This is a genomic window from Pacificimonas sp. ICDLI1SI03 (assembly GCF_054740865.1).
In genome coordinates, this window is sequence record NZ_JBSQAU010000001.1 from 1,022,949 (window position 1) to 1,078,225 (window position 55,277).

The window sequence follows — 55,277 nt, forward strand, 5'->3', positions numbered from 1 at the left end:
TTACCATGCGAAGCATGGCCAGGCAGACCCCTTCCCTATTCCTTCCGTACCAGCAGCGCGCGATCAGCGCGGCGCGGACGCATGACATGCTCGTGGTGGAGAAATCCCGGCAGATCGGAATTACCTACACCTTCGCTGCCGAAGCTGCCCTATCGGCGATGATGAGCAAGTCGGATGGCGGTCGGAATTTCCATTACGCGCCACCTACCGAGCGGCTGGCAAAGCAGTTTCTGACCGAAGCGAAGGCCTTCGCAGAACTGAATTATGCATTGGCCTTGGCTGAGCCAGACTTCGAAAGCGAAACGGTTCTGAAGCTCGGCTTCCCGAGCGGTAATGCCATTTACGGCCACACCGGCGCGGCGCGGTCGCTGCGAGGTTCGAAGGGTAACGTGCTGATCGACGAGGCCGCGCATTTGGACGATCTGGATGAAGTTCTCACGGCGGCGGATGCCTGCACCATGTGGGGCGGGTCGCTGCGAGTGGTTTCGACACACAAGGGTGCGGAAAACCCGTTTGTGCGGTTGATCGAAGAGGTTCGGGCAGGGAAGCGCGGCAATGCTCTGGTCCAGCGCGTCACCCTGTCCGACGCCATTTCCGAAGGGCTGTTCCGCCGAATTTGTCTGGTGAAGCGGGAGGAATGGACGCCGGAGAAAGAGCGCCAGTGGGAGGCAGGCTTGCGGGCTAAGGCCGGTCCCGCCGCGCCGGAGGAGTATGACTGCACCCCGCAGGCCGGATCGGTTCAATATCTCCTGCGCAGCGAGATCGAACGGGCGATGATCTCCGTCGGCGCACGCATGGCGCGGCTGAGCCTCAAAGACGGTTTCACGGCCCTGTCCGAAAGCGAAAGGTTTGACCGCATCAATGGTTGGTTCGACGCCGACGTGATGCCTGTCATCGCTGCTATGCCGCAGGACCGCTGCAGCTACATCGGACAGGATTTCGGCCGCTCGCACGACCTAAGCGTGATTGCCGTAGGGCAGGACACCGATGCAGCGCGCATCAACGTCCCGCTGATCGTCGAACTCTCAAATGTCCCCTACGTCGAACAGCAACACATTTTGGACCGAATTGCAGGCGCGATCCCCCGCTTTGCCGCTGCCAAGCTGGACGCGACCGGCAACGGCGCTGTCATCGGAGAGAACTTCGTGCGGCGCTGGGGTGAAAGCCGTGTCGAGGCCGTGAAGCTGTCAGAGAAATTCTATCTCGCTCACATGCCGCGCCTGCGGGCGAAGATCACCGATGGCTTGCTCCACCTGCCCCGCGATGCGGATGTTCTGGAAGATCTGCTCGCCATCGAATTGGTGAACGGTATTCCGAAGATCGGTCGCGGGAGCGGCAAGCGGGGCCGCCATGGTGACGCTGCCATTGCGCTGATGCACCTTGTCGCGGCGGCTGATCGTCCCGCAGTCATGGAACCGCATCGGTCGGCGGGGCGCCGGATCAGCTACATGCACTCGGACTGGGATCAGTTTCGTTTCCCGCACCGTGAGCCGCTCGGCAGCAGCGGGTTCGGGGTCGTGCGGTCGCATCGCGTCGGACTGGCGGCGTAGATGGGCGTGAAGATCACCTTCGATGATGGCGGGTTAAGCCTAGCCCTGCGCGGCATGGCAAAGAACAGCGAGGACTTGAGGCCGCTTTTCACCCAGGCTGCGAATTACATCGAGGATTCCGTCCGGCTGCGTTTTGAAAGTGGGCGCGGGCCGGGAGGAAGGCCGTGGAAGCCGTCACGGCGCGCGCAGGAACAGAATGGCCAAACGCTCGTCGACCGTGGCCGTCTGCGCAGATCGATCACCTCAAACATCGGAAATGATTTTGCGGAGGTCGGCTCGGATGCGCAGGCGGAAAGCGCTAGCTACGCGGCCACACACCAATTTGGGGCGAGAATCACTCCCAAGAACGGCGAATTCCTGGTCTTCAGCGGCGCCGATGGCGGGATGGTGTTTGCGCGGGAAGTGAACATTCCTGCGCGCCCCTTCCTTGGTTTCGATGAGGAGGACCGCACCGAACTCGAACTGATTTCCGACGCGTTCTGGCAGGGGCCGGTGCGATGAGTGAATTCGTCACCTCGGTACGCTTCAAGGCGGATGGCACCGACGGCCTAGTCGGGCAGCTGTCGGCGGCGGAAAAGCAGACGAAGAAACTCGGCACGACGGTCGATCAGCTAAGCCGGGAATTCCAGAAGGAAGCGACGGAAAGCAAGCAGGCGGCCGCCGCTCTAGGTACGCTCGACGCTGCCAGCGACCGGATGGCAGCAGGGTCTGTCCGCACCAGAAAGGCGGTAGATGCCGTCACGAAGTCCGTGGGCCAGCAACGCGCCTCCATGGCGAACCTGAGCTTTCAGATTCAGGATATTGCGCAAGGGTTCGCGCTTGGCACGCCGCCCATGACTATTTTCGCGCAACAAGGTGGGCAGCTGGCGTTCGCCATGTCGGGGCTGAGCGGGAAAATCGGGACCGTTGCGTCGTTCCTGGCAGGTCCGTGGGGGTCCGCATTGCTCATCGCCACAGCGGCCGGCGGCGCGCTTGTCAGCAGTCTCCTCGACACCGACAAGGCTGCGGACCAGGCCAAGGAAGGTTTGACCGAATTCGCCAAGCGTCAGTCCGACATTGCGCAGTTCATCGACCTGACGACCGGCAAGCTGAAAGAGCAGAACGAGGCGCTGATTGCGAATGCGCGCCTTACCCGCATCGAAGCGATTGCTGCGAATAATGCGGAGATCCGCAACCTTGCCGGACAGGCGCGGTCCCTTGTCGGTGAGGCTGGGCAGGGATCGATTTCGGCGCTCGATTACAGCGCTCGTGAAGGTGTCCCCGGATCGAAGCAAAGGGCTCTCGCCGCTGCGTTCGACAAGGAACTGAAAGACATTCTCGACCGGACGCGCGGCAATGTGCAGGCGTTGGACCGGGAACTGCGCGGCCTTGCCGAAGATCGGCCGGAATTCGCCAAGCTCGCGGGCGAGGTGAACGAATACGCTTCGAAGGCGGTGCTGGCATCCCGCGACAGCGAGAGGCTCAACAAGGAACTGCGGGCGCTTGCCGGTGACACGACTGCGGTGCGGGAGGAAGCCAAGAAGGCGAAGCTTTCGGTCGACAAGCTGTCCAAGGCGGAACGTGAGGCAGCCGCTGCAGCGAAGAAAGCCGCAGCCGAGACGCTGGCCTTCGACAGGTCGATGAATGACCTTGCACGCTCATTGGAACAGGCGGAGCGCGCGAAATTCGCAGCAGAGGTCGACCGGCTCACGAATGCCTACACCCCGCTCCAGGCAGCCGCAGAAAACTACCGTGAAGAACTCGAACTGATCGACAAGCTTCTGAAGCGTGGCGAGATCAGCGCGGGACAGGCAGGGCAATTCCGCAAAGGTGCGGAGCAGGCCCGGCTCGAAGCCTTGGACGTGGCCCTAAAGGATGAATTCGGTGTTGCAGGCAAAGAGGCTGGCGCGGCGTTCAACCGCGAAGCACTGGCGCGCGCGGAAGCGATTGGCCAGATCATCGGCGGTACGGCAGGCGACGCGTTGCAGGTTCTCGTCGGCCTCATCCAGGGGTCTCAGTCGGGCGACTTCACGGCGATTGGTGGGCGTACCGGCGGCTTCGCGACCATTCTTGCAGATGTATTCGGCGGGAAAAATAGCCCGTTTGTCACTGGCCTGAAAGACATATTCAACCCACTTAAGGACGGCTTGAAGGATATTGGCGGCGACATTGCCAGCGCCCTCGGCATTAAGGGTGGCGCTGGCGGTCTGGGGCAGATTGCAGGCCGTGCTGCTGGCGGTGCTGCTATCGGTGCAGGCGTAAGCGGTATTCTCGGCGGCTCCAGTCTTGGCGGGTCTCTCGGTGGCGCCCTGGGCGGCGCCTTGGGAAGTGAACTTCTTGGTTCTCTCGGTAGTTTTGCTGGCCCTGTCGGTTCCATTGTAGGTGCCATTGGTGGCAGCCTCATTGGCGGCCTTCTGAAGGGCAACAAGACGGCAGGGGCGGTCATCACCGGCCCCGGCAATGCGCGCATCGGCGGCGCGGACACGGCTGGGTACGGAACAGCCGGTGATCTGGGCAGCGCAGTAACGACGGGCCTTGAGCAGATCGCGCAGGCTCTTGGCGGAACGCTTACGGCTGGCGGGATTACCGCCATCGGTACGCGCGGCGGCGAGTTCCGGGTGAACACGCGTGGCGATAGTTTGAAGGGTGATAACGGCGCACGCGGCTTTGGCGATGATAGCGCGGCGGCTATTGCCTTTGCCCTTGCGGACCGGATCAGCGACGGGGCGATCACTGGCATATCGCAGAAGGTGGCGCAGGCCCTCAGGTCGTCGTCAGACATTGACAGCGCCGTTCAGGAGGCTGTGAAGGTTAAGGCTATCGAAGAGCTACTGGCGGGCATCCTTAACCCGTTCGAGACGGCTATCAATGAGTTTGAAGGCCAGATGGCCGAGCGTCTGCGTATAGGGCGGCAGTATGGCTTCGATCTGGTGGCGCTGGAGGAACAGAACAACAAGGAGCGTCTGGCGGTTCAGGAGCAGCTGCTGCGGACGCAGGTGGGGTCTATTCAGGACTTCCTCGACGATCTGTCGTTCGGCGATCTGTTCCAGGGATCGAGCGTTGAAAAGCGCGATCAGCTTCTGACGGAGATAGATGCGGCGCGCGCTGCGGCGGAGGAAGGGCAGGCTGGCGCAGCGGATCGGCTTGCGGGGCTGCTCAGGAACCTCGTCAGCACGTCGCGGGATGCGTTCGGCACGGCGGGTGGCTTTGCATCGGATATCAATCTGGCGCGCACGACGGGCGAAGGTATCGTGTCCGAGGCGCAGCGTCAGTTGGATGAGGCGGTCAAGCAGACGCAGCTTCAGGACGAAGCGAATGATCAGCTATCCCAGATCAGGACCGGCATCGAGCAGACGAACCAGTACCTGAAAGGCCTGGACCTCACCGGCCTGAGCTTCGGTTTCAATCCATATAGAGTTGAGAGTTCCAGATGATCGATCCGGCCACCCTCGCGAAGGAACTGGATGCGCAGAAAGCGCGTGTCGACAAGCTTCTTCCCGAGATGAATGATAACACCACGACCATGATCACGGCGATCAATAATCAGCGGGATCGTATCCAGCGCCTCGAAGCGTCTGTCGGGCTAGCGGAAACTTTCATCGTTGCCGTCATGAAGGGCGCCGCCGGTGCGGTGGATGTCTCTCGCATCATCAGGGACGCGGAGGCGACGCTCGCGAAGGTGCGAGAAACGGCTCAGGAAGCCCCACACAGCGCCGATGAGGACCTTAGCGGCACCGGTGGGCCGGATATCGCCACAGACGCCTCTACGGACTCGAAATCGCCACGGCGGTTCGATGCGTGAGATTGAGGTATTCCGCGCCGGAACGTCCGCATCGAAGGGCATCACAGCGGCCGATCTGCAAAAGGTGGTGGCGAGCTACAACCCTGCCCTGCGATCCGCTCCAGTGGTCAAGGGGCACCCGCAGAATGATATGCCTGCCTATGGCATCATCCAGAGCCTGCGGCAGGACGGAAACCGACTGTTCGCCACATTGGGCGACCTGGCAGGCAGTATCTTGGACGAGCTACGGCTCGGCCGTTGGATCAACCGGTCGATGGCGTTCTGGGCTGAAGACCATCCCTCTAATCCGACACCTGGCGCGTTGTACGCCAAGCATCTTGGTTTTCTGGGCGCGGCACAGCCTGCCATTCCCGGCATGGATCCCATGACGTTCGCGGCTGAGCCTGTCATCGCCAGCGCGCCCGACAATTGGACCGCGCGGAACACCGAAGTTTACAGCCAGGCGGATCGGTTCTGCGAGCAGGCGGATGCGCTTGTCGCGAGGGGGCTGTTCCGTGATGGCGGTGCAGCGCTGGATTATGTGCTGAGGAAGGCTGCTCAGGCTACCGCCTAACGGCGTATTATAGTTGCGAGCCCTACGGATACCGGGCAGTGTTTAATGATGAACGAAGATATCGAAAAAGCTGTTCAGGACGCTCTGGCGGAAATGGAACACACGGACGCGTACGTGCCCTTCCACGCAGGATGGGAACTAGCCGCAATGAATACAATCGCTCTTTTAAGGGCCGGCCTCTTAAGTAAGAATCAGCTCGAGCGGTCCGCGAAGATATTTGAGGAATTGGCGGCAAACTCAATGTTTGACGATGACGATTTCTTCCGAAACGACCTAAATGAATGGTCTAAGAAATTAGAGGAAGCTGCGGAAGCGGCAGAGTGAATTCACAGCTCAGCATATGCACTGCGGCGCGCGATTGCGGCTCTTGAGGAAGACGGGGAGCTTGACCGGCTAGCTATTTGGGAGGTCGCGCTAAGTCATTAATTACGCCACTGAATACGAAAAACCTCTCCGCTGGAAAGCTTGTCGCACTTAGCTTCATACAGGCAATCTCTGCCATCGTGCCGAATGGGTACAACTGGCAGGTAACGAACAGCTCTCTCTTCGACCACGTAAGCTTTCACCGTCTTAGATTCGGGGCATTCGCCTTTAGAGAAGTCCAATACTACTCTTAAGTTTGAAACGGGATAGCGGTTAACGGTGATGCCAAACGTGGGGTGCTCGCCACCATATTCTCCGCGTTCTTCAATCACGCACGTTCGCTGTAGCACATGTTTGCGACAGCGATTTGTGTTCTTATGAAGCTTTAGCACCCAGTTTTTCGGTAGATATGTAAGCAGAAGGCTTGTGGGAAGCGGCTCCAAGAACTCCTCGATTAAATCAAATTGCTGTCCGAGCTTTTGAGTAAGAGGAGAGGGCTTGGTTATCACCTCGCTGTTTAGCCGCGTTTCGAGCTTCGATATTTTGGTGGTACCGTGAAAGGCAGTTGCTCGATGGTGATAGGCCATGATGCCTGGGACATTCGCGTGGAAATATTGATCCCGAACAATGTCGGCGTCAGCCCTATTTTGCTTAAATTCCAAGCGGATGTCTGTTTCGATTACTGAAATTGGTGCCTCTGCTGCGTCAATGTAATCCCATGCCGCTCTCATTGGCCGCAGAGCGACGACCAACACGACATAAGTCAGAATTATCGTAGAGAGGAGGAATACGTAGCCAGCAAAAGGCCAGCCGAAGGCGTCGGGTACGACCTTTAAGAGATCGGCAGCAACGGTGCCGAAGGTCAAACTGCCCTGATTCGCGTGAAAAATTATAGGTTTAAATAGGAATTCACCCCAACCTACAACAAACCCCATCGCAATCAGAGCGGGTAGCGCATACCTTAGTGTACTTCGTAGCTTTCCGCGCTTCATCGCCCCCCCAACGCAGCGCGGCGCCTCTGGGGCGCCGCGTAGTTATTCGCATCGGTCAGATGGTGTGAGTGGATCTCATATCGATTTCCTTTCCATGCCTATCAACCAACAAACTCCTATATGAGTTTCATTGTGGCCAAGAGGCGTTTACAAAGACTTAACGAAATATTCGAACCTTCGTAAGCCTTTGAGATAATCTATAGAGCAGCTCAGTCAAGATATCTCTGGTTTCTTTCGTGCGCTGAGCACCGGCGGAATTTTGAGAACGTGAGCAGCGCGGGCTACGACTTCGCTGGAACCTCCTTGGGAAGATGCGCAGAGGCTTGTGGCTCCATTTCCCGACGAGCGGATGAGGATGGCGGCAGAGTAGATAAATGCGACTAGGGTCCGTTGGGGGACAGTTAACCCTAGCCGCCCCGTAAGCAGAAAAGTTCCTGCCGACGAGTTACGCCAGAAAGCGCCTGCCAAAGATTTTCGCAACCTTAATCTGCATGCAAATTGTACCCTGCGTTATATTCCGCGACGGTGCTGCAACACTCGGGCAAAAATGCTGGCTGCGAGCTAGGGCCTGTTCAGGAGAGTCGGGGAACAAGCCCTAGCTTTCACGGGAACGGGTGAGAGCCCGTTACCGAGTCGCCCCACAAGCCTACCGTCCCTCCGGCCTGCCGACATTCACCTAGATTTGGTTGACCGATGTTCCTTTTTCGTTCTCATGTGCGACATGAGCCTGTCAGCCCTTTATCGATTCGCGACCATCAACGGGGGAGAGGTGCGCCAGGCGCATCGGTTCGTGCTGGACGTGGTGCAGCTGCGGTTGAAATATGTGCCAATGTACGGTCAGCCCATCGTGTTTGCCGGCGGCTGTAAGATCGGGGACAGCGTACTGGAAAAGATCGACGAGATTGCGGAGTTCGTCCTGAAGGCGGCGCAGAGCCAGGAAGCAGGCCGGGAGCGTGTGGACCCACATCGAAACAAGCTCTTGAATATGTAGGGTGCTGAGATATTCCCGGCAGCGGGCGATGGATTCCGCGCGACAGACTGAGAACGATCAGAGGTTTCGCGCCAACTTGTCGCGAAACTCCAAAGTGGGAGACTGGCTAGAGCGGATCTTCTAACGTTCTCGGGTCGTCCGCCAACACGTCGTCGGCTGCATAAATGAGAAGATGCAGATCGAGCCAAGCGGCTTCGGGTAATTCCATTTCGTGCGCACGTTGAAGCAGGTTGCGCGCGTAAGGGATGAGCGGTGATGGAACTCCCCGCTTCCAATCATCAACTTCGGCTTTGATCTTGTAGATCATTTCGACTTGCTCTGTGGATAAGAGAACTGGCTGCATGATCTGCCTCCCCGTTGAGGCGACAAACCTGCCGCCCACTGCCCATAAAATCAAACTGAGACGCTAGTCACAGGGACCAAAGAAATAGCCCAGGAAGTGAACCGCCGACCCTCTCGGTGTAAACGAAATGCTTTGTTGCCAATCGTGTGTCGCCGAGCGACTCTTGTCGCGGGCAGATACCGCCTAGCGCGGCTGCTCTGCTTTCTCTAGGGACGGCTCTGAGTTTTGTGAAGTCTTCCGGACAGGGTTGCCCCCGTCGTAGAACAGTCGCTTCCGCTCTAGCTCCGGGAATAGAATCGCGTCCCGAATACGGCCGGCAAGGTTTGTCAGGATGCTTAGGCCGAAAAGCGCACCGGTCATCTGCAGCAGCAGCACGCCGAGTAGCGCATCGTCATCGAGAAACATTAGGCCGAAGACAAGCAGCGCAATACTGCCAAAAAGCAGCCAATGACTCCATTTCACGATGCTACGAGCTTTATAGGCGAGTTCTAAATCCGCTGCCTTCATCATCGCTCCCCGTCCGCCAGAAACTTAGCAACTATACGGCGAATGGCCTCTGGGCGACTAGGATCATCGTCTTGAGCTTTGCGCCATTTATCAAGCGCGTCGAGTTGCCCGCGCTTCAGCCGAACGTTTACCGCTTCGGAATCCACCGTGGGGCGACCAATTTTCTTTTTAGCGCTAGAAAGAGTTGACATGACACTTTATTAGCGCCATAAAGTGCGGGCGGCAAGAGAGATTAGGCCCTCTCAAACCGCCCTAACCATAACTGCTCGCCTGGAGACAATCATGGCTACTGCACATACTACAACTGCGCCCGCTGCGCGCATACCCCTGCCTCCCGCATTCCACGCTTCAGGCATGACCTATGCCCGTCGTGATGCACTGGAGGACATGATCGAGCAGCTGATCGAAACGCTCGACGCTGCCGATGGCGACACCGACCTAGAAGATACCGGCGCTGAAGACGATTTCGGCGATTACTCGCTGCACGGCGACGGTCCCGGCTGCCTCTATGCCGACAGCGACCAGGGCGTAGATGACCAGGAAGCCGGATATGACGGCAAACCTGGCGACCCTGAGGATTGCGAAGAGGATGACCACTCCGGCCTGCCGTACGACGAGGACAGCTTCGACTTGAAGGTGGCGCCGGAGGAGACGCTCTATGTCCCGAAATACGGGATCGATCAGTCTTCCGGTCCCATGAACGAGCAGGCGGAACGCCTTGCCTACTACAGATCCTTGCACCGGGGAGGCGTCCAATGACCACCCTTACACGCCGCGCCGCTATCGTCGGCACCTCCGCAGCCGTTGTAAGTCCCCTGTTCGCACAAACGGCCTCTGCAGCGCCTTCTACCCGCGTACAGTGGGATAAGGCGCTGGCTGCCTATCGTGCGGCCAATGAGCACCATGATCGCATCTGGGATCAAATGGAGGCTGCCGAGGAGGCTTTTTACGCCGCCCGCAAGCCGAAGCCGAACCGTCCCCAGGAGCGCTTCGATTTCCAGATTGTCGACGGCGAAGTGCACATTCCGTTCACCGCGAAGAATCAACATGAGGTCGCCAGCTATGACCATCGTCTGGCGCAGTGGAAGCGCGAGACGGCAGAACTGGAGCGGTCCACCGGCAAGCTGAAACTGGAAGCTGATCAAAAGCAGGCGGTCAGAGAATTGCTCGCCATTGAGCAGGCGCTTTACGACACGCCCGCGCCTGATCTGGCTGCCTTTGCACTGAAAATGGAGATCGCGCTCGAGCCGCATTGCGACATCAGCGAGGAAGCGAAGGCTGCTTTGCTGGCGGATGCAAAAAGGTTTGCAAACCGGAACGCCGCGTGAACAAAACCCCGCGCTTCATGTTGCATCCTTGCTGCATGGAGTCGCGGGGAGCGTCGCGTAATACGAGGTAAACAGCAGAAAAGCCGTGCATTGCCTAGAAGGCGCAAAATCCCTCTCTGAGGAGGTAGGCGGGGCCACCTAACCCCTTGAGCCATAAGGCTGAAAGGGATGGTAGCGGAGGAGGGATTCGAACCCCCGACACATGGATTATGATTCCACTGCTCTAACCGACTGAGCTACTCCGCCCCGATGAAGCGTCCCACCAATGGATGGATACGCTCCAGCGCGAAGGCGCGCGATATAGGCGGCTGTGCGGGAACGGTCAACGACGTTCGCCCGCATTGCCGCCGCTGGCTGCACAAACTAAGCCGGGCGTCGACATTCGGGACCGCCATATCGGCGCCCGGGCCTGCAGAATTTAATATTATTTGATGTTTGGAGACGCGCGACATGCAGGATTGGGCATTGGTCGTTCACGGCGGCGCAGGGATGCTGGAACGTGGAGGAATGACGGCGGAACATGATTCCGGTCAGCGTGCTGCCCTCGCGGCGGCGCTGCAGGCTGGCAAGGCGGTTCTTCAGGATGGTGGCGCCGCTGTGGACGCCGTAGAGGCGGCGGTCGCCGTTCTGGAAGATCATCCCGGTTTCAACGCCGGCCATGGCGCCGTTCTGAACGCGGAAGGGACAGTCGAACTCGACGCCGCGATCATGAACGGAGCGGACCGCAATGCCGGCGCAGTGGCAGGGGTTACGAAAACCCGCAATCCCGTACGCCTCGCGCGCGCCGTCATGGATCACAGCCCGCATGTCATGTTGCAGGGAAATGGCGCCGACATATTTTCGGAACAGAGCGGGCTGGAGCAGGCGCCCAACGATTATTTCGTGACGGCGGAGCGGCAGGAGGCTCTGCGCCGCATGCAGGAGGCCGCCGCAGCCGGCGATGGCGACGGCGTCTTCGATGCGGAGGTGAAATTCGGTACGGTGGGCGCGGTAGCGCGCGACAAAGCGGGAAACCTCGCCGCTGCCACCTCCACGGGCGGTCTGACCGGCAAGCGATTCGGTCGCGTCGGCGATTCCCCCATTGTCGGCGCCGGCACCTATGCCGACAATCGCGGCTGCGCGGTCTCGGCGACCGGGTCCGGCGAATTCTATATTCGCGCCAATGCCGCCGCGGCAATCAGTGCGGAAATACGCTATCGTAGCGAAAAACTGCAGCAGGCGGCGGACACGGTGCAGGCGGATATCCGGCGCATGGGCGGCGCGGGCGGCGTCATCGCCGTGGCCGCCGATGGCACCCCGGTCTATTCCTTCAACACACCAGGCATGTATCGGGGCATGGCCCTGGCCGATGGTACGCTGACGACCGCCATTTACGGCGATGAAGCATAGCTCTCGCTCTGCCAGGATAAGCTGCTGAAACATCTGCACTGGTCTTGTCGTTGCTGGCACCCGTTCGCCCGCCTGAGGGGGCGGTTCGCGGCGCGGCAGGGAACCAGTCCGCGTCGGTCCCGTTGCCTCTGGACATTGACCAGAAGGACGAAGCACAGATCATGGATATGGAGATTTCCCTCGACGAAGTATGTCGCATCGTCGTCCGTGCCCGCGAATATGATGCCCAGGTGCCAGGCACCGATCCGGATGACGGCAGCAATGCCAGCGATGACGATTCGATTGATGTCCTGGATGACGAGGCAAACTCCTCGGTAGAAGAGGAAATCGCGACCGCCATTGCCGATCTTTCGGAGGATGAGCAGGCCGAACTCTACGCGCTGATGGCAATTGGCCGCGGCGATTATGAAGCGTCGGAATGGGAGGACGCGAAGGAGGCGATTACCGAAAGCGGCACCGACATTGTCGATGAACTGATGGAAACGCCCATGCTCGCGTCGCTTCTCGAAGCCGGTCTCGCCGCGTTCGGCCTCAGTTGCGACGATATCGGAACTGTTGCTTGACCAGCCTTATCTGAACCGGACATCACGCAGCTTTTCCCACGGCCCGTTTCGATACCACCATAATGTGACGCCATCGATTTGGAACATCCAGGGGGAAAAGCTGCGGTCCAGCCGATCGTACAGGGCGCGCGCGGCTTTGGGTTCAGCCTTGTTCTGAACCGTGACATGGGGCCGCCAGCGCTGTTGATCCTGCGGGATCAACCACGGCTCCCACAGGCTACGCAGCCTGTCCCGCAGATCGCATAATTCCTCGCATTCGATCAGGATGGAACAGCCACGGCCCATGAACTGCATCCGCGCGGCGCGTGCCCGCATCGGTTGTTCATGGCGTGCGGCGTCTTTGGTTTCCTCCAGCAGATCGCTGGCCCGCGTTCCCGGCAGATGATGAAACATCGTCAGATGCGCCGTCAGCAGGTTTCTTTCGGGCGGAAAATGTTCCCGGCGTAACGCATCGAACCGCGCCAGAGCGGTTCGTTCGATCAGGGCCGTCATGATCAGAGGAGCGGCATCTTCCATGCGCCCTGCCCTGCCGCCAATTCGGCCATAGGCCAAGCGCTTGCTTGCCGCACCCACGGGTGAAGGGACGGACCGCGCGAATGCACCATGGTGGCAAGCCTCTAACGTCGGGATGGGCGCCTCCTTGCCCGCGGGATGGGCGACGAGCGCGCCCCCTGCTGCTGTCACTTCCCCCGCAGCAACTGTTCCATCATCTCCAGCGCACTTTCGATCGTCGCCTGCCGCACCCCATCCCGTCCAATGGCGCCGAAATGCTCTTCGCGATGAAGCAAAGCCCCCTCGCGCGTGGCCAGGGCCAGATGCACCAGTCCCTCCTCGTCCCCCTCGCCACCTGGCCCCGCGAACCCTGTAATCGACACGGCCAGATGGGCGCGGGAACGATGAAGTGCACCACGCGCCATTTCCTCGGCGACGGCACGGCTGACCTCCCCGCAATCATCCACGAATTGTTCCTCCAGTCCCAGCAGATCGCATTTCGCGTCCTTGCCATAGACGACGAACCCCCGTTCAAAGACATGGCTGACTCCCTCGACATCGGTCAGCAGCGCCGCCAGCAGGCCACCGGTGCAGCTTTCCGCCGTCGCGATCATCAACTCCTGCCGATCCGCCTCCTCCAGGATGGCCGCGATGCGGTCCCGGGAAGCGTCGTCGACCTGTCCAATATCCAGTTTCGGCATGCCGCTTCCTTACTGATACCCTACTTCTTTAGGCTGTAGGCCTGTGATCTTTCGTAAACAACGGAAGAAACGTAGTCTTCAGGCACGTTCATCTTCTGGAACGTTTTCTCCTGTGGGAAATGAATCACTCATGATTTATAGCCCCTCATCACCCAATATTGACTATTTTTGTAGCCAGCTTCTTCTCGATCCTCTTGCGGCATACGAGGTTGCAGTGGCGTAAATAATGCCCCTTTAAGCCCAGCTGCGCGGTAAGCATCGACAATTGCCTCATCGACGATTTTTCCAGTTTTTAACAATAACTGAAATATATGCGCGTTCCCGACCTTGGCCTCATTCATAAAGACATTGTTCAACTCAGAATATCCGAGAGTGGGAACCATCTCGCCATTTGTGATTTCCCTCGCTTGACCCGTATATTGGATATCGGACCGCTCTTCGTCCACACAGTCCAGTCGCCGCGTCGGTTGTAAAATCCAGTAGGGCGGTCCGTCGCGCCCGTTTTTCATCTTTGTAACCGCAGACCATGTCTGAACGCCATCTGGATCAATATTCGTTATAATATTCTTGAATCGTTCCGAAGCAACAAACCTCCGCGAGTCCGTGTCGTAAACGTCCAAGAGATCAGATTTCATATTCAAAACGGTGAGTCTTGGGGTTTCCACTTGCACTGTATCACTCGTGTGATACTTTGTTGACGAACCGCGCTTCCGGTGTTCTTCAATATTTACCGCTGTAAACGCGCTGTTTCGGTTTTCGAACTCGACCCCCTTGATTACGTCATCTGGGAAATCGCCCCAATCCTTACTCATCAAATAGTATCGCTTGCGTTTAGGATCGTAAGGAATGTTCGGCGTCGCGGCTTTCGCAGCATTATAAGCGGTCCTTCGTTCCCATTGTTCAACAAGACGCCGCTCTTCCCGTTCACCCCAGGATAAGCTTCTGTTCCAATAACTGAGAAGCCTTGCATCCTGCTCGGCCGCCAAATCCGGTTTCTTTTCGCGTAATTCAGCCATCCATTGCTCGACCTTTTCGGCAAGCTCCGGATCGACGGCTCTTACCGCTGAAAGGCGCGCTGCATGCATCTCAACTGCGCTCTGCGGTGCATCATCAGGATTAGTCATTTAGACCCCTTTTCATACGGCTGGCTCCGCCGCGCAGCGCCAGCCCAAAGCGTTGAGACGCGCCTGCGCTTCCGGGAGCCCATTTTGCTCGCGGCCAATATCCACCACCATCATTTGGCCCGGCCCATCGCCGACGGGCGGCGAATAGACCTGTTGTCTGCCACCGCTGTTCGTCGCCGCCTGTTCATACAGGCGGCGCGCAACTTTAAGGTCGCACGGCACACCGTCACCGGCCTCATAACGCTTTCCGAGTTCCAGTTGAGCGACTTTGTCGCCCAGCTCGGCCCGCAAAGCCAGTTGCTGGATTTCGAAAGCTTCTTCGGAGGCGGGACGCCCCGACAGGTCGATCCCGGGATAGGGCGTGGAGCCGCACGACGTCAGGAATAACAGACAGACCGTGGCGCCAATCCGGATCACCGCTCCCTCCCCGCTTCCGCCGTTTCTTGGGCGACTGGAGACACGAGATATCCGATGATCCTGAACTGGTCCGGATTGGTTTCTGCAGGTGCGATCATCAGGTTCCGGCGATCCGCCCCCTTCAAAATGGCTACGATGCGGTCCACAGAATTTCCGTTCAGCTGTCCCATCTCGTGTCGCGGCATGCACTTCCTAGCTGATGGCCTACTTCTTCACGAGGGGGGCCTGCGATCGTTCGCAAACAACGGAACGAACGTAATTCTGTCGAGCCGCCAACTCCTTTCCTGCGGCGCAAAGCGCGCCAGATCTATCAAGTCCGGCGACGCCACACCGGACACCTCCGCCTCGATATACCGCCCGACCTCCCTCATCCTGATGTCGGCATCGGGAAATTCGGCGGCCAGCCTTCGCCGCACATGTTCGGCATCGGCATCCGGGCGATCATGTTCCAGATTTCGCGGCAGTCCGTCGGCCAGTTCTGCCCCGGCCTTTTTCAGGTTCATCCATCCATCGCGCAGGATCGAAAGCGAAATTGCCAGCGCCGCGATGGCATCGGCCCACCAAAAACCAAAACCGATCCCCGCTACGCCCGCGATGCCGGCCAGCGCAGTCTGCCAATCGGCCTTTTGCGTCTTGGCGTCGGTAAACAGGATTTTATCCTGCAGCTCTTGTGCCAGCGGTAATTTCTTGCGGCCCAATATGAAGGGCGGAACGGCCGAATATGCCAGGGCGGCAATCATGATCCATCCAAGCCAGAGTTCCTGCCCGAACAGCTTGACCATGCCGATGGTGGGATGCTCCATCCTCACCAACGTCATCGTCGCCTCGAACGCGGTAAAGGCGCCTATGGACAGAAGGGCGGTTGCCGCCACCATGAAGGCCAGGCTGTTGAAACGCCGAAATCCGAAAGGATAGAATTTCGTCGCCGGCTTCCCCTCCAGCGAGGTGGCAATCAGAAACACGATCGATGGCACCAGGCTCAGCGAATCTTCGATAAACGCCGTCTTCATTGCCTGGCTGGATCCCATCGCCAGGTACATCAGCAGCGCGACATTGCCGATCCAGAACAGTGTCCACCAGGCAAGCGGCCGCGCCTTCGACAGGTTCTGCCGAACAGGCTCGGGGATGCACCCGGCATCGATCATGGTGTCGTTATCCTGTCCGTGAACAGGATGAGGCCGTTCTCGCCATTTTTTCTTGCTAGTCGCAGGACAGGAATCTTCTTGTCCGCCGGTTCGGGCACGCCAATGGAATGAGAGAAGCTGACTTCTTTGGCCAGGGGCGATGCCTTGGCAAACTCACCCACGACCACGTCCAGTTTCTGCTCGTCCAGATCGCGAATCAGATGCTCGGCCGACCCTGTCGAAAGTAACTGAGTGGCATCGTAATGCGCTGAAATCTGCTCCAGTACTGGCTGTGCCGGAACAGCGTCCGTTCCGTCAATCAGTCCGATCCGCAAACGGCCTGTTTCCTCTATGCGTTCGCCAGTGCCAGAAATGTCGCGGGGATATTGATCGCATCCGGAAAGGCTCGCGAATCCCGCCGCCATTAGACCGACTACCACAATTCTCATGCGGCGGCATTTCTTTGCCTGAACATATCAAACCTCGCTTCGGCTTCGGGTTCGAAAACGCAATGACAGGCCCCTCGACCGCCCGCACTGCCAGAAACATACAACAAGCGAACACGCTTCTTGGGTCCAACCAGAAATGATTCATGCTTGTAAAATAGGACTTCATCGGGGACAAAGCAGGAACGGTCATGTTCGATTTATATAATGTTTCCTCACGCGCAGGCGCGCGCACGCGCGCTGAGTGTCCGTTTTGTCCATTTGAGGAGGTGTGCGGTTCTGGAGGCGGCGGCGATATTCTGGGGGGCCGCTAGCAAACTCTTATCATGTCATAAATTCTTGCCATCAAGAAAATTTTGTCAGAAGGCCTGATGCAACCAACATTCGGCGATCCCAACCGAATGTGCTCCGGGGTACGCCGGTAAGGCGAGGGTCGAATTTCACCTTTCGGATACTAACATCCCAGTGCATAGCGAGCTCCATAGGAGAAACTATCTTCGCAGCGAGCTTCCGAACGTCGTCAACGTCCGCATATAGCCCTTGGCGGTACGGGCGACAGCCAAGTAAATCCGCCAACCCCGCGCGTAAAAAAAGCGCGGAGCTGACATTTAACACTTCGCCTGAATCCAGCTGAGCCATTTCCTGTGCAAAGGGGAAGTCATATTTGCTATAGTTGAAGCGTTGGCCTCGCAGCAACGCGATCTCGGAAGGTATAACGAAGACGCCGGACGATCGGAATGGTCCGACGTTCTTCCAGAAGTTAATCGAACCATCGAGCAGTGCCCTCATCATCGCCGCCCAAGGCTTCAGTTCCCCCCCGAATAAGCTCGCGCAATGATGCATCGGCTTAGCTTCCAGAGGAACGGGGCCTGGGGCGGCATTCGCTTCGATTTTGGCGAGAAAACTGTCGACCGATCGAAAACAAACTCGCGGTAGCTCGTAGATGGACCGCATACCTTTCGAACTCAGATGCTCGATTAAGTTTTCCGCAGCAACTTGTTCGACGCCGTAGACAGGAATGCCGATACGAAGTGCCACGCTTCTGATTGTGACAGAACTTTCGATCTCATTACCCAAAGTGTCGATTTCATCTGCACCCAACTTGAGATTTCGTCTCATACGGCTGGGGAGTTCTGTGAAGCTCACCGCCTCATCGTCAACTAACTGGGTAAATTGTTGATGGTGGATGCCTAGAACCCGAACCGCTTCCTGCACCTGGTAGGTCCGGCGATTGCCGCCTAGGCCTTTCCAAAGATTCCCTCTCAGGTCTGGCAGAGCGTTGATGAGAATATCGCTCATCGCGACACTGCCGCTAAGATTAGGATTGGCCATACGCTTCAGGGTCTTCCACAGACTTAGGAAAGAACGATGGTCTCCCTCTGTCTCACCGACCGCGTTTTCCAGGAGCTTATGGAGGCTTTCCGGCCATTCTGCCAACAGGTCACCGGCCTTTGCGACAAGTGCAGCGCGGTCGCGGGTCTCCATTGCTAAGATTGATCTCACATGTCTGTTCCGTTCCGAGCCATCGGTGAGGAGCTTGACTAGTGACAAGCTGACGAAGGCGACTGTTCCGCCATCATAAATAGCCAATCTCGGTGCCTTCTCCTCCAGCGCGGCTTGTCGATCGTCTGCGCGGAAAGACATGAGCCGAGCCATGGTCCGGTAGCCATCCATGTCTCTTTCATCAAGAGAAGGTGCGGGGGAGCGAGTGACGACCTCCCCACACCTTTCGCATGTGTCCAGACCCAGGCAATGGCGCCAACGGAGTTGGTGCTCGCAGTAACTGCACTTGTCGACCAGTTTCTCGGCGGAAACAGGGCAGAACGGCAGCAGTCGATTGTTCCAGGCGAAGCGATGATACGACGCTTCTGCAAGCGAATTCGGACCGATCCACCGTGCTCTCAGGTCGATCACACCATTAGGCATAAGGAAATCGCCGAAGGCGTAGCCATTCTCTTTTGCGATCGCCGCCCTCTCAGTAAGCGTACTCTCCTCTTGGCGTAGGACATCCGCCAACCGCACGAGATCATCCTTCGGCATAATGTGGAGCCGGCCCGGTCGCACCTTTGTCAACCCTGCCGCCTTGAAGATGTGCTTGGTCCCCACGAGACAATGTGCTCGCACGGACCTCGCAACGATGCTTTGAATGCTCTCATCTGATTGAACTTCGACGGCAAAACGGACCCTTCGAAGGACGGGCTGGTAGGGTTCGGATGACGAGCTTTCGTATGTTCCTTTATTTATTGTCACGTCGCTTTCTACCCCTGGCGCAAGCGGTGCCATTGGCAGGAAACCGGTGGGCTGAGCGTTACGGTGGTCACTGGCCTGGTTGATTCGAAAACGGATCCCAACCTATCCAGGCGTTCGCCATCGCGTAGCTCCTGGTAGCACAGCTGAGGTCGTAGCGCTCTAGACGCAGCGCACGACGCCTGATCGCCAGGGGGACAGCCTCCTGGATCAATCGCGAGACGCGGCCGATGTGGCCTCCGGAGATGCGCGCCAGCGCTTCAGCGACATCCTCGTCGTCCAGGCCGCTTGGAACGCCGAACAGCCCGTTCTCGACCAGCTTTTCATCGAAGTCTCTGCAGAATTCCTGGAAGAGTTCGGCAGGCTTTTCCTCCGTTGCGTCCAAGGGCCTCAGGTCGAGCGGCATTCCGAGCCGAGCGCAGAAGTCCTGGTTTTCCTCGAAGAACTCCCTGGACTTCGCGTTCCCGATCAGGACCAGCGGCACGACGCCGCGGTCCAGCATGGTCTGGAACTGTTCGGTGACTTCTCGACCGTCCTTTCCAGCTCGGGCCAGGCGCTGGACCTCGTCCGCCACCAGCAACTCGACGCCCAGCTTCTTTGTCCATTCCCCTATACGCTGTTCGAGCACAGTAATGGTGCGGCGATCCTCGTTCCTCGTGCGAGTGCCTCGGCGATCGTCCGCGCTATCAAGGAAGTCGTCACCCATCTGCTTCAGGATTGCCTGAAAGAAGCCTTTCAATGTCATGTTCTTCGTGATCGTGACGACGATTATCTGATGAGGATTTTTTGGAAATCCTGCGGCCTCGCGCTCTTCAGCCAATCTCGCTTTAAGCTTGAAGACCATTGCGCTTTTGCCGGCTTGCGACTCCTCGCTGAGGCGCCGACCGTCGATAGGCTGACCGAGCATGTCCAGGTTCTCTTGCCGATATTCATCGAGAAGAGTGATGTTCGCCTCCTGCGGTGGATGCTCGATCCAGATCGCCTTGACTAGTTTCTTTGCGTCCTTGACTCGTTTGGAGAGTTCGCGGTCGGTCATGTCGGGATGCCGGTGGCCGGTACGTGGCCTAGGTTGGACACCTTGTTGATCCGTTGCCATTCAACACTTCCTCGTTTTAAATTTGAAAGACTTCGAATTGGAGGAATCCTCCCGTTCCGGATCTGGTGTGGACGTGCCGTCATCACGCGCGAGATGCGCGGTGCTGGCCCTGCCCCAGTTTGGTTTGCGCTCCGGTGGTACGTGCTCCGCCTTATGCCGAATGTCGGCCCTCCTCCCCATTCTTCCTTGGGGAGGCGGAGCGGGTATGTCCTCGCGCCCTTCCCCGCCCGGCGCCACCTCCCAAGATCGGAACTCGTCGGGGGTAAGTGTCGACGCCATTCTGGCTGATGCCGCCGCGTCGATGGTTTCCTGGCGACGCTCCTCGGCCTCCATGAGCGCGACCGCTTTTGCGCGCTCGCGGAACCCCATCGCGTGGAGTTCCTGGTCGTATTTCATGAGCACCTTCTGCTTCGACTTCGCATTGATACGATTTTTCTGCAGGGCGCCGCCGCGTCCTTCAGCCTTGAGCAGATCCCGGTAGAGATGGTGTTCCCAGCGACTGAGCCCACCGGTGTATTCCGGGTCCGTCGACCACATCTGATGGTATTCGCCAGTCTGCGGATCGAGCACCTCGATCTTGTCTATGTCGCCGTCCCAGACCCTGATCGACACCTCTATCTTGCCGTTGACCTGAAGCCTCTTGCGAATTGGCGTCCTGTGGTGGTTGTTGTCGAGCAGCGTTCCGATGGCGCTTTGATTGAAGCGGTAACGCACGTGATCGTACACCAAGCCATCGTTTGTCAGGATGAAAGCCCCTCGCGGGACGTTAGCCAACTGCCGGGCAATCTCGGCAGGCGTCACCGTCCGACCCCAACTTTGCGAAGGTATTCCAGCATGAGATCATCGGGCGAGCGGTCATTGAGGCACTTTTTTGGCGTCCGGTTCCAAAGGAGGCGCGCCTCCTCAATCCTATCAGCATACTGCGCTCGCGTCATGTCGGCCTGCTTGAGCGGATCGATGCGTATGTCCCGTTTGTGCCTCGGCACCAGAATGCGCCCCTTAATTTCCCTAAGCCGCTTCTTCTCGAACCTGAAAGAGGCTTCCAGGTGGTTCTTCGCATTGTGGTGATAGGCCGCTGCAAGTTCAGTGATCGCGATGGTGGCTAGCGATGGTACCAAGGTCGGCGGAAGCATCGCGAAGTCGTTGTCATACATGATCAAAGAAGGAATTCCGTAGATGAGACCGAGTGGGTCCGCCTCGATGTCCTCTGCACTTGTCACCCTCGGCGTCATGACGGCGAGCAGGGCCCGGATCGACATCTCCGGCCGGTAAGGCCCGCAGAATAGCGCGTGCGGCCACTTGAACAGTGAGAAAACGTCCATCGCGCAGACGCCTTTCATCTTGCCGGCGAGTTCGGCCCACTGATCCGAATAGGTCGTAGCGTGCTCGTATTCCGTTCCGTCCATGTAGACCCGCTCGAAAGGCCTGGTGACCTCGAGGGGTTCACCATTGGCAACGAACCTCTTGTTCGCAACCATGCGGCCTTCGCGCTTGACGCAGTTCTCGTAGTTGTCGTTGGCATTGATCCTCTTCCTGACGGTCTCGAACGTTGGAGCCTCCGCTCCGATGCCCTTCACGTCGTCGGCTTTTAGAATATCCCACCACCGCTTCACCTGTGCGCCCGCATCTTCCTTCGTCGGGAAATCTTCCGGTCGTTCGTAAAAGAGATCCGTCGCTCGCTGGACGAGAAGGTCGGCCTTCGGCGGCAGCTGAGAGTGACCGACCGGGCGTCCGGACTTGTTCACGAAGGCACCGATGGCCTTGCCGTACCTCTCATAGGTCGCGATCCAGCGCATGAGCGTACGTCCCGACGGCTTCACCTTCGACAACGCCATCAACTGATCAAGCAGGGGTGAGGGTTTGTCTCGAGCGATCCCTAGCTCTATTGCGGGGATCTCTGGACACTCGTGTTCTGCGACAAATTGCTTGGCGACTTCCTCGTTCTGTCCGACCCTGTAATGGCTCGCCTTTTCGGCCCAGAGATACTTGATTAGCGACTTGGGATCGCGCGTCACAGCGGCCGCCGTGTCCAATCTTCTCAGCCGCTCGAAGCGATCCCCCCGCGGGTCTCTCTTTGTCGGAAACAAAATCTTCGAGCTCACGAACTCCTGAAGAAACCACGCAACGCCAGGCATGCTTTCGCCACCTAGCTCCTCGTCCTGCACGAGGAACACCTTTTCGTCCTCGTCCACGAAGTGCAGGCAGTCGCCTACTCGCCCACGGAAGACGAGTTTGCGCTCATTGTGGAGGATCGCCTGACCTTCGACAACGGGCAGTGGCAGCTCGTTGATCACGCCTTTTCGACCACGAAACCCGCCAAGAACGCGCGCAGCGCTCCGGGACAGTTGGGAGGGAGCGCCTCACGGACCGGAGTGAGATGTGTGAAGGGCAGACTCACGTCGACATCGAGCATGCGGTCCGCCATCATAGAGTTCAGTTTCGCCCTAGCCTCACGCTCAGGACCACCGAGGATGTGAATGGCTTTATCTAGTTTTATGTCCCCGCCGCCCCTGCGGATCGCTTCGATAACCTGGGTGAGTTCGTGTTCACTGTAAACGGCGCGACGGTCCACGAAGACCTCCATGATCGTTTGCAGGGTAATACGGTCGAAGTCGTCGCCCTTGAGACGGGCGAAGAGAACGCCGTGCTGGGCCAGGTGGGTTTCCGCTTCGCAGGCTAGTCTTCTGACCTCGGGCTGATCGAAGAAAGCTTGGCTGGCTTTGATCTCGGCCAGGACGATTTCGCCCGTTACCAGTTCGATTGCGAGGTCCGGAGTGTATCTGACCGACCCAGCCTCGCCGGTGAAGGTGAATTCGAGGGGCTGGAACTGGAAATCGCTGCAGTGCGGGTTGACGGAGAGCCAATAGTGATAATTCGCTTCGTGCGGACCTTCGTGGAATTGCTGCCTTCGCGCCTTGTCGGAGTAGTCGGCTGTGGTAGAATACACCTTGTTGTATCTGAACTCGATGCGCACCTGACCGAGATCGGGGGCGGTCCTCATCGTTGCGCGAGTTGAGGCGTGTCGACGCACTTGGGCAGAGGGCCGCCTGGGCATCCGGCCCGGCGTCCATCGCGGCTGACGTGCAGGACGATAGGGACGACATTCCTGCGGTGTCGGTATGCGCCCGTTGGCTCGTGCCCGCCGCGCATCATATCGCGGGGGACGTACCAGTTGCATGGGATGAGTTGAAGGAAGTGTAAATGCGGCTAGATCGCTCATGTCGACGCCCGTCCGAATGGACCGAATCTGCCCGTGACCGTCGAACGCCGGCTGGAAACGCGGTGGGATCGTGGCGAAAGCCGCAGATGTCGGGCGGCGCCGCTATGGAATTTCGTCCACCTTACACGTCCGTTCCTGATTGCATGCGAAGGCAGGCGACGACCATTGCGGTTTGGTCGGACGCGAGGTGGTTCAGAGACGAGGCTTCGAAATTCGGTATCATCACCATTGCCCGCTTCAATGAGGTCACCTTCGGTCGACGAACTTGGGTCCGAAAGCGCTTCGTGATCAAAATCCATGACAGGAGCTCCTCTCGTCCAACTTGCCGATCAGAAAGTAGACCGAGGCCTCGTAGAGATCGGAGTCGGACCAGCAGTTGGTGGAGAACCATTCGAGCGGGTTCGCTATCCACGCACGTTTGCAACCTTCGTGGTGGTGGAGATCCTCATGCCTCTCGAAACCTTGCGGTCCGCATGAGCCGATGTTCCTACCTGTGCAGGCTCTCTTGGCCCCCAACATCCCGCCAGCGCGCGACGCGCCCGGAAACCGATTGTTGCTCGATCCTCTCCCCCCGAATCGCACTTTCGAAACCATCTTCCTCATCAGCACCTCCATAGTCACTGTGTTAAAACTGGACATCCGGGATGTAAGCGCCGGACCGCCCATAATCAAGTGTATAAAAGTAGACGTCCGTTTTTGAGAGGATAGACCAATCGGCATGGACATGACGGAAGCCGAAGTGGATCGGTTGCTATCCGATATCTGGCCGGAGGGGATGCCGGAGAGGGAACGTGTGATCTTCGAAGGACTTTTGCCTGCCCAGCGATCGGAAGCGATCGCGCGTTTAAACGCTGTGTGGAGGGCGGAAAACGGCCATCCCTTGAAACCCTTGGCCGATGAGATCGGCTTGGGCCGGGCGGCATTCTACAACTTGCGCGGAGCGTGGAAGGAACGTTCCCTCGAAGGGATCATCGCGAACTCGGGCAGACGGCCTCGGCGGATAAAGACCTCGACCGACTCTCCGATTAGGAGCCTCGCCAGATCGATCCTGGTCAAGGACGAAATGACGAGCCGCAACATTGACATTGCGCGGCGGGTCCTCGAGCAGGCGAAAAACGATGGCGAGATTGTCGGCAAGACCGAACAGATTAGGTTGCAATGGGCCGAAAGGCTGGTGCGGCACGAACGGCGTGCCTTGTCACGGGATTGCACCTATCTCCGCAACAATTTTGGAATGCGTCTCGTCCTCGATCTGACCGCCGTGTCGATATTGCTAAAGGGTGACTCGGAACTCGCAGTCGTCGCGGTCATGCTGGATGCCGGAAGCGGGCTTGTCCTGGGTAGCACCTTACATCGTCTGCAAAGCGCAGCCGAATTGGAGCGCCACGCGGTCGAGGAGGCCCGACGCTTCGTTCGGCGTCACGGTGCCGATAGACCGGTGCAGTCCTCCCGTCCGTGTGATCTCGACCTCATGCTTCCGCCGGGAGTATCCGACGTCGAAGATGGAGAGCTGCGCGAGGCTACACGCAATCTAGATATACGTTTGCCCGGTACCTACGCCTTTGGTCAGGAACTCGTACAGCTCATCGGTCCCAAGATGGGTCGCATACCGTTCGCACCACGCAAGACGCTATCCATCGGAGCCGACAGGCCCACGTCCCGTCGAAAGGTGATCGAACTGCAGGCGTCGCACGCAAACGCCTTCTGGAGCCGGGAGGTGCTGCGGCATAACGAGCCGATCCTGGCCGCGTTGGACGAGGCGAATGTTTTCGACACCAAGGAGAAGGAAGGACGGATGGCCGCCCTATTCTACGCCATCGATGGCTTGCTCTTGAAGTTGTAAACCGATTAGCGCTGACTCAGGTTGGCCAATTTACTCCTGAGAGTTTTGAGGCAGTCTTCCGGTAACGTAGCGAAGAAGTCGGTCTTTGGTGCGACACCGAGCCTAGCGTGCATGAACTTTTCCGCTTGGTGAAGGGTAAGCGGAGAAAACGCTGAACTTTTCTTCACCAAGCGACGCACGGGACTTGCGGTGACGAGACGTGGCCGAAGACGTATACCGTTATGCAGTTGGCCGAAAAGACCTTCGGCACATTGTCCGTGGCCATAGGACCCTGTTGGGTACGTGGTGACTTTAATTCCTGCCCGGACGAGGGCGTTGCGAAGATCTTGCCATCCGTCACCGGCCATATCCGGAATGACTATCGTTCGGGGTCCTGGTTCGGAATTTGGTCGAGCCTCCGCCATCGAGGCCGCAGTGATGGCGTCAGCCACGATTGCTGCGCTTGGTATGTGCTCTGAGAGTTTCAACGCGCAAAGGGTATCGGTCCCAATATCGAAGATCATCGTTGCCAACGGGCGCACGGCCTCGGAGCCACCGATATCGATCGGGATTTCCAGCACTGTATGATCCACGATCAGGTCACCAAGATCTGCTAAGGATTTTGGCAGGCAAGCCGGACGCTTGGCGTGCACGTAGCGCTTGACCCTTGCCGCTACCGGTAGCGTCATTTCTCTCGCTTTCGCCTTTTCGAAAGTTTCGCGCACAATCTTATCGGAAGTGGCGTGCGGGGTTGCTGAGATGATCTCGTCGACCAGTTCCGCATGGTCAGGATCTAGATCGACGAGACGATTGCGCGGACGCGACTTTCCCGAAAGCCGTTGTGGATCCCGTAGATGCTTCCACGCTTTCACCAGATTGTAGAACTGGGCAGTTCCGATGCCCAATCCCTTCGCCAACCTTTCCGCGTTTTTTCGCCCGGGCGAGGTCTCGAAGTCCCTGATGGCCGCAATGCGCCTGCACACTTCGGGCCTGAGCTCCGGAGCTACGCCGGCAAGATCGACGGGAGCGGCAGCTTTTTTGTTCGTCATTTGTTCTTTCCTTGATAACAATGATGTGCTTGTTCTTCCATTCCCGCCTCATCCTAGCTCGCTGGTACGGTCCGGCGGGTTCCTACGTTTCGGAGTTGACGGTCTGAGCAGCAGCCATAATGTCGCTTGTCATGCTGCCCCCCTTTCAGGACGCGTCTGAATGCTGGGTCTGCGCGGTTCGGGACGCCGATGGTCCGGTCTGCTGCGAGAAAACCCCAGAAGCAGGACTTCCCGTATCGTAGCACCGGCGATCAAAGGTAGTTGCGGTGCTTGGCTGCCGCGCTCCAGGGCCGACCCGATTCAAAGGACGCCTTCAGATTGGTCGTGCGTTCGGACGGTGTGGCCAGGCGTGGCCATATTCTTGTCGAGCGCTCACCATGGATACATGTCCATCGGTTCGCGTGGAAAAACGGACGAGCGCATTGTGAGGTGGTCTCGGCGCTCGTTATGCCCCGAACGCAACAAAAACATTATATAAATAAGGGGTTAACGAAAACATATGGTAAAGATTCTGGTTGCGACATCTCTACTGGCTATCTCAACGATGGCCAGTGCACAGGCGCGAATTGAGGCGCGTGCTGGCTTCGATAATATAGGTCTTGAGGAGGATTATTCCGGGAGTGACTCTTACTCAGGAAGTGAGGGGGAAACCGGCATCGGCTATGGAGCTGAAATCGGCTACGACATTGCCTTGGGGAGCAGCTTTATTGGTGCCTACGCCAACATCGATTTCTCCAACGTGGAGCACTGCTTTGATGATGTAGGTCTCCCGGGCACTTGCCTCTCTGCGGACCACTCGATCGGACTTGGTGGTCGTTTCGGAATAGGGAGCGCTGACGCGCTCCGGGGATATTTGAAGCTGGGTTATGTCATAGGCGAACTGACCGGTTCAATTGGTGAAATAAGCGAGTCAGATTCGAGGGGCGGGCTTCAGGTGGGAGCCGGTGCGGAATATCCGTTCGGTCCGAACGCGTATGGAAAGCTTGAAGTGGTTTACAGCGACTTCAGCGATGAGACGCTACGCGATGTTTATGAATTTGATGACGAGCTAAAGTTTGGTTTCAACAGAACTCAGGTGATGGCCGGCATAGGACTCAGGTTCTAGTTTTGTAATTAAAACATATATTCCCCAATGTTTTATGTCCCGCACGGTGCGATCTTGACCTTGTTCGGCTCTCTTTCGAAGGATTTCCTATGATTAAATACGCTGCGCTACTCGCAAGCTGCACCGGAGCTCTGGCTCTCTCGGCTTGTGGAGGAGGTGGATCTGGCGTCAACGGCCCAGGTACGTCGGCCCCGCCTCCGCCTCCGCCAGCGTCGAATGCTTTCACGAGCTTTTCAGATATTGAGGCCACCACTGAGGTGGAAATCAGCGGAATTGCGCAGGAGTTCAGCTATGAGGCAAACGCTACGCGCGTAACTGCGGTATCGGCGCCCTCCAATGTGAATAACGCTACCTACACCACCCGCTTTGACGGAGACCGGGTCACAACCGATATCGATCTCGATACAGCCGGCACTGACCTTCGATTCTCCGTCTCGGGAAGTGATGAGGTAGCGGATCTCGGCGCAGGTTTATTCGCTGCGGTAAATGAAGCGGAAACCGACATCCTCATCGCGGTCGATCCTTATCAGACCGGATGGGACTACCAGTCCTTCGGCGTGTGGGAATCCGGCATCGGGACGGGCAGCGGCACTGCGGGCGCGGTGTCGATCGGCAATTCCACTGCCGCCAATGCGGTCCCAACAACTGGCGAGGCGACATTTTCGGGTCTACTCGGCGGGGTCTATCTATCGCCGGAAGGCCTCGACGTACTCGTCGGCGCGGATGTGCAGGTCGAAGTTGATTTTGCCTCTCGTTCGGCCGAGTTAGCTTCATTCGGTACGATGGATGTAATATCCGGCGCTAGCTACAATGAGCTGAACCTGGGGGGAGAACTTACCTGGGCGAGCGGCGCAAATAGCCTAACTGGGAGGCTTGCGAGCCAGAACGGTCTTCTCACTGGCGAAGCGACAGCTAAATTTTATGGACCCGGCGCCCAGGAAATCGGCGGAGTATTTGCTCTAACTCCCGTGTCTGGCACGGGCGTGGAGAGCTTTGGGGGAGGCTTCGGCGCCGTCTCCCCGTGAGGTTTTCTTCATTTCTCGCAATTGCGGTCGCACTCCTACTGAGTGCGGCCGCTTCTGCTTCTGCATCCGGAGAAAAGTCCTTTCAGCGTGCTTTTCGCGCTGGCACACTTTCCATGCTCTCCGGCGAGTACGATCGAGCGATCTATATTTTTTCGGAGTTAGGAAAGCTCACGGAAGAGCCGCGAGTCCAGTTAGAACTTGGTCGCGCGCTGTTTCTGTCCGGTCGATTTTCCGAGGCAAAGGACGTTTTCCAGCAGGTATATTACCGAACAGAGCTCCCCTACGCCGTTCGGCGTTCTATCAATTTCTATCTGGAGCAAGTCGACCGACGCGTCGGCTATTTCCGACCAATGCTCGGTCTTACCTACCGGACCAACCCCAGTGCTGTGACGGATGAGACAGACTTCATCGTATTCGGTGTGCCGGTCGAACTTCAACAGGAGGCACCGACGTCGGCTCTGGGCCTTCACTATTCTGCAGAAGGAAAGCTTCCTCTAGCGGCTGCAGGCAGGATTGGCATATTAGGGACTATTGACGGAATTCTGGACGATAGGACGAGCGCGTCCTACCGAAACGGGACTTTGGCGGCCAGTTTAGAAAGCCCTAACGGCGCGACTACCGTACTCGCGGGCAGTGGTTTCTATGCGCAGGGAGGGGAGCAGATTACATCACCTTTTTTGCGCGGAGCGTACCGACAAAGGTTCTCGAACGGGAACACGCTTTTTACAGACCTCTCAATAACGCACTTGGACTATCGGCAAGCCGACTATCTTGACGGTTGGCAGGTTCGCGCCGCCGGCAAATACGGTTTCGATCTTGATGCCAAAACATCCGTCCTGCCGGGAGGCTCAATCTCCGTAACGCGGGCGAAAGATAGCGGCTACCATCAGGCCGCGATTGCCCTCACCGCACAGCTTGTAAGATCCATGCCCGAAATCGGGGTTGATGCCGTTCTCGAAACCTCCGTGGAAAGGCGAGCTTTCGAAGGAGATGATCCAGTTTTTTCGGGGCGTAGGCAGGAAGTGTATGTCACCGGCGCCGCAACGATCATCGGCAACAGGCCGTGGTGGAGGTTCTTTCCGGCAATCAGCTTTCGGTATGATGAGCGCCATTCGACGCTCGCCTTTTATGAGTTCGATCGAATGTCTGTATCCGCCGACCTTTTATATCGGTTCTGAGCTGTGCCTCCTCCGTGAGGATGTCCGTTCCACGTCAGGCGTTGTCGACGTGGAAGGAGTCAGTCTAACCATTTCGCAGGATTTCGCAGGCTATCCTCCGGAATATGGCTCCATCCGCTAATCCATATCCAGGAGATGGCGCTTCCGCGCTCGACGTCCTTCGGCTGGCGGAAGAATACCAATCAGCCGCCAACCTCCTCCGTACAGAAGGGCGACGCGGTAAGCCGCTCTCCTACGCGCCGTTCCGCCTCGTCGCCATTCATGCGGCCGAACTCTACCTCACCGCTTTTCTCCTCAACCACGGGGATCCGGCGAGTTCCTTAAGAAGCCTCGGGCACGATCTTGCCGCACGGGCACAGCTTGCCGAAGCCCGTGGTCTGAAGCTGAAGAAACGCACAGCTGCACATCTGTGGGAGCTGAAAGAAAAACGCGAATACCTCGTTACGAGGTATGACGCCAACGCCGGCCCCTTATCGCAGGTGAACAGACTGTTTGCCACATTGGAAGAGCTCGCCACAAAAGTGCGGACTTCGCTTGTGAAGCCCTCGCCACGTCCCCTTCAGGTAGCCGTGGCTCGCCCAAAGCAAGAGGCAAAGATCAAAATTGCGACGCTCTAATCCAGTTGACTGGTCGCCCCGCGGCCGACGCTATTATTTTCGGCGACGCCGACTCAGCCGCCGGCCCGGTTGTCCAAGCGCGGCGGGAACAAATAGAAGTGGAACAGGACCAAACATCCTGCTCATAGCGGCATGCGTCGGAGGGATCGCGGGAGCGATCTGGAGTATGATTCCTTCACCAGATGAGGGCGGCCGTGAGGGGGCCAGAATATACGGAAGCCTTCTTAAAGATTGCAGCGTCACGGACGGCGATACCATTCGCTGCGGCGATGAACGTATCCGCCTCCTTGGTATTGATGCGCCGGAACTTCCGGGCCATTGCCGCCGAGGCCGCACCTGCGCTCCTGGCGATCCATTCGCCGCGACGCGGAGTCTGGAGCAGGCTCTGTCCGGCGAGCTTCGGATCGAACGGTTAGGTAAGGATGCCTATGGGCGCACCCTCGGTGCCGTCCGCAGTTCCCGCGGAGATCTGTCCTGCTACCAATTGAAGAACGGGCAAGCTCTCTACCAAGCCGACTGGGACAATGAGAACCACATTGCCGACGCCTGTCCTGACATTATGCCGCACTGAAACGCACCGCCGGTCCCCTGCCTTACTGCCGGGCAGAGGAAATTGTGCCATTCCAACGAAAAGCAATATCGGAAAGCGAGGTGGGCACCATTCTCCCCTGACATGGAAGCCCAGGATCAGAAGCCAGCATCTCTCATAACGCCCGACCACCCAGGACCCAACGTCGGGTGTTCCGTATTGTTAAAGGTCCCGAATGATCCTGCTCGCCCTTCTTCTAAGTTCAGTTCCAATAATCTCCGAGGGCACCAGCTTCACCTGCACCCCGATGAGCGTCTGGGATGGTGAGGGGCCGGTGTGATGCGAGGAAGATCCCGGACTGCGACTCAATGGCATTGCTGCGCGGGAGACAGACGGATCCTGCCGAAAAGACCATCCCTGCCCCACTCTCCTGCAGAAGCCGCCACAGCCGCTCTCGGCCCAGCTCGAGCCATTCGCAGGCCATGAATGTACGGCAGCTATAGATGGATTAACTGCTCGCCGCGAACGACGGCTTTGTTCGCGGCATCGGACTTGGTAAGTATGTGCGGTAAATGGCGGCTGTCGACCTCCGCCTCTCAAAAGCTACCAGGCAGCTACCGAACTCCTTGCTTGCGATCAGCACGACGGCTTCCTGCAGACGATTAGCCCTTATGGCTTAGGCTTTTGCGTGTCCCACTTCTCGAAATGAGGTTTCAACGGGCCGGGCAGCGCCTCGTAAAAGGCGTTGTCGAGCCGATAATGCGGCATAGTCTGCCAGACGGCGTTGAGGAGGGCAATGCCCTGTTTAAGATCCTTTGGTTTCTTCTGCGGGTTGCGCTCGGGCTTTTGCGCCATCCAAAGCTTTTGCAGCGCAAACCACCGTGGATCCGGCACCACCATTCGCGCCGCGCCGCCGTCCCGAACGCCGACCACGCGGTCGATCGGTCGGCCGTTAAGAAGCCATTCCTGCTCGGGTAAGGGGACAGGGCGAGGCTTGTCACGCGCAACCTGTCCACCAATCCGGCTCGGAGCGGACAGAATCTCGATTTCATAGGCCTTGGCATTGCGCGCCTGGAAGGGGCGTTCTGAATTGACCGAATAGGTTGTGTCGACCTCTTTCAACACCTTCCACAAAGTCGGCCGTTGGTCATCGGCCTCGATCGCGGTCAGGGCCATGTCGAAGTCCATCGTCTCGTTTGGAGCGTCCCGGATAAATCCATTGGCTTCCAGCGCATAGGCGATCAGTGCATTGGTACCTACAACCATGGCTTGCGTGCCCAGAAAGCGCAGGCGGTCCGCCTCTCGCAGGATCTTGCCCGCTTCTGCCGGCAGCATCGGAAGGCGCAGCGCTCTGTACAGACTGCCCTGTTCCTTGAGGGTCGCCTGGCTCTGGGAAAGCCGGCCTTTCAGCTCCGCCTTTTCGGACTTGTATTGATCGAATTCAGCCTGCTTTTCGGAGTCCAGCGGTCCTTTGCTTTTCATGTTCCCGAGCCTGTCGGTCACCTCATAAAGGTATTCGCGGCCTGATATTTCCTTGATGCGCATATTGTAGGGCAGATCGTTGAGCACGCGAAGGCTGTCCATCCATACCTGATACGTGTGTTCCAGGTTGACGATCACTCGGGATTGTTCATCCGAGAACGGCTGGACTGTCATGGTTTACCCTGCAAATAGGTCGTTGTCATAGTCTGCAGGGTAAATATGTGGATTCAATAGCCGAACACAAGTAAGCTGATCATCAGCACGCTGCTCAAGCCGGCGGCGAAGACTGGACCCTGTCTATCTGCCTCAAGGAAAATAGAGGGCAGTCTAAGTTCGACGGGGAGCGACTTCTCGTGCTCAGCGCTCATAATCGCTGCCCTTCGCGCGCCACGTTCGTAAGCAAGCCCGCATGCTCATCTGCATCCGACCAGCGCAAGGGCAAAATACTAACGAACTCGTTAGTTTCCTCGGCTAATTGCCCCGTAAGCTGCCGCATTTGTGCGCGTGATTTTCGCCAATCTGCGCTTTCATGAAGTATAACAAGGACATCCCAATCACTGTCTGATCCAGCATCACCGCGTGCATGCGAGCCGTAGAGGTAGGCTGCGTCCAGGTCGCGGCCTAACGCTGTCTCAATTAAATAGCGAATTCGGCTGCGAAGGGCAGCGCTGCCACGAGGCGCCATGATACGGTCGCTCATTTTGCACCTCCTTACATTTGCTTTTCCTACGCACTGTGTATGCGTTAAGCGGATAGGGAAGGGCTCGACCAGGGACTACTAGTCGGTCTTCCAATTCCCCGCGGCACTCACCCATCCAGTTGGGCCGTTGTCGATCAAAGCTTTTGAGATGTAAATCTCTCTGAGCCAGACCAGCTCAACTTCCATGTGGCACCCTGTCGGATGTTCTGCACCATCGTCGTCCGAAAAGCGGCAAGGCACATACCGCCTTTGCGACGGACCGAAGGATAGACGACCCCGCCGAAATCGGCCTCCCGCAATTCCCGCGCCAGTGCCTGCCCTGCTGGATAACCGACGCTTTCATCCGGATGGAGATAATCGGCGCTCGCCTCGCCGCGGAGATCGACGAACGGCCCAATGAAGCCAGCGACCAGTTCCCGATACCGCGTGACATTCTCGTAAATACCGACGTTTGCGAGTTCGCGGGTCAGGTGATGTCCGACTTCGGCCAATGCGGTTTGCACAGGCTGGTCGGCAAAAGTCGCATACCACGCTCCCCGGCCGCTGCCATTGAACCGATTTCCTTTCGACCGTGTGTAGCAAAAGGCTGCGTTCACGTAGGTCCAGCCATAGCCATAAGCGGGCGTCAGAAGCTCATCCTGGCGTACTCCCGCGGGCAGCGGAGTGTCGTCGTTCTGCCGAAGTGATGTCTTCCCCTCAATGCGCTCGAGCACTTCAAGCGCTGCATCGGTGTCGGCGAGCGGCTGCATTGCCGGCTCATCGAGATAGGCGGTGCTGATCATTCGTATCGTGGTCGGCTCTGCCAATTCAATTAGCGGAAGATCGCGCGGGACAGGTCTTTCTGCAAGCTGCACGTCAGGTCACACCCCTCCACGCAAGGCATCGAGATGCTGGCGCACTGCTGCCATCGCAGGAATGCCGCCTGCAATCATCATGTCGATCGGCCGCCGGCCATTATAAGGTGCCCCCTTGTTGGCGAGCGTTGGCCAACCGGTCGTAAGAGGTCCATTGAAGAGGAGGCGCAGTGCCTTGAAGATACCGATGATAAGGCTGGCCCTCGTCACCTTGTCACGGTCTAGCCGACCCTTGAACGTATCCTGCTTCATCCGGTCCCAGGTCGCCTGAGGCACATCGAACAAGGCTGCCGCTTCGTGACCCGACAAATGCCATTGCTGCGTAGCGCGCACTACTGCCTTCACGATCACGGAAACCTGCTCTCGATCGGCAATGGGGTCTAATCGTGTTCCCTGAATATCCTGAACGTTTGCCATCATACACCTCTTATGGGGAAGATGATAGCATCATAAGAGTTAATCAACTACGAAATATAAAAGGCCTCTAGCGTCCCTATTGCAAGGGTCATTGAAGACGCTTGGGCCAGAAGAGCTGGAACGGTGTCGCTCTTCCCAGCCAGGTCGGCGAGATCTTCGTTACCCGACGCGGTCTCCCACATGACCCAGAGCCAAGTTTGACTACAAGCTTGCATAGTTCGAGAGCCTAATCGCACACGCGGCTGATCTGTTGGCCAGCGGCGCGCCTGTGGTTCTGGCGGGCGACTTCAAGGTGATCCCCACGAGCGCGACGTCTACAAGCCGGAACGCTGGCTGGATGATGCCCTCTTTGCTCCGGAGGTGCGTGCTGCATATTTGTAACCGCTGTTTCTCCCCCACATTGTCGGCGCTGATCGGATCGGCGAGGTCGGGTTTTTCGCGATGCGGGGCCTTGGAGCCATGTCGATGTCATGTGATGATGCTGGTACGAAGCCGGTTCAGCGGTTCGAGGTTTTTACCGGCGCGGGGCGTCGGCGGGTCTGGGAGGACGAGGTCAAGGCGGCGATCGTCGCGGAGAGCTATTCCGGACATGAGACCGTCTGCGCGGTGGCGCGGCGGCATGGGCTGAGCCATTCGCAACTGTTCACCTGGCGTCGCCAGATGCGCCAGAAGGCCGAGGTCGCATCGAGATCAGTCGACCGGTCGATGTTTGTGCCGGCAGTGCTCGATCTCGCAGTTTCGCCGGTTGCCGCGCCCCCGCAGCATCCACGCCGACAGGCGCGGCGTTCCTCCAAGGCGGCGATCGAGCTGGAGATGGACGGCGTGACGATGAAGATCGCGCGAGGCGCCGATCCAGATACGATTTCGGCGGTGATCGCCGCGCTGAGGGCCACGCGGTGATCGGTCCTGGGACGGATGCGCGCATCCTGGTTGCGACGCGGCCGGTGGATTTTCGCAAAGGCCCGGACTCCCTCGCAGCTCTGGTGAAGGCGGAGTACGGCGGCAACCCGTTTTCCGGCGTCGTCTATGTATTCCGCGCCAAGCGATCGGACCGGGTGAAGCTGGTCTGGTGGGACGGCACGGGCCTGTGCCTGATGGCGAAGCGGCTCGAACAGGGCAGCTTTCGCTGGCCCGGCATCCGGGACGGCGTGATGCGGCTGACCGCCGCCCAACTCGGAGCTTTGCTCGAAGGATTGGACTGGCGCCGGGTTCATGGCGGACGTCGTGCGCAGGTGCCGCAACTGGCTGGTTGACGAGGGCTGTGACGCCTGATTCAGTGTTCCTCAATGCTGCTCAAGACCGACCTTCCCGACGATCTGGACGCGCTGCGTGCGATGGTCGTGGCGGCCCATTCCGAGCTTGCAAAGCGCGACGTGGCGCTCGCCAAGCGCGAGGATCGGATCGCTGGCCTTGAGAACGCCGGCGCCAGGGCCGAAGCCGAGATCGCACAGCTCAACGCGATCATCGCCGCGTTCCAGCGTCACCGCTTCGGTGCACGGTCCGAACAGCTCGACGAGGATCAGCTCCAGCTCGCATTCGAAGAGCTCGATGCTGCGCTGAGCGGTGTAAAGGCCAGCCTCGATGCCGCGAACAAGAACGCCGGCACGCCGGCTCCGCGCAAGACCAACCGGGGATCGCTGCCTGCGCATCTCGAACGGATCGAACAGGTCGTCGATATCGAGGACAAGGCCTGCGCGTGCTGCGGTGGCGATCTCCACGCCATCGGCGAAGACGTTGCCGAGCGGCTCGATGTCGTGCCCGCCACGTTTCGCGTGCTCGTCACCCGGCGCCCGCGTTATGGCTGCCGCGCCTGCGAGGCCGCACCGATCCAGGCCCCGGCACCCGCGCGCATCGTCGACGCCGGGCTGCCGACCGAGGCGCTGATCGTTCAGGAGCTGGTCAGTAAATATGCCGATCACCTGCCGCTTTACTACAGGCGCAGATTTACGCTCGCCAAGGCGTCTATATCGATCGTTCAACGCTGTCGGATTGGGTCGGGCGCGCGGCGTGGTGGCTAACGCCGCTGCGCGATCACCTGCTCGCCGCTCTCAAGCGGAGCGCCAAGTTGTTTGCCGACGAGACCACCGCCCCGGTACTCGATCCCGGGCGCGGCAGAACAAAGACCGGCCAGCTCTGGGCTTACGCGCGTGATGATCGGCCTCGAGGCGGCAGTGATCCGCCGGCGGTTGCTTATCGCTACGCGCCCGATCGCAAGGCCGAGCGGCCGATCGAACATCTCGCCGGGTTCAAAGGCACGCTCCAGGTGGATGGTTATAGCGGCTACGGCGTGCTCGCGCGGCGGGGCGGTGTCACGCTCGCTTTCTGCTGGCGCACGTTCGGCGTCGCTTCTACGAACTTGCCGCCGCCGGTGCATCGCCCGTGGCGACCGACGCCCTCGCGCGCATTGCCCAGCTTTACGCCGTCGAGGCCGATGTGCGCGGCCAGTCGCCCGATCAGCGCCGTGCCGCTCGCCAGGAATATAGCCGCCCCATCGTCGATGATCTCCACCGGTTCCTCGATGCGCGGCTCGCGCAGGTGAGCCGCAAAAGCCGACTTGCCGAGGCGATCCGCTATGCGCTCACGCGCTGGGAAGGGCTGACCTGGTTCCTGGAGGACGGCCGCATCGAACTCGACAGCAATACGGTCGAACGATCGATCCGGTCGATTGCCTTGAACCGCAAAAATGCCCTCTTTGCCGGCTCGGATGTCGGAGGTGAACACTGGGCTGTCATTGCCAGCCTGATCGAAACCGCCAAGCTTAACCTTATCGATCCGCAGGCCTGGCTCACCAATACGCTTTCCAAGCTTGCCGCCGGACATCGCAATGACCGCCTCGAAGAACTCATGCCGTGGAATTATTTCCCCGACGTGGGCTGAAAACAGCGCTTACGCATATTTTCGGCTGCTGGATCAAAGGTGGAATCGGGAGATTGAGCCGATCCGCCGCCATACGGCAGCTGAGTAGCCTGCGATATCATCCGCTCGGGTGAGGGCGCCAACAGCCGAACGACCGACAGAGCACCCGCCGAACGGATATCGCCGGTGCGCGCGCCGCCCGATAATCTGCTGCGCGCCGAACGTCGGATTGAGCCCGAGGCCGGCAACTGCACCTGCCCGATTGCGGCGGCGCGCTGCGTCCGCGGGGCGACGAAAGCAACGAACAGCTCGACATGCCGCGCTCCAGTGCGCGTCAGCCTCCTGTGCCTCCTTCAAGAGAGTCACTTTTGAGGATGAGCGAATACAGTTTCCGCGACGAGATCACGTCTACTCAAAATGAGCTCAACCCAACGCTGGGCAGCTAGCTCTACTGCCTCATAGGCTATGTGCGCGTTGTCATCGCCGAGTTCATCGCGCTGGATAATGTCGGCGTTAATAAATGTCCCTGCAAAGACAGGTGCGACACGGGTATTACAAGCCTCGGGACCCGGCGAGCACAGTCATCGTCGATTTGCTTATGCTTGCTTGGTGTCTGCATGGACAATTCTACCGGCGGCATCGAGTCCGACGGCTTTCCCGCTTTTCCGCATTTCGGTATAGAATGCCTCTTCGTCCGGTCCAGCTCCGGACATCTTCAGCACGAATTGCTCCGACCAGACTGCCTTCTCTTCATGGCTGAGAGCAGAGGTCTCCAGTTTTCCACTCAGCACCTGAAACAGTTTGGCATGATTGAAATTATCGGACCGTTCGATTGCTCGGCCGATCCGTGCCCAGTGTGTGAGCTGGCTGGCGAGCGATCGGCTCTGTAAGCCAGCCTCCAAGCGTGCGTCATCGATAAGTGCAGCATCAGCAAATTTGACCGAATGAGACATATCGCACCTCCTGCAGCTAAAGGTGGCGTTTTGCCAACTAATTGGCAATATCCTCAAGGCGAATGGCGGAAGAAAGATCTCGACGCTCGAGCGGCATGGCATGGCATGGCATGGCATGGCAACGCTATTCGCCGCGCTCCACGTGCTGAACGGAACCGAAACCGGGTAGAACATGTAGCGCCATCGCCATGAGTTGATCCATTTCCTCAACCGCATCGAGCAACAAATACCCGCCCACAAGGCGAGCCGCCACGATCTGAGCGATTTTGAATTGCACGTGATCGCGCCGCTGCTGCCGGACAAGCCGCAAGGCGTCCCGAGCGTTGATGATCGGCGGGTGCTAAACGGCATTTTCTGGGTGCTCGGTTCGGTGCGACGTGGCGCGACCTGGCCGAACGCTACGGTCCAGGAACAACCTGCTACAACCGGTTCGTGCGCTGGCAAAGGACGAGTGTGTGGGAGCGTCTGCCGAACGCGATCACAGCGGCTTACGACGGCGATATCCAGATGATCGACACCACTTCTGTCCGGGCGCACCAGCAGGCTGCGACGGCAAAAAGGGGGTCGAGATCCCTGCCCCGGTCGCTCCCGGGGCGGCCCTACGACTAAGGTCCCTGCGGTCATCGACCAGCGACTTTCCGGTCCGGCTCGGCCTGAGCGCAGGGCAAGCGCACGATGCTCCCGCCGCAGTGCCCCTGCTTGACTGGCTAGACCCGCGCACCATCGTGCTCGCCGACAAGTAAAGCTGGTGGGCATCATGCCTTCTATCCCGAAACCGACAGAGCAAACTGAATTCTGCATATCGGAATCAGCATTTCATTGCAGGTCCCGTCCTCGTCAGGGTTCACTGCTCTTCCTTTCAAGAAGCGGGTCGTCATCATTTCCTGAGCGAGACAATCAAGGTCGCTTGCACGTAGTTCGGCTCGGATTGGTGTTCCGGATCCGATGAGATAAACATCGAAGCGAGCCATTTTGCACCTCCCGTTCTACTGACGATATTCAGTTGCGGTCAAAACAGAAATGCTGCGGAATTCGGAATACTGCGCGTCGCCTTCACCACCGTAGTCAGCTGGCTCATTTGACGCATCGAGAGCGGAACCACGCATTATTTCGACCAGCAGACAAGTCTGATCCCCTGGCGTAAACGCGCTGGGTGCTCTCCTCAATGGAAGTTTGCCTCTTCCTCAGGCACTCGACCCTTCGAATATTTCCCCGCGGGGCCAAATGGGACAGGTGGCCAGTTCTGTGATGCACGAGTCGACCCCTTTCCTGCAAATCTTGCCACGCTGCATCAAGTTTGAAAAGCAAAAAAGAACAAACGCGGAACATTGTCCACAGCAGCTTTGCAGCCAGTCGGTTCACAGAGCCATTATTTCTCATACACACCATCAATTTTCCGCGAACCATCATCTGGGTTGCCAATTGTCTAAGCGCCAAGATTCTAACAGGTGCACAGAATGCGGGTAGTCTCTATTGCCCCACGCAAAGAAGCAGGGAAATCGCGCCGCTGATCGGAATGCGAGGCCATTTCTATTGCTCAGGAGCGCGATTGTTCGCCTCATTTGCGCGGTGCAGAGCTTCCGAGGACTTGCGCCCAGACCCACAACGCAAAAAGCCAAACTTATGAGGCCGATCCTACCGCAAATCTAAACTTATGGGGCAAATCGGGCCCGCTTATGGGGCGCTCATCAATCGTCAAACCGCTTATTTGCGTCATTCCTTATCGTTTCCGCGGACAACTTTTGGGGCGAACGACATCGTGCGAAGGCCGAAGGAAGAAACCGCATAACTTATGCGGAAGCTGCTTAGCTTTGACGTCAGGCGCTCCTGCGGGGTTAACTGAACCGCAGAGCATCATTGAAGAAGAACATGCAAGAGAGCAGTGGCATCACACTCCTGAATGAGAATTGTAACTGCGCTATGAAGATGAGGATCGCCAGCGCATCAACGAACCCGGTGATGACGGAACACGAGACGTGCTGCATCAGCAGGTGTAGCCGCAGAAATTCCGCCAGAACCGGGTAATGCCTAATCGAATCGTGGCGGCAAAGACATACTCGATGCCGTGTTAGCGGATCAGTGGTATCACGAGGACCGCTACGCCTGCAATCATGGACATTCTGACGCCCCAAGCTGGGCTTCGTGAAAGATCACGTCAATTTCCCGTCCTATTTCATGAGGAGAAGCGCATGACGCATCACGATATCTTGCCTCCCGAACAAGAGGCCGTTCTTCCCCACCTGAAACCGACAGGGGTACTCGGTTTTGTATTGTACGACGGGACGGCGACCACCCTGCAGACAGGCCTTCGAAAATCTGTCGGCTTCGGCTTCTTCAGCGACCGCCAACTCGACGAGGGGCGTCTGAAGCAGTACATGCCACTGCTACTATCCTGAGAAACGCCGCAACGGGCACCCAACTCGTGAAGCTCGACCCTACTGGCAATTCTTTTGGACCGCCGCTGACCGGCTTCCTCGTAATTCCACCTGGCCCGAGCACCGATTGAAAACTATTTATTTGGGTCTCTCCCTTCCCTGTTCCTAATTCAGATGGAGCATGGTGAACATGCCTCCGATCACGATCCCGAACACCATTATCATTACGCCGGCAATGCGCAGGATGTAGGATAAAGGATCTTCATTTTCGCTCGCATCCTCTTTCAACGAGGTCGGCTGCGGCTGCTGTCCAATGAGTCGCCTGACGAAGGTCTGGCGAAAGACCATGCAGAAGCCGACCACAGCAAAAATAACGGCGAATACATCGACGATTAGCACATAGGCAGGCACGTGATCCTCCTTGCATTTTGGCTAGGTTTTGAAAGCCGTCAATCCGCATTCGAGTCCCACGATCAGATCTTGTTCGGCCTCCAGGCCGATCGACAAACGCAGAAGACCATCGCTGATGCCTGCGACCGCTCGAGCCTCCTTGCCCATGTCGGCATGGGTCATCGTCGCTGGATGCGCGACGAGGCTTTCGACGCCGCCGAGAGACTCCGCGAGCGTGAAGAATTTAACGTTATCGATGAAATGGCGAACCGCCTCGACGCCGTCTTCCAACTCGAAGCTCAGCATAGCGCCGAATCCGTTTTGTTGGCTCGATGCTACTGCATGTCCTGGATGACTGAGCAAGCCTGGATAGTGTACCCGACTGACTGCCGGATGTCGTTCAAGAAAGGTAGCAATGGCCATAGCGTTGTTCTGGTGGACTTGCATACGAGCAAACAACGTGCGCAGCCCACGCAGCGTCAGCCATGAGGCGAATGGCGCGCCGACGTTTCCTACTATATTGGCCCAATGCCGCAGATCCTGGACCTCCGCAGGATCGGCGGCAACAACCGCGCCCCCAATCACGTCGGAGTGGCCATTGAGAAATTTGGTGGTTGAGTGGATGACATAGTCAGCGCCCAAAGGGATTGGGCGTTGAATCGCCGGCGACAGGAAGGTGTTGTCGACGGCCACCGCGGCCCCCGCATCTTTCGCCATTGCAGAGAGTGCAGCAATATTGACAACCCGCATCAGCGGATTGCTGGGCGTCTCTATGACAACGAGAGCCGGCACCCCCTCCAGGCTTGCCGCGAAGGCAGCATCATCCGACTGGTCTACGAAGCGGACTGAGCAGTGTCCCTGGCCCGAACGCGCCTTGAGCAGGCGCATGGTGCCGCCATAACAATCGTGCGGTGCAAGAATGACGTGGTCAGGTCTCAGGCGACCTACGAGGAGATCGAGCGCGGCCATGCCGCTCGATGTGATAATGGCGCCAGCTCCGCCTTCCAGCTTCGTAAGAGCCTCCGCCAAAAGATCGCGGGTCGGATTGCCGCCACGGCCATAGTCGTAGAGCCGTGGCTGGTCATAGCCTGCAAATTCATAAGTGCTCGACAGATAGAGTGGCGGAGTCACAGCTCCGTAAGCCATGTCGGCCGCAACGCCGAAGGCCGCAGCGACTGTGGCTGGATTGGACGACGGCTTCTCTGAATCACTCATTGAAGAAGCGTCCTTCGGTGACTGCGCGGACGATTCCGGCGCGGATAGTGAAATCTCCGAAATGTTCACCCGCCTCGCGCTCGCGGGCGTAGCGGCCGAGAGCCTCTTCTAGGACTTTCAAAATTACTGCCTCACCGACATTTTCGCGCACCATACGGTTGAGGCGCTCGCCGTGGAATCCGCCACCGAAATATAGATTATATTTGCCAGGCGCGCGACCAGTCAGCCCGATCTCAGCAATGTAAGGACGCGAGCAACCATTGGGGCAGCCGCTTATTCTGAGCGTAATTGGCTTATCGGCAAGGCCGTGGCGGCTCATTATCTCCTCGATCTTCTCGAGCAGCGTCGGCAGATATCGCTCACTTTCGGCCATGGCGAGACCGCAAGTCGGCAAGGCGACGCAGGCGATCGCGTTGCGACGGAACGGCAACGCATCGTCTGCCTCAAGGCCGTACTCGGTCAGCAGTGCGTCGATGGCGGCACGATCCTCAGTTCGCACGCCGGCGATGATGAGGTTCTGGTTGGGGGTCAGGCGGAACGTGCCGCAATGGATGCGCGCGATATTGCGGAAGGCATCCAGCAACTTCAGATCTAGCCGCCCGCTCGGGATGAAGACCGTGCGGTGATGGCGGCCGTCCGGCGTGGAATTCCAGCCATAGCTGTCGCCGTTCGAAGTGAAGGTGAAGAGGCGGGCCTTCTCGAACGACGCGCCCATTCTTTGCTCGATGTCGGTCTTGATCCAGTCGAGCCCCTTGTCGTCGATGGTATATTTAAAACGCGCTCGCTGGCGGTCCTTGCGATTGCCATAATCACGCTGGGTTGCCATCACGGCATCGGCGCAAGCAATGATCTGATCCGCCGGAACGAAACCGATAATATTTGCGAGGCGCGGATAGGTTTCCGGCGCCTGATCGGTGCGGCCCATGCCGCCGCCTATCGCGACATTGAATCCTTCCAAGCCACGCGACCCGCCGACGGCGATGAATCCTAGATCCTGCGTATAAACGTCAACGTCGTTGGACGGCGGCAGCGCGAAGCCGATCTTGAATTTACGCGGCATGTAAGTGCGCCCATAGAATGGTTCCTCAGGGTCGGACGAAGCCACGCGTTCCTCGCCATACCAGATCTCATGATAGGCGCGGGTCTTCGGAATCACGTGATCGCTGACGCGCTTGGCCATCGCCGCGACCTCGGCATGGAATTGCGAGCTTTGCGGATCGACTGTGCACATGACACCGCGAGTGTCGTCGCCGCAGGCGGCAACGGTGTCGAGCAGGGTATCATGCAAGCCTTGGATGATCCGCCGCAAGCTGTCTTTGAGCACCCAGTGGAACTGGAATGTCTGGCGCGTCGTGATGCGCAGGGTTTCGCCGCCATGCGCTCGGGCGAGCTCGTCAAGCTTGAGCCACTGCGCGGGCGTGCAGACGCCGCCCGGCAGGCGCACGCGGATCATGAACTGATAGGCGGGTTCCAGCTTCTGACGCCGACGTTCGTCGCGCAGGTCACGATCGTCCTGCTGGTAGATGCCGTGGAACTTCATTAGCTTGACATCATCTTCGCACGGCACAGCTCCGGTGATCCGATCAAGCAAGCCTTCGGCAATGCTGCCGCGCAGGTAATTGCTTCTGTCCTTCATGCTCTCATCGGAACCAAGCCGGTCGAGCGGCTGGGACAGGTCGCGGCTGCGGTCGATGGTATCAGTCTTCATGGATCGGGCCTTCAATAAACGTCGCGCTGATAGCGGTGGTCCGCCTGGAGCGAGCGGACATAATCCTCCGCTGCCTCACGCCCGGTGCGGGCCTCGCTTGCTACAATGTCGATAAGGGCTTCATGAACGTCAGGCGCCAAATTGGCCGCGTCACCGCAGACATAAATGTGAGCCCCTTCCTCGAGCCACGCGAAGACGTCTCGGCTCTTTTCCTTCATGCGGTGCTGGACGTAAATTCTCTCCTTGCTGTCGCGCGAAAAGGCGACATCCATACGTCCGAGAGTGCCATCCTTCAGCCATGTCTGCCATTCGGTCTGATAGAGGAAATCAGTGCGGAAATTGCGCTCACCGAAGAACAACCAGCTCCTTTCTCCTGCTCCTCGGACCTCCCGCTCCTGCAGAAACGCACGATAGGGCGCCACGCCGGTGCCTGCACCGATCATGATGATTGGCGCATCGTCGTCTGGCAGACGGAAATGCGGATTACTCTGGATATAGACCGGTAGGATTGTGTCGGGCTGGGCGCGATCCGCGAGCAGAACGGATGCCACGCCGCTGCGCGCTTCGTCATGCAGATCATAGCGAACCGGCGCCACGGTCAAATGGGCCTCATCGGGGGCGGCGGCAAGACTCGACGCCAGTGAATAGAGACGCGGCTGCAAGGTACGAAGCGCAGAGACGAAGTCCTGCGGCATCACGTCTCTGACAGGGAAGCGGCGAACAATGTCAATGATGTGATGCGTGTGGAGAAAAACAGAGCGTTCGCCCGACCGGTCTTCCTGCAGCAATTGCTGCAGCGTGTCTGCCTCGCTCAGCAATGCCCAATATTCGAGGAAACGCGGAGTGGCGGTGGTGATCTCAAAACGATGCGTCAATGCATCGGCCAGTCTCAACGTCTGGTGCTTGTGCTCGAATTCGGCATCCGATTGCAGCGAGAGCGCGTCAATCAGCGCCGAGACGACTGCGTGATCATTGTTCGCGGCGATCCCCAGCGCATCTCCTGGCTCATAGACAAGGCCCGAGCCTTCGAGCGAAAATTCGACATGACGGGTTTCCTTGGTCGAACCGCGCCCTACGATGGCGATATTGTCCATGATCGGAGCAGGGAATGGGTTGCGCTTGTCATAGACTGTCGCGGGTGCAGCGACCAAAGACGTGGTCACCGCAGCAATCGTAGCCGTCCCCGATTCAGCGCCAATCCTTTCGATGATTGCCTGAGTCCAAGCTTCAGCTGCCTCCTCGTAATCGACGTCGCAATCGACCCGGGAGACAAGCCTCTCTGCGCCCAAATCCTCGAACCTGCGATCGAGCCGTTTGCCGGCCTCGCAGTAGAACTCGTAGGTAGAATCGCCGAGCGCGAGGACGGCGAAGCGCTTCCCCCCGAGCTTCGGTGCTTTGCGACCTTCGACAAACTCGAAAAATCCAGTGGCCGGTTGCGGAGGATCGCCCTCGCCATAGGTGCTGATAACAATCAGCACATCCTCTTCTTGGGCGAGTTGTCGCACCTTAAAATCGGCCATGTCGGATAGGCTGCAAACAAGACCCTTCGCCTTTGCAGCTGTCTCCAAATCGCGAGCCACCTCCGCCGCATTGCCTGTCTCTGTACCATAAAGGATTATGAGCTTACGACTTGCGCTCTGGATGAGCGGTGCGGATTGCCCCACGGACGATCGCAGGCCGGCCTCTAGTCCGGTGAAATAACCACCGAGCCAGCGCGCTTGCGCGGGATTGAGCGATTGGGACAACTGCTCCACCAACCGCCATTGTTCCGGAGGCAGGGCCACCCCTGGCACATCACTCGTCGCCATTCTTATCAGTCCTCTAAGCCGGCGCTCTCATCGCAACGCAACGGCGCGATCGATAAGATTCCAAAGCGCTGGAAAAAGCAATTGTTCGATGGACTGTTGTCCTGCTTCGGAGGTCATAAGACAAACGAATATTATTGCAATTTCACTGCAAAAAAATTCATTCAATTTTATAGCAATTGTCTGGGCGCGGATTATTTTTGAAGCTAGCGCCCTGTGTCAAGGAACCAGCCGCCCTCCGGTTAGTTGACGCGAGCGAGAGGAAACCTTGATGATCAAGATGATAGCAGCCCTCGCATGCTCAGCGGCCTTGTTGACCGCCTGCAATAATGCCAACGACGCCGCTGAAGACGCTATGGAACAATCCGCGGAAGCGAGCGCCGTTGCCGCCGGTTCTGCGGAGGCGGCGCTTGGTCTCACGGAAATTCAGCTGCTGGATGCGGAAATCATCGGAGACGGCGGCCTCGAACTGGGCGATGTGGCATCAGTGGTTCGCGACGAAAACGGGAATGTAGATCGTCTGCTTGTTGAAATCGAAGACAGTGTCCCGGATCGCTTTGTCCATGTCGCAATTTCCGACCTCAAGCCCGTGCAGCGTGGCGACGATACGGACCTCTCGACCAGGATGACGGCAGAGCAACTTGCGGCACTTCCTGACGTGCCGATCAATCAGCAGAACCCGTGACGCTCATGAGCGCGTGTTTGGCTGGTTGTTGAGATACGCTTCGGCCAGATCAATATTTCTGCGATGATTGTCCGCCATATCCTTGAGGTCTGCATAGAGAGCAGCATCGCGAACATGCGGCATGAGCTTTTCAAGTTTACGAACCACCCATGCTTGGCCGCGATTGAGAAATTCCAGCCGTTCGAGCGGTTCCGCTATTGCGATTGCTTTGACAAGAAAGTCGCCTGTCTTGCGAGACGGAGAGCCGTCAAGGCGCTGAATTTGCCGTGTGAGCATTGCGCACCAGTGTGCTTCGTCTTTGCGCACGCCCTGCATTAATTTCGAATAGCCAGGTAGATCTGTCAGCTTGCGGCTACCCTGCGCTACGCGCGTACCCGCCCGTTCTGCCTCTAGCAGTTCATTCAATGCTGCGAGAATCTCGTCAGCATCCGCAAAACCCATATAGGCATCCGATGCTTCCGCAGCATAGCAAACAGGAGAAAAAGGCTCTTTTATCATACGGCAATTTCTGCTGCGTCGTGAAGGCCCGCGCGGATGCGATCCATAACACCCGGGTCCGCCTTAGTCGAATGCACAACATAGGCCGAATAGGAGAATTCGGGGCTGCCGGGGACCAGCGTCAACCGGCCCTCTTCAAGATAAGTGCGAATGAACCCTTTGCGAAAATAACCACTGCCACCAGTCGCCAAGATATATTCCAGAGCCAGAGGGCCATAGCTGATCGAAAGTACCGCATTGGGCTGATCGGGGAAGGCCGCCTGATAGCTGGCGGCGAACTCGTCTCCCCAGTCGATTTGCACATGATCTTGGGGTGTAAGTCTCGAGGTTGTCGGCGTAGTTCTCACAAGCACCAGCTTCTCTTCGAACAGCAGCTCGGCGATGACACCTGGTCTGCTCGGGGCGGCATAGATCACCGCAAGATCCAGTGAGCCATCCTGCACCTGTCCCATCAGGCGCTCCGATGTGTCTATCTGCGTACGTATCGCAATTTCAGGGCATTCGCGCCGCATCCACAAGAGCCAGTGCCGCAGGAGCGGACTCCATAGACTGAGTTCGGCGCCCACCGATACAACAGTTTCACGCCCCGGCGGCAAGGCCACCGCGCGCTGCGCACGCGCCCAAACCTGTACAAGCGTGGTGGCGAAGCGCTGGAACTGCTCACCGGCAGAGGTCAGCTTTGCCCCCGCTTTGTTGCGGATAAAGACGGGCTGATCGAGCTGCTCTTCTAGGACGCGGATACGTGCGCTGACAGCCGTCTGGGTGAGATTGAGATTGGCGGCCGCCCCGACGAAGCTGCCGGTTTTCACCACTTCCAAGAAGGTCCGGGCGATAGCGATATCCACGCAGCATAATCCTTCATCTCAAAGTGCAATTATGTTCATTTACGTAATATATATATAAGCCGGATGATGGTCGTCCTACAAGGAGACAGCGTTTATGCTTGTACACCCTTTATGTCTCGAAGCTGCTCATGAAGCGTCGCGACCGGGGCCGGATAGGTCTACGCGGGGCTCCTGATCGCTCGTCATATCGCTCGCGATGGCAGCTAGAGGCTGTGCACTCGGGCTCAATGCCTTTCACAATGCTGGAGCGATAGGTGATGGACTCTATATGGCTGCGCTCATTTTCCTGGTCGTTTTGCCGCTTGGGACAATCCTCGCCGTTCTGTAGGAACACAGGAACAAAAACGATCCGGCGACGGCAGCCTCCCATAGAGTATGCCGTCCCGGTCTTGAGACTTTCGATAGAAGGCGTGAATGGGGTCGCCGCGCCGGTTTGATAAGAACGGTTATGTTGAGCTTCAGCATCGCGGTTGGCTATCTGTAGAGATCAAAATATCTCACAATGCAAAACCGCACGAAGGCAGCAGGCGATACGGAGCAACATATTTGCTTCCAAGTATAGATAATATTCGCTTGTTTGATGTTTTTGACTCAGCCACATTGTCGCCAAGATTACGAAGGAGTTTCCATGGCCATTCAGCTCGGGCAGATCGCCCCCGATTTCGAACAGGACAGCACGCATGGGCCCATCCGTTTCCACGACTGGCTCGGACCGAGTTGGGGCGTGCTGTTCAGTCATCCCAAGAATTTTACACCGGTCTGCACGACAGAGTTGGGTGAAGTGGCAAAGCTTCGGCCGGAATGGGACAAGCGCAACGTCAAGCCGATCGGTCTGTCGGTCGATCCGGTCGAAGCGCATCACAAGTGGGAGCTCGACATCGAGGAAACCCAGGGTGCAGCGCTCGACTTTCCGATGATAGCAGACCCCGATGCGCGGGTTTCTTCCCTTTATGATATGATTCATCCCGAAAGCGATCCGACAGTCACTGTGCGATCGGTGTTCGTGATCGACCCTTCTAAAAAAGTGCGGCTCATTCTGACCTATCCGCCCAGTACAGGGCGCAATTTCGTGGAGGTTCTTCGTGCGATCGACAGTCTGCAGCTGACGGACGCGCGGAGTATCGCAACGCCTGTAAACTGGTCTCCGGGCGAAGAGGTAGTGATTTCACCCAAGGTTTCGGACGAGGAAGCACAGCGCCAGTTTCCGCAAGGGTTCAGAACGCTAAAGTCGTACCTGCGGATGGTCGATCTTCAGGCGTCCGGGGATTAGCGCGCTTGCATCGAGACATACGAGCTGCGGATCTCGCACTCCGCAACAGCGGCCCCAGTGGACTGTTCGTCCGCAATCGCGCCTGGGCGGAATCCAAGGTTCGCACGGACCCGACATTTTTCAGTCGTCTGGTTGGGCAGCAAAGGCCGCGATACTTCTGGATAGGGTGTTCCGACAGCAGGGTGCCAGCGACCGAGATCGTCGATCTCGAGCCGGGCGAAATGTTCGTTCATCGCAACGTGGCAAACTTGGAGATTGCGGACGATCCCAGTTTCGCTGCCGCGTTGCAATTTGCGGTGGAGATTCTCGAGGTCCAGCACATAATGATTGTCGGCCATCAAGGATGCGGCGGCATCAAGGCGGCGACGGAAAGCGAGACCGACGATCCGATCGGTCGTTGGCTTACGCCGATCCGACGGCTGTATGAGGACTGCGTGCAGGAAAAGACGAAAGACCGCGCAGAGGCGCGGACGCTTTGCGAAGTCAATGTCGCTACGCAGGTCCCAACCCTCGCGGTCAATCCGATCGTCCGTAAGGCATGGACACGAGATTGCGATCTCACGCTTCCCGGTTGGGTCTATGCGATTGGCGACGGCCTGTTGCATGAAGTCTGCGTTCCGGTTCGGGAAGCGCCAGGAGCTACCTTCGGGATACCTGATCGTAGGCGAAGTAGAAAAAACCCTGACAATTGCAGTGACTGATCTCAATCGTTCCATCCTAATTGCGGCCGTTGCTCTCTGTGCCCGCGCCCGCGCCGCCGATCGCCGACTTGACGTCATCATCGCAACCGCGGTTTTCCCGGCACTCGCCAGACTAGCGGTGCTGAACACAGGTGTCTGGCAACATGACGACGGCACGCGTGTCCGTGCTCTGCGCTATTCAGCCTCTCGCTCCGCGGCGAGTACGCTTGTACCGATAGGCTGCTGGCTGGAGGAAAGCGACAGTGGCGCAGCAAAAGTGTCCGGTGCTGATAGCGAATGGGATGGGGTTCATTCGGTTGAAGAAATAGCTATCTGCATCGCGGCCTTGAGGGCAAGGATGGATATAGACCAACTCTCGGTTTGAGATGCAGGGGGAGCTCCAGCGCCCGCGAGAAGCAAGTGTATTGCCAAGTAGGTCCTGCTGTTATTCGGGATCTATGAGCCCGTTTGAGAAAGCGGTGGATCGGGTGCGGCATGACTGATTCAAGCTTGGGATGTGGACACCGACGAGCCGTGGCCGGATGGCTGACCAAGAGAAGCGGACGAAGCGCTACTCGACCGATTTGACCGAAGGAATGGGAGCTGATCTGACCATTTCTGCCGACAGCGCCGAAGCGCGATCGCAAGCTCTCAATAGATCTACGCGAGGTGCTTAACGCGCTGCGCTATAAGGCTCGGCCAGGTGGTGGCTGGCGAATGCTGCCGAAGGACTTCCCTAAGCGCTGTTCTTTCCCCACATTACCTCCGCTAATTTGACCGTCGAGGATGGGTCTTTGGCGGTTGCAGGGGCTTGGAGTTACGTCGGGATCATGTGCGGGAGCTAGCCCGGGGAGAGAGCCGACGCGGCGCTTTGAGGTGTTCACCGGTGCGGGGCGGCGGCGTCAGTTTCCTCTGGATGAGAAGCTGGCGCTAGTGGCGCAGATGGCCACTTCGGACAACATAAGCGCGCTGGCGCGCAGCCACGACCTTCGTCCCTCGCAGCTGTTCACCTGGCGCCGCGAGCTGCGCTACGTAGCTGAAACGGCTGCAGTACCAGCTTTCGTGCCCGCGGTGGTCGCGCCGCCGGAAGCTGCGAGTGAGCCGCTGCCGCTGTCACGCCCTTCGCGGCAGCCGCGCGCCGCGCGCAAGGGAACGGCGATCGAGGTGGAGCTGGATGGCGCGCGCCTCACCATCGCGCACGGCACCGATCCGGCCCTCGTGACCGCCGCCCTGGATGCGCTGCAGGTCCGTCGGTGATTGGCCCTGGTACAGATGCACGGGTGTTGATCGCCACCAGCCCCGTGGATTTCCGCAAGGGTCCGGACTCTCTTGCTGCACTGGTAAAGGCAGAGCTCGGCGCCGATCCCTTTTCTGGCGTGGTCTATGTGTTCCGCGCAAAGCGGACAGACCGCGTCAAGCTGGTCTGGTGGGGATAGCAGCCCAAGGCTCGTGCGAGGCGTAGCATCGCTGGAAAGCTGCGGAGGGCGGCACCGGGCTGTGCCTGATGGCCGGGACTATCAGTAATTTTGTGCGCGAGGCCGATTATCGTCATCAGATGACGAACCTTTCGCCGAAGATCACGGCGAACTGGGTTTTTGCCTCTACCAACTCACGCGGCGGTCGTTTCCATTCCGTCGCTGCCTGGTTGAGCACGAGGTATAGCAGCTTCATCGCGGCGTCGTCACCCGGGAAGTGGCCACGGGTTCGAACCGCCCGCCTGAGTTTGGAGTTCAGCGCCTCGATCGCGTTTGTGGTGTAAATGATCCTGCGGATCGGTGCGCTGAACGCGAAGAACGGGATGACGTGCTCTCAGTGGCGACGCCAGCTCATGGCGATCGCCGGATATTTCTGGCCCCATGGCCCTTCCTCGAAGGTTTCCAGTGCCGCCAGACCGGCCTCGGCATTGTCGGCGCGATAGACGCTGCGTAGCGCCTGAGCGATCGGCTTGCGATCTTTCCATGACGCAAAGCCCATCGAGTTTCGGATCAGGTGCACCACGCACGTTTGAACGACCGTTTCGGGGAACACGGCGTTGATTGCGTCCGGGAAGCTCTTCAGGCCATCGACGACCCCGATCAGGATATCGGCAACGCCCCGGTTTTCAGTTCGTTCATGACCCTGAGCCAGAACTTGGCACCTTCGGTCTGCTCGATCCATATTCCCAGGATCTCCTTCGTCCCGTCGGGCAATATGCCGAGCGCGATGTAGATCGCTTTATTACGCACGAACCCTTCATCCCTGATACCGGCCTTCGCCGGCACAAGCCTCCACGCGGATCGCATCGAAGAAGTCGAGCGGATAGCAGGCGTCGAGCGGTCGGCCCTGCCACTCGCCGACGGTCTCCAGCACAGCGTCCGTGATCGTCGAGATCAGGTCCGGCGACACGTCGATGCCGTACAGCTCCTCGAGATGCCCGCGGATCTCGCGCACCGTCATCCCTCACGCATACATCGAGATGATCTTGTCGTCGAAGTCGGGAAAGCGTCGCTGATATTTGGCGATCAGCTTGGGATCGAACGTGCCAGCCCGATCGCGTGGGATATCCAGCATCAATTTCGACGATCCCGTCAGCATCGTCTTGCGTGACGAGCCGGTACGCCGGTTGACCGAGCCTTCAGCGCCTTCGCTCTCTAGATGATCGTCGAGCTCGGCGGTAAGCATGCGTTCCGACAACGCTTTCTTCAACTCATCGAGCGAAAAGCTCCTGCGGATCACGTCCAGACAGCAATTGGTCCAGTACTTCCTTGTTGTGGGGACAAAAACGAACGTGCCGCTGGACAGCTTAAGACGTCCGCTAGCCAAGACAAGACGTCCGTTCCGAAAATTCCGGTGGAAATTTGCAGGAGTTCCTTACGAAAAGCGTGAACGACGCGGCTTCAAATGTGAGGAGCACTTTACATCACGAGGACAAGAGAGATCACGGCCCGCGTCACTATCTCCTTCATTGTGCCCGACCGGAAAAACACCCGGCATCGAAGATTAGCTCGCCGAAGCGGGAGTGGCTGCAATGTGGATCGACCGGCCGGTACCGCCGACAAAGCGGCCATTCCCAATTCCGGACTGTCTCCTTGGAACCCGTCGTACGTTCATCTGCCACCAAATACGGAAAATGGGTCGGCAGCCAATCAATCCAGCGAGAATTCTACCGGCACCGTTATTTCGATGGGCGCATTTCTGTCCGCCGGTATTTCCGGGAGAGGCGCGGCCTGCCGCACAGTTGCAATCGCAGCGTTATCGAGAACGTTGTGCCCGGAGGATTCCAGCACGCGCAGCGCAGAGACCGTGCCATTTCGGTCGACGGTCATTCGCACCCGGGCGATTCCTTCGGGGCGGCGGCTACCCATCATTTTCGGATAGCGCTTGCTTGCGTTGATCCTCGCGAGCACGCGGGCTTCCCATGTCACACTTTCCTCGGAAGACAGCGATACGGACTGCACTTGCTCGGGCGAGTCTGCCTCAGGACGAGCAGCTATGCGCGCAATTCGCTCCTCTCGGGGAAGCTGCAACGCCTGTCCAGACTGGGGGATAAGCTGCACGGGAGTAATGAACTGCGGGCGCACCTCGAATGCTTGCGGAGCCGGGTCAGGCAGGAGTGAATCGATCTCAGGCGGGGCGGGCACGTCCAGCAGGGGGGGCTGCGGCTCTGGTTCGAGGGTCGGCGTGCTCTCAGGTACCGGAGCGGCAGCGTCTGCCGGGACATCGAACAATGTCATCGCCTGGACGGGCTCTCGTGATTTTTCTATTCGCGGCCCTAGGAGCACTGCGATCACGAATGCTGCGTGCAGTGCGATCACGCCAGCCAGAACGGGTGGGCGGAAGGTCCGCGTTCGATGGATCATCGTACAAGCACTGCGAAACCTGCCAGCACCAGCACGATTAACAAAAGCGCACCGATTGCCCTCGGCCAGAACGCCAGTGCCAGTATTGTAACAATGCCTGCGAGAGAAACCATGCCCGCCCAGACCACAGCTCCACGGCTGTAATCCCAATATGTGCCGCAAAAAACGAAAGCGATGAGGAGCGCGAGTACTCCGAAAAGGCGAAGTGCCGAGCGTGGCGGCGTATTCTCACGACCGATTTGCTCCCAATGCTTAGGCATAGCGAGCGCGAGGGCCGCCATGCCCCACAAGCAGCTGGTCGCAGCGAGAAAAACCGTGATCATGTCGCCTGTCTCGCTGCGCGATTGCGGCTGGGCGTGCGCTCGACCAGCCGGGGGAACGCCATCGCGAACCAGATGAGGAAGATGGAAAGAAGCGCCAATACCGCGGTCATAGCTACGAGCGCGCGGTCTCCGGTGCTCGCGCCTCCCGATGCAACCCAAGCCAGCACAATCGCAGCCGCCGCGACGCCCCCAAAGGCGGCTTGCTCCCGCCAAGCTGCGACAACCGGGCGGCAAACCGCATGCAAGAACGACAGACATAGAACAGCCAGGAAGATTCCCACCTCGACTTCGGGACGACCAGCAATGGCTACTGGCAATGCTCGCGCCGACGCGATGTACGCAATTGAGGCGAGGACGAGGCCTGCCACCGCCGTCACGGAAATCGCGTCGCGCCAAGGGGACGGTCGCTTGATGGAAAAGATGACAAGTCCGGTAGCGATCAGGCCAGATCCCAATAGGCCGAGCACGAAGTAGAGCCAGCGCACCGCCGTCCCGCCGAAATGCCCGAAGTGCATGCCGGCCATGACTCGCTGAGTCTGATATGCTGGTCTGTCGACTGTTTTCGTGCCCAGCAGCGCGCCCGTGACCCGATCGAAAGTTGCGGTGTCGGTGTCGAGAGTCAGGCGATCGTTCACTACTCGCGATGCGACGAAGCGGGTCTCGCCCCCCCCTTCAGAAACGGTAACGAATGCTACTTTGTCCTTGCCCAGCACATGCTGAGCGCTTTCGTAGAGAGCGCTGATCGATTGCGGGCGGGCGGCCGCTAAAGGCGATTGAGCAAAAGGAGTCTTGGTGTCGATGGACCGGGGGCCCTCTGGCACCGGAAGATAGGTAGGCGCCTTGATGGTAAGTCCGGTATAAATGATCATCACGATGAATGGCAGGCATACCACGCCGATCGCGTTATGAAGGTCGAGCCAGCTTCGCTGCCTGTTCGCGGCCCGCGGGCGAAAGGTGAAAAAGTCCTTGAAAATGCGCCGGTGAACGATGATCCCGCTCGTAATGGCTACCAGCATCGCGACCGAAATCGCGGCGACGATCCATAAGCCAACATCTCCGCTATGCAGAGTATAATGGAATTCTGTGAAGAATGCTCCGCCCCCGGTGTCTCGCGGGGTAAAGAGGCGACCCGTCGCCGGATCGAGATGGGCACGTTCGATTTTGCCTTCCTCATCCTCCCAGATAAGGCGCATCGCTGGCTCACGAGTTGAGGGCAGCGCGGCAAACCAGTAGGCCGGGCTGCGGGCGTCGAGGGCGGCCATTGCTTCGACGATTTGTCGTTTGCGCGCTGGGCCTTCGACCGAGAGTTCCGGGCTGGACCAGCGCGTAATCTCATCGTCGAACACCGCTATGGTCCCGGTCAGAAAGATCGCGAACCCGATCCATCCGGCGATCAGCCCGCCCCAGGAATGGAGCCAGCTCATCGAAACACGTAGCTTCGCTGCGGTCACGGCCCGGCGAGGAGCAGGACTGGGGCGGCCAGGAGCAGCGGCGCAGAAGCTCCCCACACTGTTCGAGCGGCGAAGCACCAGATGACTAAGCACACGAAGACGGGCCAAGCCGCAAGCGAAGCGGCAATAGCCGCCTCGCGCCCGTCCAGCGGAAGGACTTGCGCGGCAGCGCGACTTGCGAGCAGCGTGATTACGTATCCTCCCGGCACAGCCAAGATGATACGCCCGACCATTTCGGCGTATCTGTGTTTCGGTCTTACCATCGCGAATTGATGGCCAGCAGGAAAGTACGCGGCTCGCCGAAGCGATTGCCGTTCGCCGCGCTGTTAACGTAGTGATAATACCGCTCATCAAACAGATTGTTGACCGTCACGGTAAG

At 58.4% G+C, this 55,277-nt stretch carries 60 protein-coding genes, 1 tRNA gene and 5 pseudogenes (1 of these 66 only partly in view); 31 read left to right on the plus strand and 35 right to left on the minus strand.

All coding sequences use genetic code 11. From position 1 onward, the window contains the following. Positions 1-14 precede the first annotated feature (14 nt). Genes ACSMXM_RS04880 through ACSMXM_RS04905 form a run of 6 tightly spaced genes read left to right on the plus strand, consistent with a single transcriptional unit; the run spans position 15 to position 6,208 of the window. Entirely contained in the window at positions 15-1,550 is a 1,536-nt protein-coding gene (locus ACSMXM_RS04880; protein ID WP_460314461.1) for a terminase large subunit domain-containing protein, read from the plus strand. Next, complete coding sequence (locus ACSMXM_RS04885; protein ID WP_460314463.1) at positions 1,551-2,051, plus strand: phage virion morphogenesis protein; 501 nt, start codon at positions 1,551-1,553, stop codon at positions 2,049-2,051. Next, positions 2,048-4,963, plus strand: a complete 2,916-nt coding sequence (locus ACSMXM_RS04890; protein ID WP_460314465.1) for a phage tail length tape measure family protein — start codon at positions 2,048-2,050, stop codon at positions 4,961-4,963. The genes ACSMXM_RS04885 and ACSMXM_RS04890 overlap by 4 nt, the downstream gene beginning before the upstream one ends. Then, on the plus strand, positions 4,960-5,331 hold the full coding sequence (locus tag ACSMXM_RS04895; RefSeq protein WP_460314467.1) for a hypothetical protein: 372 nt from the start codon (positions 4,960-4,962) through the stop codon (positions 5,329-5,331). The genes ACSMXM_RS04890 and ACSMXM_RS04895 overlap by 4 nt, the downstream gene beginning before the upstream one ends. Continuing rightward, positions 5,324-5,884, plus strand: a complete 561-nt coding sequence (locus tag ACSMXM_RS04900; RefSeq protein WP_460314469.1) for a hypothetical protein — start codon at positions 5,324-5,326, stop codon at positions 5,882-5,884. The genes ACSMXM_RS04895 and ACSMXM_RS04900 overlap by 8 nt, the downstream gene beginning before the upstream one ends. Before the next feature lie 45 nt (positions 5,885-5,929). Beyond that, a complete protein-coding gene (locus ACSMXM_RS04905) occupies positions 5,930-6,208 on the plus strand; it encodes a hypothetical protein (RefSeq protein WP_460314471.1) in 279 nt (92 codons plus the stop codon). A 98-nt stretch (positions 6,209-6,306) separates the two neighbouring features. Here ACSMXM_RS04905 and ACSMXM_RS04910 read toward each other — a convergent pair whose 3' ends face one another. After that, a complete protein-coding gene (locus tag ACSMXM_RS04910) occupies positions 6,307-7,239 on the minus strand; it encodes a hypothetical protein (protein ID WP_460314472.1) in 933 nt (310 codons plus the stop codon). A 721-nt stretch (positions 7,240-7,960) separates the two neighbouring features. On the opposite strand from ACSMXM_RS04910, the gene ACSMXM_RS04915 reads away from it, so the two are divergent. Beyond that, positions 7,961-8,230 (plus strand): hypothetical protein, encoded by a 270-nt coding sequence (locus ACSMXM_RS04915; RefSeq protein WP_460314474.1) that lies wholly within the window; start codon positions 7,961-7,963, stop codon positions 8,228-8,230. Between the two features lie 106 nt (positions 8,231-8,336). Here the strand turns inward: ACSMXM_RS04915 and ACSMXM_RS04920 are convergent, their stop codons facing one another. Beyond that, on the minus strand, positions 8,337-8,537 hold the full coding sequence (locus tag ACSMXM_RS04920; protein WP_460314476.1) for a hypothetical protein: 201 nt from the start codon (positions 8,535-8,537) through the stop codon (positions 8,337-8,339). Between the two features lie 219 nt (positions 8,538-8,756). Further along, complete coding sequence (locus ACSMXM_RS04925; protein WP_460314478.1) at positions 8,757-9,083, minus strand: hypothetical protein; 327 nt, start codon at positions 9,081-9,083, stop codon at positions 8,757-8,759. 279 nt (positions 9,084-9,362) lie between these two features. Here ACSMXM_RS04925 and ACSMXM_RS04930 point away from each other — a divergent pair, with 279 nt between their 5' ends. Continuing rightward, positions 9,363-9,839, plus strand: a complete 477-nt coding sequence (locus ACSMXM_RS04930) for a hypothetical protein (RefSeq protein ID WP_460314480.1) — start codon at positions 9,363-9,365, stop codon at positions 9,837-9,839. Further along, on the plus strand, positions 9,836-10,408 hold the full coding sequence (locus tag ACSMXM_RS04935; RefSeq protein WP_460314481.1) for a hypothetical protein: 573 nt from the start codon (positions 9,836-9,838) through the stop codon (positions 10,406-10,408). The genes ACSMXM_RS04930 and ACSMXM_RS04935 overlap by 4 nt, the downstream gene beginning before the upstream one ends. A gap of 169 nt (positions 10,409-10,577) precedes the next feature. Here the strand turns inward: ACSMXM_RS04935 and ACSMXM_RS04940 are convergent. Further along, a tRNA-Met gene (locus tag ACSMXM_RS04940) sits at positions 10,578-10,654 on the minus strand. A gap of 204 nt (positions 10,655-10,858) precedes the next feature. On the opposite strand from ACSMXM_RS04940, the gene ACSMXM_RS04945 reads away from it, so the two are divergent. Both ACSMXM_RS04945 and ACSMXM_RS04950 read left to right on the plus strand, forming a co-directional pair. Then, on the plus strand, positions 10,859-11,797 hold the full coding sequence (locus ACSMXM_RS04945) for an isoaspartyl peptidase/L-asparaginase family protein (protein ID WP_460314483.1): 939 nt from the start codon (positions 10,859-10,861) through the stop codon (positions 11,795-11,797). Between the two features lie 50 nt (positions 11,798-11,847). After that, positions 11,848-12,360 (plus strand): DUF3775 domain-containing protein, encoded by a 513-nt coding sequence (locus tag ACSMXM_RS04950; RefSeq protein ID WP_460314485.1) that lies wholly within the window; start codon positions 11,848-11,850, stop codon positions 12,358-12,360. Between the two features lie 6 nt (positions 12,361-12,366). On the opposite strand, the gene ACSMXM_RS04955 is transcribed toward ACSMXM_RS04950, so the two are convergent. From ACSMXM_RS04955 to ACSMXM_RS05010, 12 genes are all read right to left on the minus strand, one after another. Further along, complete coding sequence (locus tag ACSMXM_RS04955; protein ID WP_460314487.1) at positions 12,367-13,044, minus strand: 2'-5' RNA ligase family protein; 678 nt, start codon at positions 13,042-13,044, stop codon at positions 12,367-12,369. Beyond that, positions 13,041-13,553 (minus strand): CinA family protein, encoded by a 513-nt coding sequence (locus ACSMXM_RS04960; RefSeq protein ID WP_460314488.1) that lies wholly within the window; start codon positions 13,551-13,553, stop codon positions 13,041-13,043. Before ACSMXM_RS04960 ends, ACSMXM_RS04955 begins: the two co-directional genes overlap by 4 nt. A 128-nt stretch (positions 13,554-13,681) precedes the next feature. Next, positions 13,682-14,677, minus strand: coding sequence for an imm11 family protein (locus tag ACSMXM_RS04965; RefSeq protein WP_460314490.1), 996 nt, complete (start codon positions 14,675-14,677; stop codon positions 13,682-13,684). Positions 14,678-14,689: 12 nt separating this feature from the next. Next, positions 14,690-15,094, minus strand: a complete 405-nt coding sequence (locus tag ACSMXM_RS04970; RefSeq protein WP_460314492.1) for a hypothetical protein — start codon at positions 15,092-15,094, stop codon at positions 14,690-14,692. After that, positions 15,091-15,240, minus strand: coding sequence for a hypothetical protein (locus tag ACSMXM_RS04975; RefSeq protein ID WP_460314494.1), 150 nt, complete (start codon positions 15,238-15,240; stop codon positions 15,091-15,093). Before ACSMXM_RS04975 ends, ACSMXM_RS04970 begins: the two co-directional genes overlap by 4 nt. A 66-nt stretch (positions 15,241-15,306) precedes the next feature. Beyond that, positions 15,307-16,239 (minus strand): cation diffusion facilitator family transporter, encoded by a 933-nt coding sequence (locus ACSMXM_RS04980; RefSeq protein ID WP_460314496.1) that lies wholly within the window; start codon positions 16,237-16,239, stop codon positions 15,307-15,309. After that, a complete protein-coding gene (locus ACSMXM_RS04985) occupies positions 16,236-16,667 on the minus strand; it encodes a hypothetical protein (RefSeq protein WP_460314497.1) in 432 nt (143 codons plus the stop codon). Before ACSMXM_RS04985 ends, ACSMXM_RS04980 begins: the two co-directional genes overlap by 4 nt. 342 nt (positions 16,668-17,009) lie before the next feature. Beyond that, positions 17,010-18,704 carry a hypothetical protein gene (locus ACSMXM_RS04990; RefSeq protein WP_460314499.1) on the minus strand — a complete coding sequence of 565 codons (1,695 nt, stop codon included), beginning with the start codon at positions 18,702-18,704 and terminating at the stop codon, positions 17,010-17,012. Positions 18,705-18,981: 277 nt separating this feature from the next. Further along, on the minus strand, positions 18,982-19,947 hold the full coding sequence (locus ACSMXM_RS04995; RefSeq protein ID WP_460314501.1) for an AAA family ATPase: 966 nt from the start codon (positions 19,945-19,947) through the stop codon (positions 18,982-18,984). Positions 19,948-20,007: 60 nt separating this feature from the next. Further along, positions 20,008-20,808 carry a hypothetical protein gene (locus ACSMXM_RS05000; RefSeq protein ID WP_460314503.1) on the minus strand — a complete coding sequence of 267 codons (801 nt, stop codon included), beginning with the start codon at positions 20,806-20,808 and terminating at the stop codon, positions 20,008-20,010. Further along, positions 20,805-22,301: a hypothetical protein gene (locus tag ACSMXM_RS05005; protein WP_460314505.1), complete on the minus strand. Its 1,497-nt coding sequence runs from the start codon at positions 22,299-22,301 to the stop codon at positions 20,805-20,807. Before ACSMXM_RS05005 ends, ACSMXM_RS05000 begins: the two co-directional genes overlap by 4 nt. After that, positions 22,298-23,008: a hypothetical protein gene (locus ACSMXM_RS05010; RefSeq protein ID WP_460314507.1), complete on the minus strand. Its 711-nt coding sequence runs from the start codon at positions 23,006-23,008 to the stop codon at positions 22,298-22,300. Before ACSMXM_RS05010 ends, ACSMXM_RS05005 begins: the two co-directional genes overlap by 4 nt. A 2-nt stretch (positions 23,009-23,010) precedes the next feature. On the opposite strand from ACSMXM_RS05010, the gene ACSMXM_RS05015 reads away from it, so the two are divergent. Both ACSMXM_RS05015 and ACSMXM_RS05020 read left to right on the plus strand, forming a co-directional pair. After that, positions 23,011-23,208 (plus strand): hypothetical protein, encoded by a 198-nt coding sequence (locus tag ACSMXM_RS05015; RefSeq protein WP_460314509.1) that lies wholly within the window; start codon positions 23,011-23,013, stop codon positions 23,206-23,208. 737 nt (positions 23,209-23,945) lie between these two features. Continuing rightward, positions 23,946-25,070, plus strand: a complete 1,125-nt coding sequence (locus ACSMXM_RS05020; RefSeq protein WP_460314511.1) for a hypothetical protein — start codon at positions 23,946-23,948, stop codon at positions 25,068-25,070. 5 nt (positions 25,071-25,075) lie between these two features. Here the strand turns inward: ACSMXM_RS05020 and ACSMXM_RS05025 are convergent, their stop codons facing one another. After that, positions 25,076-26,098: a hypothetical protein gene (locus ACSMXM_RS05025; protein WP_460314512.1), complete on the minus strand. Its 1,023-nt coding sequence runs from the start codon at positions 26,096-26,098 to the stop codon at positions 25,076-25,078. Between the two features lie 499 nt (positions 26,099-26,597). Here ACSMXM_RS05025 and ACSMXM_RS05030 point away from each other — a divergent pair, with 499 nt between their 5' ends. The 5 genes from ACSMXM_RS05030 (at position 26,598) to ACSMXM_RS05050 (ending at position 30,594) form a co-directional block, all read left to right on the plus strand. Beyond that, positions 26,598-27,203, plus strand: a complete 606-nt coding sequence (locus tag ACSMXM_RS05030) for an outer membrane protein (protein ID WP_460314514.1) — start codon at positions 26,598-26,600, stop codon at positions 27,201-27,203. Positions 27,204-27,460: 257 nt separating this feature from the next. Then, complete coding sequence (locus tag ACSMXM_RS05035; protein WP_460314515.1) at positions 27,461-28,228, plus strand: transferrin-binding protein-like solute binding protein; 768 nt, start codon at positions 27,461-27,463, stop codon at positions 28,226-28,228. Continuing rightward, entirely contained in the window at positions 28,225-29,406 is a 1,182-nt protein-coding gene (locus ACSMXM_RS05040; RefSeq protein ID WP_460314517.1) for a surface lipoprotein assembly modifier, read from the plus strand. Before ACSMXM_RS05035 ends, ACSMXM_RS05040 begins: the two co-directional genes overlap by 4 nt. 104 nt (positions 29,407-29,510) lie before the next feature. Next, positions 29,511-30,023: a hypothetical protein gene (locus tag ACSMXM_RS05045; protein ID WP_460314518.1), complete on the plus strand. Its 513-nt coding sequence runs from the start codon at positions 29,511-29,513 to the stop codon at positions 30,021-30,023. A gap of 166 nt (positions 30,024-30,189) precedes the next feature. Then, positions 30,190-30,594 (plus strand): thermonuclease family protein, encoded by a 405-nt coding sequence (locus ACSMXM_RS05050; RefSeq protein WP_460314520.1) that lies wholly within the window; start codon positions 30,190-30,192, stop codon positions 30,592-30,594. Positions 30,595-31,221: 627 nt separating this feature from the next. Here ACSMXM_RS05050 and ACSMXM_RS05055 read toward each other — a convergent pair. The 4 genes from ACSMXM_RS05055 to ACSMXM_RS05070 all read right to left on the minus strand — a co-directional run bounded on the left by ACSMXM_RS05055 (position 31,222) and on the right by ACSMXM_RS05070 (position 34,005). Further along, a complete protein-coding gene (locus ACSMXM_RS05055; RefSeq protein ID WP_460314522.1) occupies positions 31,222-32,208 on the minus strand; it encodes a GSU2403 family nucleotidyltransferase fold protein in 987 nt (328 codons plus the stop codon). A gap of 190 nt (positions 32,209-32,398) precedes the next feature. Beyond that, the gene (locus ACSMXM_RS05060; RefSeq protein ID WP_460314524.1) at positions 32,399-32,734 is read right to left on the minus strand and encodes a nucleotidyltransferase domain-containing protein; all 336 of its coding nucleotides are present in this window, start codon (positions 32,732-32,734) and stop codon (positions 32,399-32,401) included. Positions 32,735-32,868: 134 nt separating this feature from the next. Then, entirely contained in the window at positions 32,869-33,516 is a 648-nt protein-coding gene (locus tag ACSMXM_RS05065) for an RES family NAD+ phosphorylase (protein ID WP_460314526.1), read from the minus strand. 78 nt (positions 33,517-33,594) lie between these two features. Then, complete coding sequence (locus ACSMXM_RS05070; protein ID WP_460314527.1) at positions 33,595-34,005, minus strand: antitoxin Xre-like helix-turn-helix domain-containing protein; 411 nt, start codon at positions 34,003-34,005, stop codon at positions 33,595-33,597. Positions 34,006-34,109: 104 nt separating this feature from the next. Between ACSMXM_RS05070 and ACSMXM_RS05075 the strand changes: the two are divergent. From ACSMXM_RS05075 to tnpC, 4 genes and pseudogenes are all read left to right on the plus strand, one after another. Beyond that, positions 34,110-34,380 (plus strand): annotated as a pseudogene (locus tag ACSMXM_RS05075) (exonuclease/endonuclease/phosphatase family protein); the annotation flags it as partial. A gap of 90 nt (positions 34,381-34,470) precedes the next feature. Next, positions 34,471-34,905 carry an IS66-like element accessory protein TnpA gene (tnpA, locus tag ACSMXM_RS05080; RefSeq protein ID WP_460314529.1) on the plus strand — a complete coding sequence of 145 codons (435 nt, stop codon included), beginning with the start codon at positions 34,471-34,473 and terminating at the stop codon, positions 34,903-34,905. Then, a complete protein-coding gene (gene tnpB / locus ACSMXM_RS05085; protein WP_460314531.1) occupies positions 34,902-35,258 on the plus strand; it encodes an IS66 family insertion sequence element accessory protein TnpB in 357 nt (118 codons plus the stop codon). Before tnpA (ACSMXM_RS05080) ends, tnpB (ACSMXM_RS05085) begins: the two co-directional genes overlap by 4 nt. Before the next feature lie 33 nt (positions 35,259-35,291). Then, positions 35,292-36,882: pseudogene (tnpC, locus tag ACSMXM_RS05090) on the plus strand (IS66 family transposase). Positions 36,883-37,457: 575 nt separating this feature from the next. Here the strand turns inward: tnpC and ACSMXM_RS05095 are convergent. Next, on the minus strand, positions 37,458-37,814 hold the full coding sequence (locus ACSMXM_RS05095; protein WP_460314533.1) for a TA system antitoxin ParD family protein: 357 nt from the start codon (positions 37,812-37,814) through the stop codon (positions 37,458-37,460). Between the two features lie 124 nt (positions 37,815-37,938). After that, positions 37,939-38,091, minus strand: coding sequence for a hypothetical protein (locus tag ACSMXM_RS05100; protein ID WP_460316444.1), 153 nt, complete (start codon positions 38,089-38,091; stop codon positions 37,939-37,941). On the opposite strand from ACSMXM_RS05100, the pseudogene ACSMXM_RS05105 reads away from it, so the two are divergent. Then, positions 38,041-38,554: pseudogene (locus ACSMXM_RS05105) on the plus strand (IS5 family transposase); the annotation flags it as partial. The gene ACSMXM_RS05100 and the pseudogene ACSMXM_RS05105 overlap by 51 nt on opposite strands. Positions 38,555-39,724: 1,170 nt before the next feature. Here the strand turns inward: ACSMXM_RS05105 and ACSMXM_RS05110 are convergent. After that, positions 39,725-39,921 (minus strand): annotated as a pseudogene (locus ACSMXM_RS05110) (SulP family inorganic anion transporter); the annotation flags it as partial. An 82-nt stretch (positions 39,922-40,003) separates the two neighbouring features. Here ACSMXM_RS05110 and ACSMXM_RS05115 point away from each other — a divergent pair. After that, on the plus strand, positions 40,004-40,210 hold the full coding sequence (locus tag ACSMXM_RS05115; protein WP_460314535.1) for a hypothetical protein: 207 nt from the start codon (positions 40,004-40,006) through the stop codon (positions 40,208-40,210). 144 nt (positions 40,211-40,354) lie between these two features. On the opposite strand, the gene ACSMXM_RS05120 is transcribed toward ACSMXM_RS05115, so the two are convergent. Genes ACSMXM_RS05120 through ACSMXM_RS05135 form a run of 4 tightly spaced genes read right to left on the minus strand, consistent with a single transcriptional unit; the run spans position 40,355 to position 45,310 of the window. Next, the gene (locus ACSMXM_RS05120; RefSeq protein WP_460314537.1) at positions 40,355-40,600 is read right to left on the minus strand and encodes a hypothetical protein; all 246 of its coding nucleotides are present in this window, start codon (positions 40,598-40,600) and stop codon (positions 40,355-40,357) included. A 21-nt stretch (positions 40,601-40,621) separates the two neighbouring features. Beyond that, positions 40,622-41,794: a cystathionine gamma-synthase gene (gene metB / locus ACSMXM_RS05125; RefSeq protein ID WP_460314539.1), complete on the minus strand. Its 1,173-nt coding sequence runs from the start codon at positions 41,792-41,794 to the stop codon at positions 40,622-40,624. After that, positions 41,787-43,502: an assimilatory sulfite reductase (NADPH) hemoprotein subunit gene (cysI, locus tag ACSMXM_RS05130; protein ID WP_460314541.1), complete on the minus strand. Its 1,716-nt coding sequence runs from the start codon at positions 43,500-43,502 to the stop codon at positions 41,787-41,789. Before cysI ends, metB begins: the two co-directional genes overlap by 8 nt. A gap of 11 nt (positions 43,503-43,513) precedes the next feature. Next, positions 43,514-45,310 (minus strand): assimilatory sulfite reductase (NADPH) flavoprotein subunit, encoded by a 1,797-nt coding sequence (locus ACSMXM_RS05135; protein WP_460314543.1) that lies wholly within the window; start codon positions 45,308-45,310, stop codon positions 43,514-43,516. A 268-nt stretch (positions 45,311-45,578) separates the two neighbouring features. On the opposite strand from ACSMXM_RS05135, the gene ACSMXM_RS05140 reads away from it, so the two are divergent. Continuing rightward, entirely contained in the window at positions 45,579-45,992 is a 414-nt protein-coding gene (locus tag ACSMXM_RS05140) for a PRC-barrel domain containing protein (RefSeq protein ID WP_460314545.1), read from the plus strand. A 3-nt stretch (positions 45,993-45,995) separates the two neighbouring features. On the opposite strand, the gene ACSMXM_RS05145 is transcribed toward ACSMXM_RS05140, so the two are convergent. Together ACSMXM_RS05145 and ACSMXM_RS05150 are read right to left on the minus strand one after the other, a co-directional pair. Continuing rightward, positions 45,996-46,490: a DUF6306 domain-containing protein gene (locus tag ACSMXM_RS05145; RefSeq protein ID WP_460314547.1), complete on the minus strand. Its 495-nt coding sequence runs from the start codon at positions 46,488-46,490 to the stop codon at positions 45,996-45,998. Then, complete coding sequence (locus ACSMXM_RS05150) at positions 46,487-47,335, minus strand: LysR family transcriptional regulator (protein WP_460314549.1); 849 nt, start codon at positions 47,333-47,335, stop codon at positions 46,487-46,489. The genes ACSMXM_RS05145 and ACSMXM_RS05150 overlap by 4 nt, the downstream gene beginning before the upstream one ends. Before the next feature lie 628 nt (positions 47,336-47,963). Here ACSMXM_RS05150 and ACSMXM_RS05155 point away from each other — a divergent pair. The 6 genes from ACSMXM_RS05155 (at position 47,964) to tnpB (ACSMXM_RS05180) (ending at position 50,721) form a co-directional block, all read left to right on the plus strand. Continuing rightward, positions 47,964-48,605: a peroxiredoxin gene (locus ACSMXM_RS05155; protein ID WP_460314551.1), complete on the plus strand. Its 642-nt coding sequence runs from the start codon at positions 47,964-47,966 to the stop codon at positions 48,603-48,605. A gap of 182 nt (positions 48,606-48,787) precedes the next feature. Beyond that, a complete protein-coding gene (locus ACSMXM_RS05160) occupies positions 48,788-49,306 on the plus strand; it encodes a carbonic anhydrase (protein ID WP_460314553.1) in 519 nt (172 codons plus the stop codon). Then, positions 49,209-49,670, plus strand: a complete 462-nt coding sequence (locus ACSMXM_RS05165) for a hypothetical protein (protein ID WP_460314555.1) — start codon at positions 49,209-49,211, stop codon at positions 49,668-49,670. Before ACSMXM_RS05160 ends, ACSMXM_RS05165 begins: the two co-directional genes overlap by 98 nt. A 233-nt stretch (positions 49,671-49,903) precedes the next feature. Next, on the plus strand, positions 49,904-50,062 hold the full coding sequence (locus ACSMXM_RS05170) for a transposase (RefSeq protein ID WP_460316358.1): 159 nt from the start codon (positions 49,904-49,906) through the stop codon (positions 50,060-50,062). A 99-nt stretch (positions 50,063-50,161) separates the two neighbouring features. Further along, positions 50,162-50,542, plus strand: coding sequence for an IS66-like element accessory protein TnpA (gene tnpA / locus ACSMXM_RS05175; RefSeq protein ID WP_460314557.1), 381 nt, complete (start codon positions 50,162-50,164; stop codon positions 50,540-50,542). Between the two features lie 23 nt (positions 50,543-50,565). Further along, a complete protein-coding gene (gene tnpB, locus ACSMXM_RS05180; RefSeq protein WP_460314559.1) occupies positions 50,566-50,721 on the plus strand; it encodes an IS66 family insertion sequence element accessory protein TnpB in 156 nt (51 codons plus the stop codon). 115 nt (positions 50,722-50,836) lie between these two features. On the opposite strand, the pseudogene ACSMXM_RS05185 reads toward tnpB (ACSMXM_RS05180), so the two are convergent. From ACSMXM_RS05185 to ACSMXM_RS05205, 5 genes and pseudogenes are all read right to left on the minus strand, one after another. Further along, positions 50,837-52,022, minus strand: a pseudogene (locus ACSMXM_RS05185) (IS256 family transposase). Between the two features lie 388 nt (positions 52,023-52,410). Next, entirely contained in the window at positions 52,411-52,998 is a 588-nt protein-coding gene (locus tag ACSMXM_RS05190) for an energy transducer TonB family protein (RefSeq protein WP_460314561.1), read from the minus strand. A 122-nt stretch (positions 52,999-53,120) separates the two neighbouring features. After that, positions 53,121-53,447, minus strand: a complete 327-nt coding sequence (locus ACSMXM_RS05195; RefSeq protein WP_460314563.1) for a DUF3325 domain-containing protein — start codon at positions 53,445-53,447, stop codon at positions 53,121-53,123. Continuing rightward, entirely contained in the window at positions 53,444-54,871 is a 1,428-nt protein-coding gene (locus ACSMXM_RS05200) for a PepSY-associated TM helix domain-containing protein (RefSeq protein WP_460314565.1), read from the minus strand. Before ACSMXM_RS05200 ends, ACSMXM_RS05195 begins: the two co-directional genes overlap by 4 nt. A gap of 283 nt (positions 54,872-55,154) precedes the next feature. Then, positions 55,155-55,277, minus strand: partial view of a TonB-dependent siderophore receptor gene (locus tag ACSMXM_RS05205; protein WP_460314567.1) — the 3' end only. It continues 2,025 nt past the right edge of the window; only the last 123 of its 2,148 coding nucleotides appear in the window; its start codon lies off the right edge, out of view; the stop codon is at positions 55,155-55,157.

Bases quoted from the DNA above. Each gene is read 5' to 3' on its own strand.
- ACSMXM_RS04880 (WP_460314461.1), top strand. From the start codon at position 15: ATGGCCAGGCAGACCCCTTCCCTATTCCTTCCGTACCAGCAGCGCGCG.
- ACSMXM_RS04885 (WP_460314463.1), top strand. From the start codon at position 1,551: ATGGGCGTGAAGATCACCTTCGATGATGGCGGGTTAAGCCTAGCCCTG.
- ACSMXM_RS04890 (WP_460314465.1), top strand. From the start codon at position 2,048: ATGAGTGAATTCGTCACCTCGGTACGCTTCAAGGCGGATGGCACCGAC.
- ACSMXM_RS04895 (WP_460314467.1), top strand. From the start codon at position 4,960: ATGATCGATCCGGCCACCCTCGCGAAGGAACTGGATGCGCAGAAAGCG.
- ACSMXM_RS04900 (WP_460314469.1), top strand. From the start codon at position 5,324: ATGCGTGAGATTGAGGTATTCCGCGCCGGAACGTCCGCATCGAAGGGC.
- ACSMXM_RS04905 (WP_460314471.1), top strand. From the start codon at position 5,930: ATGATGAACGAAGATATCGAAAAAGCTGTTCAGGACGCTCTGGCGGAA.
- ACSMXM_RS04910 (WP_460314472.1), bottom strand. From the start codon at position 7,239: ATGAAGCGCGGAAAGCTACGAAGTACACTAAGGTATGCGCTACCCGCT.
- ACSMXM_RS04915 (WP_460314474.1), top strand. From the start codon at position 7,961: ATGAGCCTGTCAGCCCTTTATCGATTCGCGACCATCAACGGGGGAGAG.
- ACSMXM_RS04920 (WP_460314476.1), bottom strand. From the start codon at position 8,537: ATGATCTACAAGATCAAAGCCGAAGTTGATGATTGGAAGCGGGGAGTT.
- ACSMXM_RS04925 (WP_460314478.1), bottom strand. From the start codon at position 9,083: ATGATGAAGGCAGCGGATTTAGAACTCGCCTATAAAGCTCGTAGCATC.
- ACSMXM_RS04930 (WP_460314480.1), top strand. From the start codon at position 9,363: ATGGCTACTGCACATACTACAACTGCGCCCGCTGCGCGCATACCCCTG.
- ACSMXM_RS04935 (WP_460314481.1), top strand. From the start codon at position 9,836: ATGACCACCCTTACACGCCGCGCCGCTATCGTCGGCACCTCCGCAGCC.
- ACSMXM_RS04945 (WP_460314483.1), top strand. From the start codon at position 10,859: ATGCAGGATTGGGCATTGGTCGTTCACGGCGGCGCAGGGATGCTGGAA.
- ACSMXM_RS04960 (WP_460314488.1), bottom strand. From the start codon at position 13,553: ATGCCGAAACTGGATATTGGACAGGTCGACGACGCTTCCCGGGACCGC.
- ACSMXM_RS04965 (WP_460314490.1), bottom strand. From the start codon at position 14,677: ATGACTAATCCTGATGATGCACCGCAGAGCGCAGTTGAGATGCATGCA.
- ACSMXM_RS04980 (WP_460314496.1), bottom strand. From the start codon at position 16,239: ATGATCGATGCCGGGTGCATCCCCGAGCCTGTTCGGCAGAACCTGTCG.
- ACSMXM_RS04985 (WP_460314497.1), bottom strand. From the start codon at position 16,667: ATGAGAATTGTGGTAGTCGGTCTAATGGCGGCGGGATTCGCGAGCCTT.
- ACSMXM_RS04990 (WP_460314499.1), bottom strand. From the start codon at position 18,704: ATGCCGAAGGATGATCTCGTGCGGTTGGCGGATGTCCTACGCCAAGAG.
- ACSMXM_RS04995 (WP_460314501.1), bottom strand. From the start codon at position 19,947: ATGACCGACCGCGAACTCTCCAAACGAGTCAAGGACGCAAAGAAACTA.
- ACSMXM_RS05010 (WP_460314507.1), bottom strand. From the start codon at position 23,008: ATGAGGACCGCCCCCGATCTCGGTCAGGTGCGCATCGAGTTCAGATAC.
- ACSMXM_RS05020 (WP_460314511.1), top strand. From the start codon at position 23,946: ATGGACATGACGGAAGCCGAAGTGGATCGGTTGCTATCCGATATCTGG.
- ACSMXM_RS05025 (WP_460314512.1), bottom strand. From the start codon at position 26,098: ATGACGAACAAAAAAGCTGCCGCTCCCGTCGATCTTGCCGGCGTAGCT.
- ACSMXM_RS05030 (WP_460314514.1), top strand. From the start codon at position 26,598: ATGGTAAAGATTCTGGTTGCGACATCTCTACTGGCTATCTCAACGATG.
- ACSMXM_RS05045 (WP_460314518.1), top strand. From the start codon at position 29,511: ATGGCTCCATCCGCTAATCCATATCCAGGAGATGGCGCTTCCGCGCTC.
- ACSMXM_RS05050 (WP_460314520.1), top strand. From the start codon at position 30,190: ATGATTCCTTCACCAGATGAGGGCGGCCGTGAGGGGGCCAGAATATAC.
- ACSMXM_RS05055 (WP_460314522.1), bottom strand. From the start codon at position 32,208: ATGACAGTCCAGCCGTTCTCGGATGAACAATCCCGAGTGATCGTCAAC.
- ACSMXM_RS05060 (WP_460314524.1), bottom strand. From the start codon at position 32,734: ATGAGCGACCGTATCATGGCGCCTCGTGGCAGCGCTGCCCTTCGCAGC.
- ACSMXM_RS05065 (WP_460314526.1), bottom strand. From the start codon at position 33,516: ATGATCAGCACCGCCTATCTCGATGAGCCGGCAATGCAGCCGCTCGCC.
- ACSMXM_RS05070 (WP_460314527.1), bottom strand. From the start codon at position 34,005: ATGGCAAACGTTCAGGATATTCAGGGAACACGATTAGACCCCATTGCC.
- tnpA (WP_460314529.1), top strand. From the start codon at position 34,471: ATGTCATGTGATGATGCTGGTACGAAGCCGGTTCAGCGGTTCGAGGTT.
- ACSMXM_RS05095 (WP_460314533.1), bottom strand. From the start codon at position 37,814: ATGTCTCATTCGGTCAAATTTGCTGATGCTGCACTTATCGATGACGCA.
- ACSMXM_RS05115 (WP_460314535.1), top strand. From the start codon at position 40,004: ATGACGCATCACGATATCTTGCCTCCCGAACAAGAGGCCGTTCTTCCC.
- metB (WP_460314539.1), bottom strand. From the start codon at position 41,794: ATGAGTGATTCAGAGAAGCCGTCGTCCAATCCAGCCACAGTCGCTGCG.
- cysI (WP_460314541.1), bottom strand. From the start codon at position 43,502: ATGAAGACTGATACCATCGACCGCAGCCGCGACCTGTCCCAGCCGCTC.
- ACSMXM_RS05135 (WP_460314543.1), bottom strand. From the start codon at position 45,310: ATGGCGACGAGTGATGTGCCAGGGGTGGCCCTGCCTCCGGAACAATGG.
- ACSMXM_RS05140 (WP_460314545.1), top strand. From the start codon at position 45,579: ATGATCAAGATGATAGCAGCCCTCGCATGCTCAGCGGCCTTGTTGACC.
- ACSMXM_RS05145 (WP_460314547.1), bottom strand. From the start codon at position 46,490: ATGATAAAAGAGCCTTTTTCTCCTGTTTGCTATGCTGCGGAAGCATCG.
- ACSMXM_RS05155 (WP_460314551.1), top strand. From the start codon at position 47,964: ATGGCCATTCAGCTCGGGCAGATCGCCCCCGATTTCGAACAGGACAGC.
- ACSMXM_RS05165 (WP_460314555.1), top strand. From the start codon at position 49,209: ATGAAGTCTGCGTTCCGGTTCGGGAAGCGCCAGGAGCTACCTTCGGGA.
- ACSMXM_RS05190 (WP_460314561.1), bottom strand. From the start codon at position 52,998: ATGACATTGTTCGATGTCCCGGCAGACGCTGCCGCTCCGGTACCTGAG.
- ACSMXM_RS05195 (WP_460314563.1), bottom strand. From the start codon at position 53,447: ATGATCACGGTTTTTCTCGCTGCGACCAGCTGCTTGTGGGGCATGGCG.
- ACSMXM_RS05200 (WP_460314565.1), bottom strand. From the start codon at position 54,871: ATGAGCTGGCTCCATTCCTGGGGCGGGCTGATCGCCGGATGGATCGGG.